General features: G+C 73.0%; 53 protein-coding genes (2 of these 53 running past the window's edge). 34 read left to right on the forward strand and 19 right to left on the reverse strand.

Translation table 11 applies throughout. The annotated features are described in order from the left end of the window. The 3 genes from ACTFAP_RS24360 to ACTFAP_RS24370 form a co-directional block, all read left to right on the forward strand. A protein-coding gene (locus ACTFAP_RS24360; protein WP_500467390.1) for a Sco1979 family transcriptional regulator crosses the window boundary here: on the forward strand, positions 1-773 show its 3' portion. It extends 127 nt beyond the left edge of the window; 773 of the gene's 900 nt are visible here — the last part of the coding sequence; its start codon lies off the left edge, out of view; its stop codon occupies positions 771-773. Between the two features lie 181 nt (positions 774-954). Then, complete coding sequence (gene lon / locus ACTFAP_RS24365; protein WP_500467391.1) at positions 955-3,357, forward strand: endopeptidase La; 2,403 nt, start codon at positions 955-957, stop codon at positions 3,355-3,357. A 61-nt stretch (positions 3,358-3,418) separates the two neighbouring features. Further along, the gene (locus ACTFAP_RS24370; RefSeq protein WP_495682329.1) at positions 3,419-3,880 is read left to right on the forward strand and encodes a TIGR03618 family F420-dependent PPOX class oxidoreductase; all 462 of its coding nucleotides are present in this window, start codon (positions 3,419-3,421) and stop codon (positions 3,878-3,880) included. An 82-nt stretch (positions 3,881-3,962) separates the two neighbouring features. Here the strand turns inward: ACTFAP_RS24370 and ACTFAP_RS24375 are convergent, their stop codons facing one another. Then, positions 3,963-5,048, reverse strand: a complete 1,086-nt coding sequence (locus ACTFAP_RS24375; RefSeq protein WP_495682330.1) for an alpha/beta fold hydrolase — start codon at positions 5,046-5,048, stop codon at positions 3,963-3,965. A gap of 91 nt (positions 5,049-5,139) precedes the next feature. Here ACTFAP_RS24375 and ACTFAP_RS24380 point away from each other — a divergent pair, with 91 nt between their 5' ends. Continuing rightward, positions 5,140-5,616 carry a MarR family winged helix-turn-helix transcriptional regulator gene (locus ACTFAP_RS24380; RefSeq protein ID WP_500467392.1) on the forward strand — a complete coding sequence of 159 codons (477 nt, stop codon included), beginning with the start codon at positions 5,140-5,142 and terminating at the stop codon, positions 5,614-5,616. A 121-nt stretch (positions 5,617-5,737) separates the two neighbouring features. Continuing rightward, positions 5,738-7,195 (forward strand): AlkA N-terminal domain-containing protein, encoded by a 1,458-nt coding sequence (locus tag ACTFAP_RS24385; protein WP_495685010.1) that lies wholly within the window; start codon positions 5,738-5,740, stop codon positions 7,193-7,195. 64 nt (positions 7,196-7,259) lie between these two features. Here ACTFAP_RS24385 and ACTFAP_RS24390 read toward each other — a convergent pair whose 3' ends face one another. From ACTFAP_RS24390 to ACTFAP_RS24405, 4 genes are all read right to left on the reverse strand, one after another. Next, on the reverse strand, positions 7,260-7,637 hold the full coding sequence (locus tag ACTFAP_RS24390; protein WP_390121753.1) for a PPOX class F420-dependent oxidoreductase: 378 nt from the start codon (positions 7,635-7,637) through the stop codon (positions 7,260-7,262). Between the two features lie 25 nt (positions 7,638-7,662). Beyond that, positions 7,663-8,145 (reverse strand): DUF456 family protein, encoded by a 483-nt coding sequence (locus ACTFAP_RS24395; RefSeq protein ID WP_495682332.1) that lies wholly within the window; start codon positions 8,143-8,145, stop codon positions 7,663-7,665. A gap of 51 nt (positions 8,146-8,196) precedes the next feature. Next, positions 8,197-9,204 (reverse strand): DUF2637 domain-containing protein, encoded by a 1,008-nt coding sequence (locus tag ACTFAP_RS24400; RefSeq protein ID WP_030730574.1) that lies wholly within the window; start codon positions 9,202-9,204, stop codon positions 8,197-8,199. 155 nt (positions 9,205-9,359) lie between these two features. After that, entirely contained in the window at positions 9,360-10,187 is an 828-nt protein-coding gene (locus ACTFAP_RS24405) for a (2Fe-2S)-binding protein (protein WP_495682333.1), read from the reverse strand. A 135-nt stretch (positions 10,188-10,322) separates the two neighbouring features. Between ACTFAP_RS24405 and ACTFAP_RS24410 the strand changes: the two genes are divergently transcribed. After that, a complete protein-coding gene (locus tag ACTFAP_RS24410) occupies positions 10,323-11,030 on the forward strand; it encodes a GntR family transcriptional regulator (protein ID WP_390121759.1) in 708 nt (235 codons plus the stop codon). 52 nt (positions 11,031-11,082) lie between these two features. On the opposite strand, the gene ACTFAP_RS24415 is transcribed toward ACTFAP_RS24410, so the two are convergent. Then, positions 11,083-11,868: a hypothetical protein gene (locus tag ACTFAP_RS24415; protein ID WP_390121760.1), complete on the reverse strand. Its 786-nt coding sequence runs from the start codon at positions 11,866-11,868 to the stop codon at positions 11,083-11,085. 182 nt (positions 11,869-12,050) lie between these two features. On the opposite strand from ACTFAP_RS24415, the gene ACTFAP_RS24420 reads away from it, so the two are divergent. Then, complete coding sequence (locus ACTFAP_RS24420; RefSeq protein WP_500467394.1) at positions 12,051-13,148, forward strand: DUF3533 domain-containing protein; 1,098 nt, start codon at positions 12,051-12,053, stop codon at positions 13,146-13,148. Between the two features lie 41 nt (positions 13,149-13,189). Here the strand turns inward: ACTFAP_RS24420 and ACTFAP_RS24425 are convergent, their stop codons facing one another. Beyond that, positions 13,190-14,845 (reverse strand): PucR family transcriptional regulator, encoded by a 1,656-nt coding sequence (locus tag ACTFAP_RS24425; protein ID WP_500467395.1) that lies wholly within the window; start codon positions 14,843-14,845, stop codon positions 13,190-13,192. A 183-nt stretch (positions 14,846-15,028) separates the two neighbouring features. Here ACTFAP_RS24425 and ACTFAP_RS24430 point away from each other — a divergent pair, with 183 nt between their 5' ends. From ACTFAP_RS24430 to ACTFAP_RS24445, 4 genes are read left to right on the forward strand one after another with little or no spacing between them, the layout of a single operon-like run. Continuing rightward, a complete protein-coding gene (locus tag ACTFAP_RS24430) occupies positions 15,029-15,910 on the forward strand; it encodes an FAD binding domain-containing protein (protein ID WP_390121764.1) in 882 nt (293 codons plus the stop codon). Further along, on the forward strand, positions 15,901-16,380 hold the full coding sequence (locus tag ACTFAP_RS24435) for a (2Fe-2S)-binding protein (protein ID WP_400008331.1): 480 nt from the start codon (positions 15,901-15,903) through the stop codon (positions 16,378-16,380). The genes ACTFAP_RS24430 and ACTFAP_RS24435 overlap by 10 nt, the downstream gene beginning before the upstream one ends. 5 nt (positions 16,381-16,385) lie before the next feature. Then, positions 16,386-18,746 carry a xanthine dehydrogenase subunit D gene (gene pucD / locus ACTFAP_RS24440; protein ID WP_500467396.1) on the forward strand — a complete coding sequence of 787 codons (2,361 nt, stop codon included), beginning with the start codon at positions 16,386-16,388 and terminating at the stop codon, positions 18,744-18,746. A gap of 4 nt (positions 18,747-18,750) precedes the next feature. Then, positions 18,751-19,842, forward strand: coding sequence for an XdhC family protein (locus ACTFAP_RS24445; RefSeq protein WP_495682338.1), 1,092 nt, complete (start codon positions 18,751-18,753; stop codon positions 19,840-19,842). Between the two features lie 126 nt (positions 19,843-19,968). Here ACTFAP_RS24445 and ACTFAP_RS24450 read toward each other — a convergent pair whose 3' ends face one another. Next, a complete protein-coding gene (locus ACTFAP_RS24450; RefSeq protein WP_495682339.1) occupies positions 19,969-20,652 on the reverse strand; it encodes a hypothetical protein in 684 nt (227 codons plus the stop codon). 273 nt (positions 20,653-20,925) lie between these two features. Here ACTFAP_RS24450 and ACTFAP_RS24455 point away from each other — a divergent pair, with 273 nt between their 5' ends. The 7 genes from ACTFAP_RS24455 (at position 20,926) to ACTFAP_RS24485 (ending at position 26,539) form a co-directional block, all read left to right on the forward strand. Beyond that, positions 20,926-21,285, forward strand: a complete 360-nt coding sequence (locus ACTFAP_RS24455; protein ID WP_390121769.1) for a DUF5955 family protein — start codon at positions 20,926-20,928, stop codon at positions 21,283-21,285. A 39-nt stretch (positions 21,286-21,324) separates the two neighbouring features. After that, positions 21,325-21,600, forward strand: a complete 276-nt coding sequence (locus ACTFAP_RS24460) for a hypothetical protein (RefSeq protein WP_390121770.1) — start codon at positions 21,325-21,327, stop codon at positions 21,598-21,600. Beyond that, positions 21,597-21,992: a helix-turn-helix domain-containing protein gene (locus ACTFAP_RS24465; protein WP_495682341.1), complete on the forward strand. Its 396-nt coding sequence runs from the start codon at positions 21,597-21,599 to the stop codon at positions 21,990-21,992. Before ACTFAP_RS24460 ends, ACTFAP_RS24465 begins: the two co-directional genes overlap by 4 nt. A 77-nt stretch (positions 21,993-22,069) precedes the next feature. Then, entirely contained in the window at positions 22,070-22,933 is an 864-nt protein-coding gene (gene uraD, locus ACTFAP_RS24470) for a 2-oxo-4-hydroxy-4-carboxy-5-ureidoimidazoline decarboxylase (RefSeq protein WP_500467397.1), read from the forward strand. A gap of 6 nt (positions 22,934-22,939) precedes the next feature. Then, positions 22,940-23,845, forward strand: a complete 906-nt coding sequence (gene pucL / locus ACTFAP_RS24475; protein ID WP_390121773.1) for a factor-independent urate hydroxylase — start codon at positions 22,940-22,942, stop codon at positions 23,843-23,845. Positions 23,846-23,858: 13 nt separating this feature from the next. Next, positions 23,859-25,226: an 8-oxoguanine deaminase gene (locus ACTFAP_RS24480; protein WP_400008344.1), complete on the forward strand. Its 1,368-nt coding sequence runs from the start codon at positions 23,859-23,861 to the stop codon at positions 25,224-25,226. Between the two features lie 44 nt (positions 25,227-25,270). After that, positions 25,271-26,539, forward strand: a complete 1,269-nt coding sequence (locus ACTFAP_RS24485; protein ID WP_500467398.1) for a sulfite oxidase — start codon at positions 25,271-25,273, stop codon at positions 26,537-26,539. A gap of 24 nt (positions 26,540-26,563) precedes the next feature. On the opposite strand, the gene ACTFAP_RS24490 is transcribed toward ACTFAP_RS24485, so the two are convergent. The 5 genes from ACTFAP_RS24490 to ACTFAP_RS24510 all read right to left on the reverse strand — a co-directional run bounded on the left by ACTFAP_RS24490 (position 26,564) and on the right by ACTFAP_RS24510 (position 31,584). Beyond that, positions 26,564-27,730, reverse strand: a complete 1,167-nt coding sequence (locus tag ACTFAP_RS24490) for a phospholipase D-like domain-containing protein (protein WP_495682345.1) — start codon at positions 27,728-27,730, stop codon at positions 26,564-26,566. A gap of 43 nt (positions 27,731-27,773) precedes the next feature. Next, positions 27,774-29,354 carry a malate synthase A gene (gene aceB, locus ACTFAP_RS24495; RefSeq protein WP_500467400.1) on the reverse strand — a complete coding sequence of 527 codons (1,581 nt, stop codon included), beginning with the start codon at positions 29,352-29,354 and terminating at the stop codon, positions 27,774-27,776. A 65-nt stretch (positions 29,355-29,419) separates the two neighbouring features. Further along, complete coding sequence (locus ACTFAP_RS24500) at positions 29,420-30,037, reverse strand: nucleotidyltransferase family protein (protein ID WP_500469555.1); 618 nt, start codon at positions 30,035-30,037, stop codon at positions 29,420-29,422. Continuing rightward, on the reverse strand, positions 30,034-30,672 hold the full coding sequence (locus ACTFAP_RS24505) for a Uma2 family endonuclease (protein ID WP_234389635.1): 639 nt from the start codon (positions 30,670-30,672) through the stop codon (positions 30,034-30,036). The genes ACTFAP_RS24500 and ACTFAP_RS24505 overlap by 4 nt, the downstream gene beginning before the upstream one ends. Positions 30,673-30,807: 135 nt before the next feature. Beyond that, positions 30,808-31,584, reverse strand: coding sequence for an IclR family transcriptional regulator (locus tag ACTFAP_RS24510; RefSeq protein ID WP_030730633.1), 777 nt, complete (start codon positions 31,582-31,584; stop codon positions 30,808-30,810). A 134-nt stretch (positions 31,585-31,718) separates the two neighbouring features. Here ACTFAP_RS24510 and allB point away from each other — a divergent pair, with 134 nt between their 5' ends. The 4 genes from allB to ACTFAP_RS24530 all read left to right on the forward strand — a co-directional run bounded on the left by allB (position 31,719) and on the right by ACTFAP_RS24530 (position 36,104). Continuing rightward, on the forward strand, positions 31,719-33,122 hold the full coding sequence (gene allB / locus ACTFAP_RS24515; RefSeq protein ID WP_500469557.1) for an allantoinase AllB: 1,404 nt from the start codon (positions 31,719-31,721) through the stop codon (positions 33,120-33,122). Continuing rightward, complete coding sequence (alc, locus tag ACTFAP_RS24520) at positions 33,119-34,180, forward strand: allantoicase (protein WP_495682348.1); 1,062 nt, start codon at positions 33,119-33,121, stop codon at positions 34,178-34,180. Before allB ends, alc begins: the two co-directional genes overlap by 4 nt. Positions 34,181-34,288: 108 nt before the next feature. Continuing rightward, positions 34,289-34,723, forward strand: a complete 435-nt coding sequence (locus tag ACTFAP_RS24525) for a ribonuclease domain-containing protein (RefSeq protein ID WP_390121871.1) — start codon at positions 34,289-34,291, stop codon at positions 34,721-34,723. Positions 34,724-34,862: 139 nt separating this feature from the next. Beyond that, positions 34,863-36,104: a cytochrome P450 gene (locus ACTFAP_RS24530; RefSeq protein WP_495682349.1), complete on the forward strand. Its 1,242-nt coding sequence runs from the start codon at positions 34,863-34,865 to the stop codon at positions 36,102-36,104. Positions 36,105-36,123: 19 nt separating this feature from the next. On the opposite strand, the gene ACTFAP_RS24535 is transcribed toward ACTFAP_RS24530, so the two are convergent. Next, positions 36,124-36,714, reverse strand: coding sequence for a dihydrofolate reductase family protein (locus tag ACTFAP_RS24535; RefSeq protein WP_495682350.1), 591 nt, complete (start codon positions 36,712-36,714; stop codon positions 36,124-36,126). Positions 36,715-36,791: 77 nt separating this feature from the next. Here ACTFAP_RS24535 and ACTFAP_RS24540 point away from each other — a divergent pair, with 77 nt between their 5' ends. From ACTFAP_RS24540 to ACTFAP_RS24565, 6 genes are all read left to right on the forward strand, one after another. Next, positions 36,792-37,379, forward strand: coding sequence for a TetR family transcriptional regulator (locus tag ACTFAP_RS24540; RefSeq protein ID WP_495682351.1), 588 nt, complete (start codon positions 36,792-36,794; stop codon positions 37,377-37,379). 148 nt (positions 37,380-37,527) lie between these two features. After that, on the forward strand, positions 37,528-38,589 hold the full coding sequence (locus ACTFAP_RS24545; protein WP_451747395.1) for a sugar ABC transporter substrate-binding protein: 1,062 nt from the start codon (positions 37,528-37,530) through the stop codon (positions 38,587-38,589). Further along, the gene (locus ACTFAP_RS24550) at positions 38,586-39,656 is read left to right on the forward strand and encodes an ABC transporter permease (protein WP_500467402.1); all 1,071 of its coding nucleotides are present in this window, start codon (positions 38,586-38,588) and stop codon (positions 39,654-39,656) included. Before ACTFAP_RS24545 ends, ACTFAP_RS24550 begins: the two co-directional genes overlap by 4 nt. Beyond that, positions 39,653-40,453, forward strand: a complete 801-nt coding sequence (locus tag ACTFAP_RS24555) for an ATP-binding cassette domain-containing protein (protein WP_200363415.1) — start codon at positions 39,653-39,655, stop codon at positions 40,451-40,453. The genes ACTFAP_RS24550 and ACTFAP_RS24555 overlap by 4 nt, the downstream gene beginning before the upstream one ends. A gap of 25 nt (positions 40,454-40,478) precedes the next feature. Further along, positions 40,479-41,627, forward strand: a complete 1,149-nt coding sequence (locus ACTFAP_RS24560; RefSeq protein ID WP_030730656.1) for an ROK family glucokinase — start codon at positions 40,479-40,481, stop codon at positions 41,625-41,627. Beyond that, a complete protein-coding gene (locus tag ACTFAP_RS24565) occupies positions 41,624-42,172 on the forward strand; it encodes a hypothetical protein (RefSeq protein ID WP_495682354.1) in 549 nt (182 codons plus the stop codon). Before ACTFAP_RS24560 ends, ACTFAP_RS24565 begins: the two co-directional genes overlap by 4 nt. A 34-nt stretch (positions 42,173-42,206) precedes the next feature. On the opposite strand, the gene ACTFAP_RS24570 is transcribed toward ACTFAP_RS24565, so the two are convergent. Continuing rightward, positions 42,207-44,855 (reverse strand): serine/threonine-protein kinase, encoded by a 2,649-nt coding sequence (locus tag ACTFAP_RS24570; RefSeq protein WP_500467403.1) that lies wholly within the window; start codon positions 44,853-44,855, stop codon positions 42,207-42,209. A 292-nt stretch (positions 44,856-45,147) separates the two neighbouring features. On the opposite strand from ACTFAP_RS24570, the gene ACTFAP_RS24575 reads away from it, so the two are divergent. From ACTFAP_RS24575 to ACTFAP_RS24585, 3 genes are read left to right on the forward strand one after another with little or no spacing between them, the layout of a single operon-like run. After that, positions 45,148-45,903, forward strand: coding sequence for an ABC transporter ATP-binding protein (locus ACTFAP_RS24575; protein WP_500467405.1), 756 nt, complete (start codon positions 45,148-45,150; stop codon positions 45,901-45,903). After that, positions 45,891-47,129 carry a DUF7224 domain-containing protein gene (locus ACTFAP_RS24580; protein WP_500467406.1) on the forward strand — a complete coding sequence of 413 codons (1,239 nt, stop codon included), beginning with the start codon at positions 45,891-45,893 and terminating at the stop codon, positions 47,127-47,129. Before ACTFAP_RS24575 ends, ACTFAP_RS24580 begins: the two co-directional genes overlap by 13 nt. After that, positions 47,126-47,698 carry a hypothetical protein gene (locus tag ACTFAP_RS24585; protein ID WP_500467407.1) on the forward strand — a complete coding sequence of 191 codons (573 nt, stop codon included), beginning with the start codon at positions 47,126-47,128 and terminating at the stop codon, positions 47,696-47,698. Before ACTFAP_RS24580 ends, ACTFAP_RS24585 begins: the two co-directional genes overlap by 4 nt. A 22-nt stretch (positions 47,699-47,720) precedes the next feature. Here ACTFAP_RS24585 and ACTFAP_RS24590 read toward each other — a convergent pair whose 3' ends face one another. Next, on the reverse strand, positions 47,721-48,839 hold the full coding sequence (locus tag ACTFAP_RS24590) for a glycerate kinase (RefSeq protein ID WP_500467408.1): 1,119 nt from the start codon (positions 48,837-48,839) through the stop codon (positions 47,721-47,723). Between the two features lie 167 nt (positions 48,840-49,006). Between ACTFAP_RS24590 and ACTFAP_RS24595 the strand changes: the two genes are divergently transcribed. Further along, a complete protein-coding gene (locus ACTFAP_RS24595; protein ID WP_500467409.1) occupies positions 49,007-50,749 on the forward strand; it encodes a BCCT family transporter in 1,743 nt (580 codons plus the stop codon). Positions 50,750-50,786: 37 nt separating this feature from the next. Here ACTFAP_RS24595 and ACTFAP_RS24600 read toward each other — a convergent pair whose 3' ends face one another. Together ACTFAP_RS24600 and ACTFAP_RS24605 are read right to left on the reverse strand one after the other, a co-directional pair. Further along, on the reverse strand, positions 50,787-52,211 hold the full coding sequence (locus tag ACTFAP_RS24600) for an FAD-dependent oxidoreductase (RefSeq protein ID WP_495682361.1): 1,425 nt from the start codon (positions 52,209-52,211) through the stop codon (positions 50,787-50,789). 25 nt (positions 52,212-52,236) lie between these two features. Then, positions 52,237-53,052, reverse strand: a complete 816-nt coding sequence (locus tag ACTFAP_RS24605) for an inositol monophosphatase family protein (RefSeq protein WP_495682362.1) — start codon at positions 53,050-53,052, stop codon at positions 52,237-52,239. Positions 53,053-53,163: 111 nt separating this feature from the next. Here ACTFAP_RS24605 and ACTFAP_RS24610 point away from each other — a divergent pair, with 111 nt between their 5' ends. Further along, on the forward strand, positions 53,164-54,261 hold the full coding sequence (locus ACTFAP_RS24610) for a hypothetical protein (protein WP_500467410.1): 1,098 nt from the start codon (positions 53,164-53,166) through the stop codon (positions 54,259-54,261). Here the strand turns inward: ACTFAP_RS24610 and ACTFAP_RS24615 are convergent. Next, the gene (locus tag ACTFAP_RS24615; protein ID WP_500467411.1) at positions 54,252-55,469 is read right to left on the reverse strand and encodes a hypothetical protein; all 1,218 of its coding nucleotides are present in this window, start codon (positions 55,467-55,469) and stop codon (positions 54,252-54,254) included. The genes ACTFAP_RS24610 and ACTFAP_RS24615 overlap by 10 nt on opposite strands. Positions 55,470-55,546: 77 nt before the next feature. Between ACTFAP_RS24615 and ACTFAP_RS24620 the strand changes: the two genes are divergently transcribed. Then, positions 55,547-55,918: the start of a hypothetical protein gene (locus ACTFAP_RS24620; RefSeq protein WP_500467412.1), read on the forward strand. The gene runs 795 nt beyond the window's last position; 372 of the gene's 1,167 nt are visible here — the first part of the coding sequence; it begins with the start codon at positions 55,547-55,549; the stop codon falls past the right edge of the window.

A 55,918-nucleotide genomic window follows, 5' to 3' on the forward strand; every position in this document is an offset into this window, starting at 1 on the left:
CCGGCGCGGAGGCGGGCGAGGTGATCCGTGCCTCGCACTCCAAGATCAGCCGGCTGGAGATGGGCCGCACCGGGTTCAAGCTGCGCGACGTGGATGATCTGCTGACGCTGTACGGGGTGACCGACTCCGCCGAGCGCGCCACCCTGCTGGCTCTGGCCCGGCAGTCCAACACCCCCGGCTGGTGGCACGCGTACCACGATGTGGTGCCCAATTGGCTGAACGTCTTCCTCGGCCTGGAGCAGGCGGCCGTGGTCATCCGTACGTATGAGCAGCAGTTCATTCCGGGGCTGCTCCAGACCGAGGGGTACAGCCGCGCCGTGCACCGGCTCACCCCCGAGCCGCAGGACGGGCTGCTGGAACGCCGGGTCGAGCTGCGGATGGCCAGGCAGCGCATTCTGCACCGGCCGGGCCCGCCCCATCTGTGGGCGGTGATCGACGAGGCGGCGCTGCGCCGCTCCATGGGCAGCGCGGCGATGATGCGCGAGCAGCTGGGGCATCTGCTGGAGATCTCCCGGCTGGCGCACGTCAGCATCCAGGTGCTGCCGTTCTCGGCCGGCGGGCACGCGGCGGTGGGCGGCCCGGTGACGGTGCTGCGCCCGCCGGGCGCCGAGCTGCCCGACGTGGTGTACCTGGAGCAGCTGACCGGCGGCGTCTACCCGGACAAGCCCGCCGAGATAGAGCTGTACCGGCACGTGATGAACCAGGTCGTGCTCCGGGCCGAGCCGCCGACCGCCACCGCCGCCTTCCTGCAGCGGCTGCTGCGGGAGGGCTGACCGGCCCGCCCGTCCGGGCACGGCCACCCGCGCGGTGGCCGAAGCACGCCCGCGCGCCCGCACGGGGACGCACAGGGTCCCGCTCTGATCGCTCACAGCGAACGCCCGCCCTCCGGGGAACATCCCGCCGCCCTCCGGCATTGAGTGCAGTGAACTCAACTTGTCTGCTGAGGGAGAGGTCATGGCACCGACATCGTCATCCGACACACTCACCCTGCCCGTGCTGCCCCTGGACGACGAGGTCGTGCTGCCCGGCATGGTCGTCCCGCTGGAACTGTCCGACCCCGAGGTCCGCGCCGCGGTCGAGGCCGCCCAGGCGGCGGCCCCCGCCGGTGAGAAGCCCCGCGTCCTGCTGGTGCCGCGGATCGAGGGCTCCTACGCCGCGACCGGCGTCGCCGGCCGCGTCGAACAGGTCGGACGGCTCTCCGAGGGCGGCCCCGGCGCCCTGATCCGCGGCCTGCGCCGGGTGCGGATCGGCTCCGGCACCACCGGACCCGGCGCCGCGCTGTGGGTCGAGGGCACCCCCGTCGCCGAGGAGCAGCCGACCCCGCTGCCCGGCGCCGTCACCGAGCTGATGAAGGAGTACAAGGCCCTGGCCACCGCCTGGCTGCGCCAGCGCGGCGCCTGGGAGGTCGTCGACCGGCTCCAGCAGATCGAGGACCCCGGAGCCCTGGCCGACAACGCCGGCTACTCCCCGTTCCTCACCACCGAGCAGCGCCTCACACTGCTGGAGACCACCGAGCCGGTCGAACGGCTCCGGCTGGCCCTGCGCCTGCTCAGCGATCACCTGGCCGAACAGGATGTCGCCGAGTCCATCGCCAAGGACGTCCAGGAGGGCGTCGACAAGCAGCAGCGGGAATTCCTGCTGCGCCGCCAGCTGGAGGCCGTCCGCAAGGAACTGGCCGAGCTGAACGGCGACGCCGCCGACGAGGGCGAGGACTACCGCGCCCGCGTGGAGTCCGCCGACCTCCCCGAGAAGGTCCGCGAGGCGGCCCTGAAGGAGGTCGACAAGCTGGAGCGCTCCTCCGACGCCTCCCCCGAGGGCAGCTGGATCCGCACCTGGCTGGACACCGTCCTCGAACTGCCCTGGAACCACCGCACCGAGGACGCCTACGACATCACCGGCGCCAAGGCCGTCCTGGACGCCGACCACGCCGGGCTCACCGACGTCAAGGAACGCATCACCGAGTACCTGGCCGTGCGCAAGCGCCGCTCCGACAAGGGCCTGGGCGTCATCGGCGGCCGGCGCGGCGGCGCCGTCCTCGCCCTGGTCGGCCCGCCCGGCGTCGGCAAGACCTCGCTGGGCGAGTCCGTGGCCCGCGCCATGGGCCGCAGCTTCGTCCGGGTCGCGCTGGGCGGCGTCCGCGACGAGGCCGAGATCCGCGGCCACCGCCGTACGTACGTGGGTGCCATGCCCGGACGCGTCGTGCGCGCCATCAAGGAGGCCGGGTCGATGAACCCCGTCATCCTGCTGGACGAGATCGACAAGGTCGGCAGCGACTACCGGGGCGACCCCTCCGCCGCGCTGCTCGAAGTCCTGGACCCGGCCCAGAACCACACCTTCCGCGACCACTACCTGGAGGTCGAACTCGACCTCAGCGACGTGGTCTTCCTGGCCACCGCCAACATGCTGGAGGGCATCCCGCAGCCGCTGCTCGACCGGATGGAACTGGTGCAGCTCGACGGCTACACCGAGGACGAGAAGGTCACCATCGCCCGGGAGCACCTGCTGCGCCGCCAGCTGGAGCGGGCGGGCCTGGACCCCGCCGAGGTGGGGGTGACCGACGGCGTGCTGCGCAAGCTGGCCGGCGAGTACACCCGCGAGGCGGGCGTGCGTTCCCTGGAACGCTCCCTTGCCCGGCTGCTGCGCAAGGTCGCCGCCCGCAACGAGCTGGGCGAACTGACCCTGCCGTACACCGTCACCGAGGATGATCTGCGCGGCCTCATCGGCCGTCCGCACCACACGCCCGAGGCGGCCCAGTCGCCCGAGCAGCGGCGTACGGCGGTCCCCGGCGTGGCCACCGGGCTCGCGGTCACCGGCGCCGGCGGCGACGTGCTGTACATCGAGGCGTCGCTGGCGGACGCGGAGACCGGCGGCGCCGGGCTGAGCCTCACGGGCCAGCTGGGCGACGTCATGAAGGAGTCCGGCCAGATCGCCCTGTCCTACCTGCGCTCGCGCGGCGCCGAACTGGAACTGCCGGTCGGTGACCTCAAGGAACGCGGCGTCCATCTGCACATTCCCGCCGGGGCGGTGCCCAAGGACGGCCCCAGCGCCGGCATCACCATGACCACCGCGCTGGCCTCGCTGCTGTCCGGGCGCCAGGTGCGGCCGGACGTGGCGATGACCGGTGAGGTCTCGCTGACCGGCCGGGTGCTGCCGATCGGCGGCGTCAAGCAGAAGCTGCTCGCCGCGCACCGGGCCGGTATCACCACGGTGATCATCCCGCAGCGCAACGAGCCCGATCTGGACGACGTGCCCCGCGAGGTGCTGGCGGACCTGGAGGTGCACCCGGTCACCGATGTCCGCCAGGTGCTGGAGCTGGCGCTGACCCCGGCCGGCGCCGAGGTGGCGATGGCCGCCTGATGCCACGCCCTCCCCCGGCATCCGCCGGGGGAGGGGCCGCGGTCGGCTAGGGTCGGGCGCCATGAGTCCCTCCATCGCCACCAACACCCGTGTCGAACTGCCCGGACTGCTGGAGTTCGTCCGCCCCAGGCACCGCGCCATCCTGCTCACCCGGCGCGCGGACGGCACCCCGCAGGGCTCCCCGCTAACCTGCGGGGTGGACGACGACGGCCGGATCGTGGTCTCCACGTACCCCGAGCGCGCCAAGACGAGGAACGCCCGCCGTGACGAGCGGGTCTCCCTGATCGTCCTGTCGGACGACTGGAACGGCCCCTGGGTCCAGGTCGACGGCACCGCCGAGGTGCTCGACCTGCCCGAGGCACTGGAGCCGCTCGTCACCTACTACCGCAACATCGCCGGCGAGCACCCGGACTGGGACGAGTACCGCGCGGCGATGACCCGGCAGGGCAAGTCCCTGATCCGGATCACCCCCACCCACTGGGGCCCGATCGCCACCGGCGGCTTCCCGGCCCGGCTGGCCTGACGACCGGTGCCGCTCCGGCCGGTACCGGCGGCCGGATCGGCCCCGGGGCCGGCCGTGTCGTTCGGTCCGTGGATGTGCCCGGTCAGGGCGCGAGGCGGGTGAGGAAGAAGTCCCGGACGTCCCGGGCGAACAGCTCGGGCACCTCCATCGCCGCGAAGTGGCCGCCGCGCTCGAACTCCGACCAGTGCCTGATGTCGTACAGCCGCTCGGCCAGCGGTCGCACCGACTGCGTGATGTCGTGGGCGAATACCGCGACGCCGAGCGGTACCGGACACGACGGGATCCGCCGCGGCGCCTCGCGGTGCAACCGCGCCGAGGAGGCCGCGGTCGCGGTCAGCCAGTACAGGGAGATGTCGGTGAGCATCCGCTCGTCGCCGACCGGCGTGCGCGGGTCGCACCACTGGGCGAAGCGCTCCGCGATCCAGGCGAGCTGACCGACCGGGGAGTCGGTCAGGGCGTAGCCGAGGGTCTGCGGGGTGGTGGCCTGCAGGGCCTGGTACGGGGGACGGGCGGCCATCAGCTGCCGCACCCGGTCGAGCCGGGCTTCCTCCTCTTCCGTCAACGCGATTCCGGCATCTGGGTCCGGCGCGGTCGGCAGGTAGTTGACGTGGACGCCGACGACTTGCTCGGGTGCGACCGCGCCGAGGGTGAGCGAGATGGCCGAGCCGAAGTCGCCGCCCTGCGCACCGTAGCGCCGGTGGCCGAGACGGCGCATCAGCTCGGCCCAGGCCCGGGCGACGCGCAGGATGTCCCAGCCCCGTTCGTGGGTCGGCCCCGAGAAGCCGTAGCCGGGGAGGGACGGGATCACCAGGTGGAAGTCGCGCGAGAGCGGCTCGATCACATCGAGGAATTCCAGGAACGATCCGGGCCAGCCATGGGTGAGAATCAGCGCGAGCGCGTCCGGCTTCGTGGACCGGACGTGGACGAAGTGAATGTTCTGGCCGTCGATCTCGGTGGTGAAGTGCGGAAGTTCGTTGAGAGTGGCCTCCTGCGCGCGCCAGTCGTAGCCGGTGCGCCAGTACTCGGCGAGCTCCCTCAGCCGTGCCAGCGGAAAGCCGTAGTCCGTCCCGGCATCGGCGACCTCGTTGGGCCAGCGGGTGCGGGAGAGACGGTCCATCAGATCGTCGAGGTCGCTCTGGGGTATGTCGATGCGGAACGGCTGGATCATGATCTTCACTCCATGAGGAATCATGTGCGACATGAACGTTAGTGCCACTAACGAAATTAAACCGTTAGTGGCACTAACGCAAGGAGGATGGATGAGCCCGACCCCAGAACCCACGCCGGCCCGCCTGAGCGCGATCCCCAGCCGCCTGCTCGCCGGGATCACGATCGTCGCCGACCGGCTCGTCGGCGAGCGCCTGGCGGCCGAAGGCGCTCACAAGTGGCACTTCGCCGTGCTCGCCGCACTCTCCGAGACCGGCGCCGCCAGCCAGGCCGGACTCAGCCGCCGCACCGGCATCTACCGCAGCGACATGGTCGCCGTCCTCAACGACCTCGCCGGCGCCTCGTACATCCACCGCGCCCCCGATCCCGCCGACCGCCGCCGCAATGTCATCACCCTCACGCCGGCCGGCAGCCGCCGGCTGGAGCGCCTCGAACGGCTCATCGCCGACGCCCAGCAGGAACTCCTCGCTCCCCTCACCCCCGGACAGCGGGACGAATTCACGCACCTGCTCACCGTCCTGCACGAGCACCACCGCCCCCCGCACCCCGGTGCGCCCGCCGGGCCATAGCCCGTACACGCCGTCCCGGGGCGGGCCCCGCCCGCCGCGACCCATAGCGTTTCCGGCCCCGACGGCCGTGTCCGTTTTCCGCCAGTGGACGGACCGCGCCGGGCGCACACTGGGCAGTGTGATGGACGACGACAGCAGGTACGAAGCGGTCCGCAGCCGCGACGAGCGGTTCGACGGGGTCTTCTACACGGCCGTGCGCACCACCGGCATCTACTGCCGGCCCAGCTGCCCGGCCGTCACCCCCAAGCGGGCCCACGTCACCTTCCACCCCTCGGCCGCCGCCGCCCAGGCCGCCGGCTACCGGGCCTGTCGGCGCTGCCGCCCCGACGCCGTCCCCGGATCGGCGGAGTGGAACGTCCGCGCCGACGCGGTCGGGCGTGCCATGCGCATGATCGCCGACGGTGTCGTGGACCGCGACGGCGTCACCGGGCTCGCCACCCGGCTCGGCTACAGCCCCCGCCAGGTGCAGCGCCAGCTCACCACCGAACTCGGCGCGGGCCCCGTCGCGCTGGCCCGCGCCCAGCGCGCGCACAGCGCCCGCATCCTGCTCCAGAGCACCGCGCTGCCGATCACCGAGATCGCCTTCGCGGCCGGGTTCTCCAGCGTCCGGCAGTTCAACGACACGATCCGGCAGGTCTACGCCCGCACCCCCACCGAGGTGCGCGGAGGCCGTACCGCCCCGCCCCAGGACCGGGCCGGCGTCCCGCTGCGGCTGGCCCACCGGGGCCCGTACGCCGCCCGGGAGATCTTCGACTTCCTGGGCCGCCGTGCCATCACGGGCATCGAGGAGATGACGGGGGAGCCGGGCGACCGTCTCTACCGTCGTTCCCTCGACCTGCCGCACGGCAGCGGCATCGCCGAGGTGGGCGAGCATGACGGGAAGGGCTGGCTGCCCGCCCGGCTGCTGCTGACGGATCTGCGGGATCTCACCACGGCCGTGCAGCGGCTGCGCCGGCTGTTCGACCTGGACGCCGATCCGTACGCGGTCGCCGAGCGGTTCGCCGCCGATCCGCATCTGGGGCCGCTCGCCGCCGCCCGCCCCGGGCTGCGGTCCCCCGGCGCCGCCCAGCCGCACGAACTGGCGGTGCGCGCCGTCCTCGGCCAGCAGATCACGGTGTCCGGCGCCCGGACCCTGGGCGGCACCCTGGTCGCCGCGTACGGCAAGCCCCTGCCGGCCCCCGACGGCGCGCTCACCCATGTTTTCCCCACCGCCGACGCCCTCGCCGACGCCCCGCTCGGCGAGCTGGGCATGCCCGGGGCCAGGCGCCGCACGCTGCGCACGCTGTGCGCCGCGCTCGCCGACGGCACCGTGACCCTCGACCCCGGCGCCGACCGTGACGCGACGGAGGCCGCGCTGCTCGCGCTGCCCGGGATCGGGCCGTGGACCGCCGGCTATCTGCGGATGCGGGCGCTGGGCGACCCGGATGTCTTCCTGCCGGGGGACGCCGGGGTGCGGCACGGTCTGGCGGGTATCGGCGCCACCGCGGCCGACGCCGAGGGCTGGCGGCCGTGGCGTTCGTACGCGGTCCACCATCTGTGGCAGGTCACCCCGGCGGCGCGGACCGGCGATCGCGACTGACGCCCGCCCCGGCCCGGGGCGGCGGGCGCACGGATCGGGCGGGCCGGTGTCAGCCGGGTTGGACTCAGTCGGGCAGTCCCCAGCTGAGGATGCGGCGCGGATGCACCCGGATGACTTCCGGGCTGAAACCGGGGCCCAGATCCACCTCGCCCACCAGCAGCTGGGCCACCCCGCGGATCTCCACCCCGCGCACCCGCCAGGGGGTGACGCTCGCCAGGTCGTCCACGACCAGCGACAGATGGGGATTGACCGTCAGGTTGCGCCACTTGACCGAGGCGCCCATCGCCTGGCCGCCGATCAGCAGCGTGCCGTCGTCCTGTGCGAAGAAGCCCACCGGCTTGGCCTGCGGGCGTCCGGCGGGATCCACCGTGGCCAGCCGGGCCAGCCGCTGGGTGGCCAGGTAGGCGCGCTCGGCGGGGCTGAACTCAACCTGCTCCGTCATGGCCGCAGCCTGCCACGGCCCGGCCTCAGCCCCACCGCAGCACGCCGAGCCACAACCCCGTCACCAGCAGACATGCCGCCAGTTCGACCAGCATGCGGCGCCCGACCGAGCGCATGATGACGCGGGTGGAGGCCACCGCCGCGCCGTGGTCACCGAGCCGGACCCGCTCCCACCCGTACAGGGCCCCGATGAATCCCGGCACCACCCCGACCACCGGCAGGACGAAGAAACCGACGATCCCCGTCCCCCCGGCGAACAGCAGCTGACGCTTCCGTACCCCGGCCTCCCGCCGGCCGGCGGCCGGAAGCAGCCACTGCACCACCTGATGAACCAGTAATAACGCGGTGGCGGCGACCAGCACCCACCACGCCTGCGAGGTGCCCTCGGCGGAACTCCACCAGAACACCGCCGCCCACACCGCCAGTGATCCCGGCACCCCGGGCACCATGATGCCCAGCAGACCCAACAGCATCACCAGGCCCACCAGCAACAGCTGCCATATCCCCATGGGCCTTAGGCTGCCGCATATCGATCAGCGGCGCCGCATCCGGGTCCGGGTTCAGCCGAACTGACGCTCGATCTGGGCCAGTTTCTCCTCAAGAGAGTTGAGCCGGCCGTCCGCGCCGGACAGGTCGGTACGGGAGGACGCGGCCGTCGCGGTGGCGGTGCCGCCGCTGCCCGGGGCGTCCAGCGCCCGCCGTCCGCCGGGAGCCTGACCCGACTCCAGCGCCGCCGGCTCCGTACGGTCCCCGCCGGCCTGCTCCACCGCGACCTCGACCCGCTGCTGCCGGCCCAGCGCCTTGATCCGCGCCTTCTCCAGCTTGCGCTGCTCCTTGCGGCGGGCCTTCTCCAGCTCCTTGGTACGGCGCTCCTCGCGGACCTCCTCGACGGCCTCGTCCAGGGTGCGGACGTTCTCCAGCAGCATCAGCGACCAGGCGCCGTAGGTCTCGCGCGGCGCCCGCATCCACCGGACGAACCGGATCTGCGGCAGCGGACGCGGCACCAGGCCCTGCTCGCGCAGCGCCGCCTTGCGGGTCTGCTTGAGCGCGCGGTCGAAGAGGATGGCCGCGGAGAGCGACATCCCGGCGAAGAACTGCGGGGCACCGGCGTGCATCTCACCGCGCGGCGCGTGCACCCAGTTGAACCAGGCGGCGGCACCGGCGAACAGCCACACCAGCATCCGCGAGCCCAGCGACGCGTCGCCCTGGCTCGCCTCGCGCACCGCGATCACCGCACAGAACATGGCCGCGCCGTCCAGGCCGAACGGGACCAGGTACTCCCAGCCGCCCGAGAGGTTCAGGTTCTCCCGGCCGAAGCCGACCAGCCCCTGGAAGGACAGCGCCGCCGCCACTCCGGCGCAGCAGAAGAGCAGAAGGTAGGAGGCGGTCGCGTACGCGCGCTCCTTGCGCCGGCGGCGCTCCTCCATCACTTCCCACGAGTCGCTCTGCACCCCGTCGGCAGCCGCTGCCGCAGGTTTGCGTCCCTTGCTCATCAGGGTCACCGCGACAAGGGCACCCGCCAGGAGCACGGCTCCTGCGATCACCCAGCTGAACTCTATGTCGGTCATAGCGGAGCACCTTACCCGGCTCGGGAGGCCGTCTTTCGCGGCTGTGTTTCCGCCAGCATCCTGCGTCAACGGGGGGGTGTGCTGGTGGGGTTGACAACCCGGCCCCACCAATGGGTGAGGCGCGGAAAGGGGTTGTGCTATTTGTTGCGAAACCTTTAGCGAACGGCTGTCAACCGTTCGATCCGCTCGCTGTCACACATGCGCGGGCACGTCACACACGTGGACTCGGGACGCAGTGTGTAGAAGAGACAGCAGCTCACCCGGTCGCGGGTGCGCAGCACCGCGCCATCCGGACCGGTGAGGTCCCGGAACGCGGCACCACCCGGATAGGGGGTGGTGCCACCGGGCAGCAGCAACCGCGCCTCGGCGAGCGCGCGCTCCTCCTCGCCGAGCAGCGAACCCAGGTACCACAGGCTCTCGGTGAGTTCATCGGTCGCCATGCCCCACAGCGCCCGGCTGCCCCGGCGCATCCGCGGCCGGAACCCCTCCAGTACCGGCCCCAGATGGGCGGCCGCCGCCTCGCGCACCGCCGCCCGCAGCGCCTCCTCGTCCGCGACCACCCGGGCGTCCGGATGACCGGCCAGCGGATCGTCGGGCAGACAGCTGAAGGTGCCGGCGGCTGCCGTGATCAGGCCATCGGCGCGATGGAATGCGACATCCTCCGGCGCCAGCCACGGCACCCGGCGCAGCAGGAAGTAGGGGAGCGTGAACAGGACGGCGGCGGGCCACGCGTACCGGTGCAGTGCGAAACTGGCCACGACCTGTGGCCGGCCCCGCTGTCCGTAGTCGGCGAGAATGCGTTCGTCGTCCCAGGTCAGGAAGTCCTCCAGCACCGGCCCCGCCTCGGCGAGATCGCTGCCGCGCACCCAGCCAGGGCCGCCGCGCGGCTCCTCCTGGGTGAACCGGAGGGTGCTCAGGACATCATTCGCACGATCGAGTGCGGGTGCCAGCGGAAGGGCCGGGGCGAGAGCGGAGACGTGCATGGTGCCACCGAATCAAGTGCAAGGGCGAAACGGAGAGGTAAGGCTTACCTTACCCGATCAAGGAGGGGGTTTGATCTCGGCCCATATCGGCCTAGGGTGCTCGGCATCACTTTTTCCGGTGGAGGGGGCGCCCGCGTGGATGCGTACATAGCGACGGCCCCTGCCGCGCCGGTGGTGCGCCCCGACCGGCCGCCCCTTCCCGTACGGCCCCGGTCGCTGCCCGAACGCCACTCCGTACGCGCCCAGGTGCTCGCCGCGCTGCGCGACGCGCTGGCCAGCGGCCAACTGGCGCCGGGCGAGGTGTACTCGGCGCCGGTGCTCGCCGAGCGGTACGGCGTCTCCGCGACCCCGGTGCGTGAGGCGATGCAGCAACTCGCCAGCGAGGGCGCCGTGGAGACGGTCCCCAACCGGGGCTTCCGGATCGCGGGCCACACCCCGCGCGACGCCGCCGAACTCGCCGAGGTGCGCGCCGCCCTCGAAGTGCCCGCCATCATGCGGCTGGCCCACACCCTGCCCCCCGAACGCTGGGACGAGCTGCGCCCGCTGGCCGAGGCGACCGTCACCGCCGCCACGCGCGGGGACCGCGCCGCCTACGCGGAGGCCGACCGCTGCTTCCACCGCGCCCTGCTGCATCTGACCGGCAACCGTCAACTGGTGCTGATAGCCGAGGATCTGCACCGGCGCTCCCAGAGCCCCGCCTCGCAGGGCCCGCTGCCGGGCACCGCCGAACTCCTGGCCGACGCCCTGGAACACGCCGCCCTGCTGGACGCGCTGCGCCGCCACGACGTGCCGGCGGCGGAGCAGTTGGCGACCGAGCACTTCACCGGCGTCCAGGACCGGTGACGGAGCCGGGGCGACCGGGGCGCGGAGCCCCGGGTCACGCGGGCGCGGCGGCTCAGTCCGCCGCCGCACGGGGCGCGAAGTGGGGAGCCAGCCAGCGGGGCACCCGGTCCAGCAGGTGGAACAGGCGGCTCGCCTCGGTACGCAGCCGGGCCGCCTCCGGCTCCGGCTGAACCTCCGCCAGCGCCACCAGGGCCGGGGCGATCCCCACCAGGAACCCGGTCTCCTCGCGCAGCCGCAGACTGTGGGTGAAACCCTCCCTGGCCCGGTCGAGATCGCCCTTCTCCTGCGCCAGCGCCGCCAGATGCCGCCAGGTGTACGAGCTGAGCAGCGCGTCCCCGCGCCCCACCGCCTCGACGTGCGCCCGCCGGAAACCGGCCTCCGCCGCCTCCGCGTTGCCGCTCACATGCTGGGCCATCAGCCCGCGCCGGAAGTCCAACAGGGCCCGCCCCGGCGAGTCGGGGGCCAGCAGCGCGGCGGCGCGGCCCAGCGCGGCCCGCGCCTCGTCCGTACGATCGCGCACCCGCAATAACGTCGAGGCGTACGCCAGGTACCCGCGCTCGCCCGCCGCCGCGCCCCGCTCCTCGTCCGTCAGCGGCATCGACTCGACCGCGCGCAGCGCGTCCTCCGCCCGCTCCCACCCCTCGCCGGTGAACATGCAGCACTCCACCAGCAGCGCGGTGCGGTGCAACGCCGCCGCGGGTGAGGCGGCCGCGGTCGTCTCCAGCAGCGCCGCCGCGTCCTGCCAGCAGCCACGCGACCGAAGCCGCCATACCGCGCTGTCCAGGGGAACGGTCGGTGGTATGGCGGTGTCCGCCACATTGCCCTCCAGGCGCGTCATTGAGCCGATGGTGCACTCGTGCATGTGCGTACGTGACTGTGGAGGAATCTCAGCACGGGCCACCGGGCCCGGCCAAGAGGCGTGCGTGAATCAGTTCACAAATCCGGGCCGGGCCCCCGGCGGCCACCCAATGGCCCATCCCCGCTGGGCGTCCGCCCCGCCCCGCCCGCACGATGCGAGGTATGGAGCCGATATCCGGATACGCGCGCGGCGGCTTGTGGACCTCGCTGCGCGGCGCCGTGACACCGCGCGCCGCGCTGCTGGTGCTGGGCGCCCTGCTCTTGCAGTGGGCGTTCATCGCCTCGTACGTGGGGGCGCTGCACCGCCCCGAGCCGCACCGCGTCCCGATCGCGCTGGTGGCTCCGCAGGAGATGGCCGGTCAGCTGGTCTCCCAGCTGGACGGGCTGCCGGGCGACCCGCTCCACGTCAAGCACACCTCGACCGAGGAGGCGGACGGGCTGCGCATGGTGCGGCACCGGGACGTGGACGGCGCGCTGATCGTGGACGGCTCCGGCACCCAGGACACCCTGCTGGTGGCGACCGGCGGCGGCACCTCGACCGCCGAGGCGCTGGCGCAGCTGATGCTGTCCGTGGAGGCCGCGCAGAACCGCACGCTGGATGTGCGGGACGTCGCCCCCACGGCGGCCGGTGACGCGCGCGGCCTGACCTCCTTCTTCCTGGTCATCGGCTGGGTGGTGGGCGGCTATCTGTGCGCGGCCGTGCTCGCCATCAGTGCCGGGAGCCGGGCCTCCACCGTGTCGCGCGCGCTGTTCCGGCTGGGCGCGCTGCTGATCTTCTCGCTGCTGTCCGGGCTCGGCGGCGCGGTGATCGTGGGCCCGGTCCTGGACGCGCTGCCCGGGCGGCTGGTGGCGCTGGCGCTGGTGGGCGCGCTGGTGGTGTTCGCGACCGGGGCGCTGACCCTGGCGCTGCAGGCGCTGTTGGGGGCCGCCGGCATCGGGCTGACGCTGCTGATCGTGGTGATCCTCGGCAATCCGAGCGCGGGCGGCGCGATCGGCACCTCCCTGCTGCCCACCTTCTGGCGCGGCATCGGCTCGGCGATGATCCCGGGCGCCGGAACGTGGGCGACCCGGTCCATCGCGTACTTCCAGGGCCACGCCCTCACCAACCCGCTGGTGGTGCTGGGCATCTGGGCACTCGCCGGGGTGGTGGTGACGCTTCTGGCCTCGCTGCTGGGCGGGCGCCGCAGATGGAACGAGGAGATGCCCTACCGCACCGTCTCGGACGGCGGTTTCCTCGGCATCAGACCCTGGACCCGCTGACCGAGCGCGGAGGCCGGCCACCACGGCGCGCGGCCCGTCCCTCACCGGCTCAGCCGCAGCGCGAGGAGGAAGTCCAGCTTGTCCTCCAGCCGGTTCAGGTCCCGGCCGGTGAGCGCCTCGATCCGGCCGATCCGGTAGCGCAGCGTGTTGACGTGGAGGTGCAGGTGGGCCGCGCACCGCGTCCAGGAGCCGTCGGACGCCAAGAACGCCTCCAGGGTGGGGATCAGCCGCGCACGGTGCCGCCGGTCGTAGGCGCGCAGCGGATCCAGCAGCCGCGCGGTGAAGGCGAGCCGTACCTCCTCCGGGACGAACGGCAGCAGCAGGACGTGCGAGGCCAGTTCGTCGTGACCGGCCCCGCGCACCGCCCCGTTCCCGGCGGCGGCCACCCGCTGCGCGTGCCGCGCCTCCTCCAGCGCGCCGCGCAGCCCGCCGGCCGTCCCGACCGGGGCGCTCACCCCCAGCGTCAGCCGGCCGCCGTCGCCGAGCCCCGCGGACAGGACCCCACGCACCGGTGCCAGGACGCTCTCGGCCCGCAGCGCGGCGCCCTCGCCGGGCAGCGCGGGCAGCGGGACGAGGGCCACCGCCCCGCCGTCCGGCGGCACGCCCGCCACCAGGGCCGGCTCGGTGCCGCCGGGATCGGTCAGGAGTTCCTCCAGCAGCGCCGCCGCCACCCCGCCGCCCGCGTCTCCCTCCCCGTCCCCGGCTCCGCCCCCGCCGGCGCCCTCCACCCGGGCCACCACCACCTGCCAGCGCGGGTCGGCGAGCGCGTGACCCAGGACCGGCCCGGCCACCCGCAGCCGCGCCGCCACCTCGGCGGGCGCCGCCCCGTCCCGCAGCAGCCGTACGATCTCCCGGGCCAGGCGGCGCCGCACCGTACGGGACGCCTCGTGCCGGTCGTGCTCCGCGGCGATCAGCTCCGCCACGCCCGCCAGCAGATCGTGGCGTTCGTCCGGCCACTCGCCCCCATCGGCGCGTACCACCAGCTGCCGGCCGGTGAGCGCGGCGGCCCGCCCCCGGGCGTCGCCCGGCACCGGGAAGAGCGCGTACCCGCTTCCGTCACCGGCGCCGGACGGCACCCGGTACGGTCCCGGACGGCCGGCGAGCGCCGCCGTCATCCGGTGGGTGGCCAACTCCGCCGCCACCGCCGCGGGCAGCGGTGCCCGCCCCGAACCGGCGATCACCCGGCCGGTGGCCGACAGCAGCCAGGCCGGCAGATCCAGTTCGGCGCGCAGCAGATCGAGCACGCCCTGCGGCCCGTCCCCGCCGGGCCCCGCGGCCATCAGCCGCCGGTGCCGGTCCACGACCGCCGCCAGATCCCCGGCCCGGTGCCCGGAGATCCGCCGCACCACCCGCTCGGTGATCTCGGCGAACGCGACCTCCTGCGCCACCGCGAACAGCGGCAGCCCGTGCCGGGCGCACGCGGCGGCCAGATCGTCGGGGACCGAGCCCAGTTCGGCCTCGCCCGCCGCCAGCGCGGTCACGCCCGCCCGGGACAGGATCCGTACGAAGGGCTCGGAGTCCTGGGGGCCGCGCCACCAGGCGAGCCCGGTCAGCACCAGTTCGCCGCCGTGCAGATAGCGGCTGGGATCGCGCAGATCGGTCGTCATCACCCCGCGCACCCGGGTCTCCAGGCGGCCCGCGCCGTGCAGCAGCCGCAACCCCAGTGCGTCGTCCGCCAGCAGTGTGCGCAGTCGCATGTCCGTCCGCCGATGTCGTCCGTGTTGCCCGGGGGCTGCCGCCCCATTGCCCGCGCCGCTTCCTCGTACGAACCTACAAGATGTGGGGGGTCCGGCGAATGGGTGCTTCGGCCCTTCCGTGACTGCCCCCGGCGCGCAACGACCGTTGTACTGGCTGCACCACCAGACAGGGAGAACCGCCGCATGGACTTCCTCCGCCCGGCCGGCTGGGCCGAGGCGCTGGCCGCCAAGGCCGCCCACCCCGACGCCGTGCCCCTCACCGGCGGCACCGACGTGATGGTCGAGCTGACCTTCGACCGGCGCCGCCCCGAACGGCTCCTCGACCTGTCCCGCATCCCCGAACTGCGCACCTGGGAGACCGGCGAGCGCACCGTACGGCTCGGCGCCGCCGTCCCGTACGCCGCCGTCATCGAGCATCTGGCCACCGAACTGCCCGCGCTCGCGCTCGCCGCCCGCACCGTCGGCTCCCCGCAGATCCGCAACCGCGGCAGCGTCGGCGGCAACCTCGGGGCCGCCTCCCCGGCCGGCGACAGCCACCCCGCGCTGCTGGCCGCCGGCGCCGAGGTGGAGGCCGCCTCCGTGCGCGGCACCCGCCGCATCCCCATCGACGCCTTCTACACCGGCGTCAAACGCAACGCCCTCGCCCCCGACGAACTCATCCGCGCCATCCACATCGAACGGGCCACCGGACCACAGCAGTTCGCCAAGGTCGGCACCCGCAACGCCATGGTCATCGCCGTGTGCGCCTTCGCCCTCGCACTGCACCCCGGCGCCGGCACCGTCCGCACCGGCATCGGCTCCGCCGCCCCCACCCCCGTCCGCGCCCACGACGCGGAGGACTTCCTCACCGGCGCGCTGGCCGGCGCCGGGGCGTGGGAGCGCCCCGGGCCGCTGGCGCCCGAGGTGGTGCGCCGCTTCGCCGAACTGGCCGGCGCCGCCTGCCGCCCCATCGACGACGTACGCGGCACCGCCCGCTACCGGGTGCACGCCATCGGCGTACTCGCCCGCCGCACCCTGGACTGGACCTGGGACGCCTACCGGAAGGGGCTGACACCGTGCGCGTGACCTGCACCGTCAACGGCCGGCCGTGCGTGGCCGACAACGTCTGGGAGGGCGAGAGCCTGCTGTACGTGCTGCGCGAGCGGTTCGGCCTGCCCGGCTCCAAGAACGCCTGCGAACAGGGCGAATGCGGATCCTGCACCATCCGGATGGACGGCGACCTGGTCTGTGCCTGCCTGGTCGCCGCCGGCCAGGCCGAGGGCGCCGACCTGCGGACCGTCGAGGGACTGGCCGGCGAGGACGGCGCGCTCGCCCCCGTCCAGCGCGCCTTCCTGGACGCGGGCGCCGTGCAGTGCGGCTTCTGCACCCCCGGCCTGCTGATGGCCACCGAGGAACTCCTCGAACGGGTCCCCGAACCCTCCGACGCCGACATCCGCGAGGCGCTCTCCGGCAATCTGTGCCGCTGCACCGGCTACGAGCACATCATGGACGCGGTCCGGCTGGCCGCCGCCCGCCGCACCGGCGTGGAGGGCTGACCGGCATGACGATCCGTCCCGGAACCCTCAGCCAGCGCAGCGCCCACGGCACCACCGGCGGCATCGGCGAATCCACCGGCCGCCCGGACGGCACCCTCAAGGTCACCGGCGAGTTCGCCTACTCCTCCGACCTGTGGCACGAGGACATGCTGTGGGGCCACACCCTGCGCAGCCCGCACCCGCACGCCGAGATCCTCGGCATCGACGTCGCCGCCGCCCTCGCGCTCCCCGGCGTGCACGCCGTCCTCACCCACCACGACCTGCCCGCCGCCACCCACTACGGCCTGGAGTTCTCCGACCAGCCCGTCCTCGCCCGGGACGTCGTGCGTTACCAGGGCGAGGCCGTGGCCGTCGTCGCCGCCGACCACCCCGAGACCGCCCGCCGCGCCGCCGCCGCCATCGCCGTCGCGTACCGCGAACTGCCCGTCGTCCACGACGAGACCTCCGCCATCGCCCCCGGCGCCCCGCTGCTCCACCCGGACCGCACCGACCACCACGCCGCCGACACCCCGCACCCCAACATCGTGCACCGCCAGCCGATCCGGCACGGCGACGTGGCCGCCGCCCGCGCCCGCGCCGAGGTCGTGGTGCGCGGTGACTACCAGGTCGGCATGCAGGACCAGGCGTTCCTGGGCCCCGAGTCCGGGCTCGCCGTCCCCGCCGAGGACGGCGGCATCGACCTCTACGTCGCCACCCAGTGGCTGCACGTGGACCAGAAGCAGATCGCCCCCGTACTGGGCCTGCCGGCCGAGAAGGTACGGCTGACCCTCTCCGGCGTCGGCGGCGCCTTCGGTGCCCGCGAGGACCTGTCCATGCAGGCCCACGCCTGCCTGCTGGCCCTGCGCACCGGGCGCCCCGTCAAAATGGTCTACAACCGGGAGGAATCCTTTTTCGGGCATGTCCACCGCCACCCGGCGCGGCTCAGCTACGAGCACGGCGCGCTGCGCGACGGCACCCTGCTGTACGTCACCTGCCGCATCGTGCTGGACGGCGGCGCCTACGCCTCCTCCTCACCGGCCGTCGTCGGCAACGCCGCCTCACTGGGCCTGGGCCCCTACGAGATCCCGAACGCCGACATCGAGGCCCTGGCGCTCTACACCAACAACCCGCCCTGCGGCGCCATGCGCGGCTTCGGCGCGGTGCAGGCGTGCTTCGCGTACGAGGCCCAGATGGACAAGCTCGCCGCCGCACTGGGCATGGACCCGGTGACGCTGCGGCAGCGCAACGCCATGCGGCAGGGCACCGTGATGCCCACCGGACAGCCGGTGGACTCCCCGGCCCCGGTCGCCGCACTGCTCGCCTCGGTCGCCGCCCGGCCGCTCCCGCCGCCCCGCCGGTGGGAGACCGCGACCGGCACCGCCGACGTACGGGAACTGCCCGGCGGACTGTCCAACACCACCCACGGGGAGGGCGTCGTGCGGGGCGTCGGCTACGCCGTCGGCATCAAGAACGTCGGCTTCTCCGAGGGCTTCGACGACTACTCCACCGCCCGGGTCCGCCTGGAGGTGGTGGCCGGCGAACCGGTGGCCGTGGTGCACACGGCGGCGGCCGAGGTCGGCCAGGGCGGCGTCACCGTCCAGGCCCAGATCGCCCGCACCGAACTCGGCGTCACCCGCGTCACCCTGCTGCCCGCCGACACCACGGTCGGCTCGGCCGGCTCCACCTCCGCCTCCCGCCAGACGTACATGACCGGCGGCGCGGTGAAACACACCTGCGAGGCGGTACGGGAGCAGGTCCTTCACCGGGCGCGGGAACGCTTCGGCGCGGCGGCGGTCCGTCTGGAGGCGGGCAAGGTGGTGGCGGCCGACGGCGCGGTGATCGCCAGCCTGGCCGACGTGCTGGGCGACGGGGCGATCGAGCTGGAACGGGAGTTCCGGCACCGGCCCACCCGGCCCTTCCACCCGCGCACCGGGCAGGGCCACGGCCATGTGCAGTACTCCTTCTGCGCGCACCGCGCCGTGGTGGAGGTGGACACCGAGCTCGGCCTGGTGAAGGTCATCGAACTGGCCGCCGCCCAGGACGTCGGCAAGGCGCTCAACCCCCTGTCGGTCGCCGGGCAGATCCACGGCGGCAGCGCCCAGGGGCTCGGCCTCGCCGTCCTGGAGGAGATCGTGGTCGGCCCGGACGGCCGGGTCCGCAACCCGTCCTTCACCGACTATCTGATCCCCACCATCCTGGACGTGCCCAGCATGCCGCTGGACATCCTCGAACTGGCCGACGCGCACGCCCCGTACGGCCTGCGCGGCGTAGGCGAGGCACCCACCCTCTCCGCCACCCCGGCGATCGTGGCCGCCGTCCGGCAGGCCACCGGGCTCGAACTGGCCCGGGTGCCGGTGCGCCCGGAACACCTCACCGGTACGGCGTAGCGGCATGCTGGAGATCGCCCCGGAACTGGGGGAGTGGCTGGCGGACGGGCGGGCGTTCGCGGTGGCCACGGTGAGCGCGGTGCACGGCAGCGCTCCGCGCCCGCCCGGCGCGGCGCTGGCCGTGGACGGCGCGGGCACCGTGATCGGCAGCGTCTCCGGAGGCTGCGTGGAGGGCGCGGTGTACGAGCTGTGCCGCGCCGCCCTGGCGGACGGCGCGGTGCGGGTGGAGCGCTTCGGCTACAGCGACGCGCAGGGCTTCGCGGCCGGACTCACCTGCGGCGGCAGCATCGAGGTGCTGATCACACCGGTCCCGGAGCGCTCCGCGCTGCGCACGCCGCTGACGCGGGCGGTGACGACGGAGCACGGCGCGCTGGTCCGGCCGCTGACGGGCAGTGGCGCGCTGTACGTACCGGCCCGCGGCGAGGCGTGCGGGTCGCTGGGGCACGGCGCGCAGGCCGACCGTACGGCGGCGGCCCGCGCCGGTGCGATGCTGCGGGCCGGGCGCACCGGGGTGCTGCGGCTGGGGGCTCAGCTGGATCTGCTGGTGGAGAGCAGGGTGCCGCCGCCACGGCTGCTGGTGTTCGGCGCGGTGGACTTCGCGGCGGCGCTGGCCACCGCCGGATCCTTCCTCGGCCACCGGGTGACCGTGTGCGACGCCCGCCCGGTCTTCGCCACACCGGCCCGGTTCCCCGGCGCGGACGAGGTGGTGGTCCGCTGGCCGCACACCTATCTGGCCGCGGAGGCGGACGCCGGGCGGCTCGATGAGCGGACGGCGGTGTGCGTGCTGACGCATGACGCCAAGTTCGACGTACCGCTGCTGGAGATCGCGCTGCGGCTGCCCGTCGCGTACATCGGGGCGATGGGGTCCCGGCGTACCCACGCCGACCGGATGAACCGGCTGCGGGAGGCCGGGCTCACCGAGCGCGAACTCGACCGGCTGCGCTCCCCGATCGGCCTGGACATCGGGGCCCGAACCCCGCAGGAGACGGCTCTGTCCATCACGGCCGAGATCGTGGCCACCCGTGAACGTGCCTCGGGTCATCCGCTGACCGGTGGTCATGCGCCCCGCATCCACCGGCCGCTGCGCACGGGCTGACGGCCGCGCGGCGCCGGCTCGGGGGGTGCGCACGGGGACGCGACGTACCGGTGGATCGTCCGGTTCCGGCCATTCTCATCGACGGTTCCCGGTGCGGTGCGGAGGTCCCGTCGGCGGGCCGGCCGGTCAGCCGGCCCCCGCGCCGTCCCGCAGCAGCCCGGCCGCCGGATCGTTCACCGGCTGCGGCGTACCCGTCAGATCCAGGACGAACAGCGGCAGTCGCAGCTCATCGGCGCGGGCCCGGGCCCGCCGGTCGTACCCGGCCAGCGAGAACGCCACCGCGCGGGCCGGTTCCAGCAGACCGTGCATCCACAGCGTCTCGATCTCCCGGGGCCCGGTCGGCTCGGTGGTGGTGTCCACCAGGCCCACCACACCGGCGCCGTGCAGATCCACCCCCGACTCCGGGCGCGGCATGGCGGTGCGCACGTCCCGGAACCCCAGCCAGCGCAGGAACTGTGCCGCGCAGGCCACGGCGTCGTACCCGGTCCTGATGGTCAGCGGCTGGAACGGCCGCCGTTCGCCGGGCTCCTCGCGCCCGGCGCCCGGCTCCGGGTGGTCGGCGGACAGCCGCACCGTGACCCCGCACGGGCAGTCGAACTCCGGCTGCGGCCATTGCCCCGACCGGCCGCAGGCGGGGCAGTCCAGCTGGGCCCAGGACGCCGCCCACGACCGGTGGTGTATCTGGGCGGGGGCACCGTCCCACCGGACCGGCACGGACACGGGTGCCCCGCAGGAGCATGGGTACTCCGGGGGCACATAGACGTGTTCACGGCGACACGCCGGGCACCGTACGGGCCTGCTGTTCGTCATGGATCGCTCCCGGGCCGGCACTGGGCCATCTCAGTGTTCCTTATGGCCCCTTGATCACGCAGGAGTATGCTCACCGTTGGTGGCTGTACGTCATCCGGGTGCGCCGAAGGTGTCGCGAGCGTTCATGTGAATGTGACCGGGACTTTCGCCCTCCGTATGGCGCAATGTGCGGACAGTGATATTTACTGTCGTCGTTCGTTGCGGTCGGGCGCCAAGCATGCGCCCCGGCGGGCGCGGGCGCATTGGGTGGTGTGGACGGCAGGGGAGGGCCGAGTGGCGACAGGCGAAGCTGAGGTCGCGCGGGTCACCGCGGGCGCGGTGGCCGATGGGGAAGATCCCCGCCTCATGTCCCTGCGTGCCGCCGTGGAGCGGCTGTGGGTGGATCTGAGCGGTTATCAGGCCCCGCTGGCGGACCGGGAGGTGGCCGAGCGTGAGCTGACGGGCCTGCTCGGACTGCTGGACGCGGGGGTTCCCGAGGGCGCCCCGCTGAGCACCGCGCTGCTGCGGATCGCGGCGGCCGTGGGATCGGTCAGCGCGCTGGCGCCGGCCGTGAGCCAGCTGCGGGAGGCGGTCGAGCTGTTCGGCGTGCCGCGGCACCGGGTGCTGCCGCACGTGCGGCACGGCGCCCCCTGACCCACGGTCGGGAGGGCTCGGCCGGGTTAGGTTGGCGGGGTGCGACTGAAACTTGAGTTCACCACCGAGCCCTTCGATCTGGACGAGCCCCCGGCGCACGCCGTGATGGCGCGCGAGGTGGCCCTGGGCGCCGCGCTGGACACCGTGGACGTCGGCCCGTTCGGCAACACGGTCGAGGGCACCGCCGACGAGGTGCTCACCCTGGTCAGCGAGCTGCTCAGCAAGTCCCTGGCCGTCGGCGCCACCCGGATCTCGCTCCAGCTGAACGTGGTCGAGGGCAGTGGCGCCCGCGCCCCGGAGGACACCGCCTCATGAGTGACCGCGGTGCCACGGGTGCCGGCACCGGCACCGACGCCGAAGCCTTCATAGCCGGGGTCGCGCCGCTGGTGGACGCCATCGGAGGGGAGCTGATCGCCCCCGCCGCGGCGGGACCCGAGGACGTCGTGCTGTCCTGGGCGGGGCGGGAGGCGGTGGCCGTACGGCTGCCCGATCTGTCCGGCTCCCTGGACCACCTGCTGTCCGAGCTGCGCCGTCGGCACGGCATGCCACTGGCGGACCTGGACCGTACGGCCAAGCAGCAGGTGGTGCGGACCCTGGAAGCACGGGGCGCGTTCGCGATGCGGCACGGGGTGGAGACGGTGGCGGGCGCCCTCGGCGTGAGCCGCTTCACCGTATACAACTACCTCAACCGCGAGCAGGGCGGCTGACGTCGGCAGACGTCCCCCACAAGGGGGAAGCTCAACAAACTGTTGACGTCACTCGGAGTGGCCGGTTAGCTGGGGCCATGCCCCTCCCCTCGCCGTCCGCGCCCCCCACGCGCCTCGACTGGTTCAACAACGCGCCGGAGCGCACCGCGCTCGACGCGCTGCACGACATCTGTGCCGCGCCGTCGTGGGCCGGGGCACTGGTGTCGGGGCGCCCGTACCCCGGAGTGGACCGGCTGCTGGCTGCCTCCGACGCCGCCACCGCCGAGCTGGACGCCACCGGCATCGGCCAGGCGCTCGCCGCACACCCCCCGATCGGCGCACCCGCCCCGGGCGATCCCACCTCGGCGCGCGAACAGCGCGGCATGGCCGGTGCCACGCCCGAACTCGCCGCCGAGATGCACGAGCTGAACCTCGCCTACCAGGACCGGTTCGGCCAGGTCTTCCTCATCTGTGCCACCGGACTGAGCGGTGAACAGCTGCGGGACGCGCTCCGCGCCCGGCTCGACAACACCTCCGGCGAGGAGGGCGAGACGGTACGGACCGAGCTGGCGAAAATCAACCGGCTCCGGCTCACCCGGCTGCTGGCCACTCCGGCCCCCGCCGCCACCACCGTCTCCACCCACATCCTCGACACCGCCGCCGGCCGCCCGGCCGCCGGCGTCACGGTGGAACTGTCGGTACCGGACGACGACGGGGAGCCCTCGGCCACCGGCACCGGCACCGGCTGGACGGTGCACGCCACGGCCGTCACCGACCCGGACGGCCGCTGCGGGGAACTCGCCCCGCTGCCCGGGAGCGTCACCGCCGCCCGGCTGCGCTTCGCAGTGAGCGGCCCGTTCTTCCCCGAGGTCACCACCACGTTCACGGTGCGCCCCGGCGAGCACCACCACGTACCCCTGCTGCTGAGCCCGTACGGCTACTCCGTCTACCGAGGGAGCTGACCCGCCATGCCCACACTCGGCCAGAACCAGTACGGCAAGGCGGAGACCCGGATCGTCAAGGTGACCCGGGAGGGCGCCACCCACCACCTGGAGGACCTCAAGGTCTCCGTGGCCCTGTCGGGCGACATGGACGAGGTGCACTACTCGGGCTCCAACGCCACCGTGCTGACGACCGACGCCACCAAGAACACGGTGTTCGCCTTCGCCAAGGAGTACGGCATCGGTTCGCCGGAACGTTTCGGCACTCTGCTCGCCCGGCACTTCACCGAGTCCCAGCCCACCCTCACCCGGGCCCGGATCCGGATGGAGTGCTACGCCTGGGAACGGATCGCCACCCCGGGCGAGGGCGAACACTCCTTCCTGCGCGACGGACGCGGGGTGCGCACCGCGCAGATCACCCACGACCGGGAAGCGGGCTGGGAGGCCCTGTCGGGACTGACCGCGCTCACCGTGCTGAACTCCACCGACTCCGAGTTCCACGGCTTCCTCAAGGACCGCTACACCACACTCCCCGAAACCCGGGACCGCGTCCTGGCCACCGACGTCACCGCGCTGTGGCGGCACCGCTGGAGCGGCCCGCAGGACGCCACCCCCGACTGGGACGCCAGCCACGCCGCCGCCCGCGGCCATCTGCTGGACGCCTTCGCCCGCACGTACTCCTACTCGCTCCAGCAGACGCTGTTCGCGATGGGCTCCCGGGTGATAGACCACCGTCCCGAGATCGACGAGATCCGCCTCTCCCTGCCCAACAAGCATCACTTCCTCGCGGACCTCACCCCCTTCGGGATGGAGAACGAGACCGCGGACGGAGCCGTCTACTTCGCCACCGACCGGCCCTACGGCCTGATCGAGGCGACCGTGCTGCGCGAGGGCGCCACCGCCCGCATCCCCGTCGACGCCACCAACCTCTGAGGACGCCACCGCCATGACGACGGTCATCGAGCACTGCGCCATCGCCACCGTGGACGCGGCCGGCACCGAGTACGCCGACGGTCACCTGGTGATCGCCGGCGACCGGATCAAGGCGGTCGGCCCGGGCCCCGCGCCCCGCGAACTCCCCGACGACGGGAGCCCGCTGCGCCGCGTCGACGCCTCCGGGGCCCTCGCCACGCCCGGACTCATCAACACTCATCACCACTTCTACCAGTGGCTGACCCGCGGCCTGGCCCAGGACGCCCACCTCTTCGACTGGCTGGTCGCCCTCTACCCCCGGTGGTCCCGCATCGACGAGCAGATGGTGCACACCGCCGCCCGCGCCTCCCTCGCCATGATGGTCAGGGGCGGGGTCACCAGCGCCGTGGACCACCACTACATCTTCCCGCGCGGCACCGGTGACCTGCTCGGCGCCGAGATCGCCGCCGCCCGCGAGATCGGCGTCCGCTTCACCGCCGCCCGCGGCTCGATGGACCTGGGCGCCTCGGACGGCGGACTGCCCCCGGACTTCGCCGTGGAGAGCACGGACGACGCCCTCGCCGCGACCGAGGCGGCGATCGACGCCCACCACGACCCGGGCTTCTCGGCCATGCTGCGGATCGCGGTCGCCCCGTGCTCACCGTTCTCCGTGTCCACGAAGCTCCTGCGCGAGGCCGCCGAACTCGCCCGCCGCAAGGGGGTGCGGCTGCACACCCACGGCTCGGAGACCGTGGAGGAGGAGGCGTTCTGCCACGAACGGTTCGGCATGGGCCCCACCGACTACTTCGAGTCCACCGGCTGGCTCGGCGAGGACGTGTGGATGGCCCACTGCGTCCACATGACCGACGCCGACGTGGCGGCCTTCGCCCGCACCGGCACCGGCGTGGCCCACTGCCCCTCCTCCAACGCCCGGCTCGCCGCCGGCATCGCCCGCGTGCCCGATCTGCTGGCGGCCGGCGTCCCGGTCGGCCTCGGCGTGGACGGCACCGCCTCCAACGAATCCGGCGAACTCCACACCGAACTGCGCAACGCCCTGCTGATCAACCGCCTCGGACCGCACCGCGAGGCCGCCCTGAGCGCCCGCCAGGCACTGCGGCTGGCCACGTACGGCGGCGCGCAGGTGCTCGGCCGCACCGACGGGACCGGCTCGCTGGAGCCCGGCAAGCTCGCCGACGTGGTGCTGTGGCAACTGGACGGGCTCGGTCACTCCACCATCGCCGACCCGGTCGCCGCCCTGGTGCTCGGCCCGCCCGCCCCCGTCACCCTCTCCCTCATCGGCGGCCGGCCGGTCGTCGAGCACGGGCGGCTGCTGACCGCCGACGAGCACGAGATCGCCCGCGCCGCGCGCACCGCATCCCGGCGGCTGGCGGATTGTTCATAGTGCGTCAATGGTGAGTGGGGCCGATCACCACCAGGATCGGTCCCATGACGAACGACGAGCGGGCGTACGACCGCGGGCGGCTCGGCCAGTGGCTGGCCGGTACGGCGCGGGCCGAGGGCATCGAACGACGCGATCTGCTGCGGCTGCTGGCGGCGGCCGGGGTGGGGGCGGCGACGGCGGCCACGGTCGGCGCGGCGGCGCGACCGGCCGCGGCGGCGACCGGCGCGACGGCGGCGGGCATCGTCAAGCCCCTGCCCGCGGACCGGTTCGTCATCCACGGCACCAACGCCGAGACCCGCTGGTCCGCGCTGCGCGGCACCGGCTACCACACCCCCAACGACCTCTTCTTCGTCCGCAACCACACCGTCACCCCCGCCCTCGACGCCGCCACCTGGCGGCTGCGGATCTGGGGCGACGGGCTGCGCGGCGCCCGGCCCGCCGCGTTCTCCCTGGACGACCTGCGCGCCCTGCCCGCCGTCGAGCGCTCCGTCTTCGTCGAGTGCGCGGGCAACGGCCGCAGCTTCTTCGACCGGCAGCAGGGCGAGCCGGTCTCCGGCACCGCCTGGTCGCTGGGCGCCATCGGCATGGCCCGCTGGCGCGGCGTCCGGCTGGCGGAGGTGCTGCGCCGGGCCGGCCTGTCCCCGCACGCGGTGGACATCCAGCCGCGCGGCCTGGACGACGCGTTCTTCTCCGGCGGCGTGAACCTGGGCCGGGTACGCCGCCCGCTGCCCGTCGCGAAGGCACTGGACGACGTCCTGCTGGCGTACGAGATGAACGGCGCGCCGCTGCCGCCCGACCACGGCCACCCCGTACGGCTGCTGGTGCCGTCCTGGATCGGCATCTCCTCGATCAAATGGCTGGGTGACATCGAGGTGTCGGCCACCCCGCTCTACTCGCCCTGGAACACCGACCTCTACCGCCTCTTCGGCCCCGGACACCCCGAGGAGGGCAGCGCGCCGCTGAGCCGGCAGACCCTCAAGAGCGCCTTCGAACTCCCGTGGGAGGCACCGCTGAGCGCCGGCCGCGCCCAACTGCTCACCGGCCGCTCGTGGTCGGGCGGGCGCGGGGTGCGCTCCGTGGAGATCAGCGTCGACGGCGGCACCGCGTGGCGCCCCGCCACCCTCCACGACGCGCCACGCCCCGGCGGCTGGGTGCGCTGGTCCCTGCGCTGGACCCCGCGCACCCCGGGCCGCACCGAACTGCTGGCCAGGGCCACCGACGTGGACGGCACCACCCAGCCGGAGCGCACCGCGCACAACACCCAGGGCTATCTCTTCGACGCGGTGGTGCGCCATCCCGTGACGGTCGCCTGACCCGCCACGGGGCGAGGTGAGCGGTCAGCCGGCCCGGGACCACAGCTGGGTGAAGTTGGCCCGGTAGCTGTCGGCGATGCCCGGCAGCTCCACCCGGATCATCGTCTCGTCGTGCGCGCGCAGCGACGGTCCTGTGAGGTTGTGCGAGCCGGTGAAGACCAGGGAGCGGCCGGCCGATCCGTTGTAGTTACCGGTGTAGACGATGTACTTCGAGTGCAGGCTGTCCAATCCGCGCACCGTGATGTTGGCGTGGCCGGCCAGCCGGTTCCGGATGTAGTCGGTCATGTTGTCGCCGCCGACCACGCGCACCCGGCAGCCGAGGTTCGCGATCCGGATCAGCTCGTCCGCCACCGGTGCGCGCGGCCCGGTGAACTGGGCGTGCGCCACATCCAGGGAACAGCCGGACTGGTAGCGGGTGATGTAGCGCAGCCGCCCGACGACCAGGTCGGTGGACGCCTCGGCCCCGGTGCCGCCCGAGGAGTCGGCGCGCGGCGGGAAGAAGACCCGGATGTCGCTCACCGGTGAGGCGAAGTACCCGTCGGCGGACGTGTAGTAGTTGTTGTCGCGGCGCTGGGCGAGCAGATTGTCCATGTGCCGCAGGAACGCGCCGCGCAGTTCCGCGTCCCCGTGGATCACCACCGCGTTGTTGAACAGCCGCAGTTGCGGGTTGGTGATGTTGGCCGAGCTGACGAACACCACCTGCGACAGGTCGCCGGTCGCGGAGAAGGTGAAGAACTTGTTGTGGTTGAGGGAGTTGGAGCGGTTGGCGATGCAGGAGGAGTTGCCGACGGCGCTGTTGCCGCACAGCACGAGACGGGTCAGCCCGGCGTTCTTCAGGACGCCGATGGCGGCGTTGTCGGGGGCGGAGTTGCTGCCGCCCTCGCCCTCCTTGTCCACGGCGAGCCGCACGGCGACGCCGCGCGCCTGGGCGCGGGCCAGCGCCTCGGCCACCGGGGTGCGGGTCCAGGTGTACATCGCGCCGTGGATCGAGGACCCGGCGGGAGCGCCGTCGATCAGGTCCACAAGATGGTTCTCGATGGTGTGGTCGGGCTGACCGTCGGCCGGCATGTTGAAGACGGTGTACGAGCCGACCGCCGCTGCCGCCCCGGCCGCCGGAGGAGCGGCCGTGACGGTCAGCAGCGCGGTCATCGCGAGCGCCAGGAGTGCGGCGAGGGGAACGGTGAGACGCATGGCGTGATGTGTACCCGCCAATCGTCCCCCGCAACAGTGGCTGTCAGTCGAGCAGTTCGTAGGCGGGCAGCGTCAGGAAGTCGACATACGTCTCGTCCAGGGCGATGCGCAGCAGCAGATCGAAGGCCCGCTGCCAGCCGCCCGAGGCGAAGCCCTCCTCGCCCACCTCCTCACGGATGGCGGCCAGTTCCTCACCGGCGACCGTCCGCACGTAGTCGCGGGTGACCCGCTGTCCGTCCGCCAGCTCCACGCCCGCGTCGATCCACTGCCACAACTGCGAGCGGGAGATCTCGGCGGTGGCGACGTCCTCCATGAGGTGGAAGACGGCGACCGCGCCCCGGCCCGCCAACCAGGCTTGCAGGTAACGGGTGCCCACCTGCACGGCGTTGCGCACCCCGGCCTCGGTGGGGCGGGCGTCGAGCGAGCCGATGTCCAGCAGATCGGCCGCGCTCACCTTCACGTCCTCGCGCAGCCGGTCCTTCTGGTGCGGACGGTCCCCGAGCACGGCGTCGAAGGACGCCCGGGCCACCGGCACCAGGCCCGGGTGCGCCACCCAGGAGCCGTCGAACCCGTCGGCGGCCTCGCGGTCCTTGTCGCCCTTGACCTTGTCGAAGGCGATGGCGTTCGCCTCGGCGTCCTTGGCCGGGATGAACGCGGCCATGCCGCCGATCGCGTGGGCGCCGCGCTTGTGGCAGGTGCGCACCAGCAGTTCGGTGTAGGCGCGCATGAAGGGGGCCGTCATCGTCACGGCGTTGCGGTCGGGCAGCACGAACGCGGGGCCGGCGTCCCGGAAGTTCTTGATGAGGGAGAAGAGGTAGTCCCAGCGTCCGGCGTTCAGGCCCGAGGCGTGCGCGCGCAGTTCGTGGAGGATCTCCTCCATCTCGAACGCGGCGGTGATCGTCTCGATGAGCACGGTGGCCCGGATCGAGCCGTGGTCGATGCCGATGTACTCCTCGGCGAAGGTGAACACGTCGTCCCACAGCCGTGCCTCGCGGTGCGACTCCAGCTTGGCGATGTAGAAGTACGGGCCCTTGCCGAGTTCGAGCAGCAGTTCCGCGTTGTGGAAGAAATACAGGCCGAAGTCGACCAGCGCACCGGGCACGGGGCGGTCGTCCAGGACGAGATGCCGCTCGTCCAGGTGCCAGCCGCGCGGGCGCGCCACGACCGTGGCCAGCTCGGCGTCCGGCTTGAGCGCGTAGTGCTTGCCGCGCTCGTCGGTGAAGTCGATGCGGCGGCGGTAGGCGTCGGCGAGGCTGAGCTGACCGCCGATCACATTCGCCCAGGTGGGGGAGGATGCGTCCTCGAAGTCGGCGAGCCAGATCCGGGCCCCGGAGTTGAGGGCGTTGACGGTCATCTTGCGGTCGGTGGGGCCGGTGATCTCCACCCGCCGGTCCCGCAGCGCCTCGGGGGCGGGTGCGACCTGCCACTCGCCCTGCCGGATGTGGGCGGTGTCGGGCAGGAAGTCGAGCGTGCCGGTACGGGCGATCTCGGCCCGCCGTTCGGCCCGCGCGGCGAGCAGTTCGTCCCGCCGGGGGGTGAACCTGCGGTGCAGCTCGGTGAGGAAGGCCAGGGCTTCACCGGTCAGCACCTCCTCCTGCCGGTCGACAACAGCCGTGACGGCCATGGCACTCACTCCTTCGACGAGCTACCAGCATGGAAAACGGATACTAGTTTCCTCATCGCGGAACCTCAATGACGTCTTTCGAACGCCGCAAGGTCCCCGGGGGTGTCGATGTCGGCGGGGTCGGCGACGTCGCCGCACTCGACGAGCGTGAGTGTGGCCGCGTGGGCCCGCAGATGGTCCCGGGCCCCCCGGTCGCCCACCGCGGCGGCCCGCACCCCGGCGAAGTGATCGGCGCCGATGAGCACCGGATGCCCGCGCCGCCCCCCGTACGCGGCGGAGGCCAGCGTGGCGGCCGACCGGTGGGCGGCGCGCACCCGTGCCACGGCCACGGCCCCGATCCCGGGCTGATCCACGAGCGTGACGAGGGCGGCCGAACCGCCGGCCGCCGTGACGGCGTCGAGCCCGGCGCGCAGGGAGGAACCCATCCCCGTCTCCCAGTCGGGATTGTCGACCAGCACGGCGTCGCGCAGCGCCGGAAGCCGCCGCACCTCATCTCCGCGCGCCCCCAGAACGACCACCACCCGCCGGCATCCCCCGCCCCGCAGCGCCCGCACCCCCCGTTCCACCAGCGGCAGCCCCCCGACGCGCAGCAGCGCCTTCCCACCCCCGCCCAGCCGCCGGCCGCCGCCCGCGGCGAGCAGGACACCGACGGTACTCAGGACACGCGCCCCTGTCCCCGTCAGTCCCGGGCCGGCCCGGTGATGGCCTCGGTGATGACGAAGCCCTTCGCGGCTCCCTCGGGGATCGCCGCCTCCTTGCCATAGGGAACGCGGGTCGACGCCTGATACACGGCCTCGGTGGGCGAGGGTGAGGTCAGGATCGAGACGGTGCCGTGGATGTCATGGTCATCGATGAGGACGTAGACCGGAATCCCAGCGCGGGCGTAGGCGGCCCGCTTGCGTTCCCGGTCGCGCACGGTGCTCGCCCGCCCGGGCGACACGACCTCCACTACGAGCTCCACGCAGGACACATCGAGTCCGAGTCCATCGGCGGTGAGCTCCGCCTTGTCGTCCTCGGGAGCGATGAGCAGGTCCGGGATGAAGACCTGCAGGTCGTGGATGACATTGACATCGGTGTACACGACATGGGGGGTGGGGAGGTAGTCCTCCAGGGCCCGCCGCAGGCGGTTGCTGACCGCGGCGTGGCGGAAACGGCCGGTGGGGGACACCTCGATGGACTCCTCGATGATCTCGGCGCGGTAGCCCTCGGGGAGTTCCAGGGAGATCCACGCCTGCCACAGCGCTTCGGCAAGGCTCGCTTCCGGGGGTTCCGTTGTCGGAACGTTCACCGGGGCCTCCAAAGTGAGTGCGGTCGTCACGGGACACCTCCTCCGTAGTCTGGGCGGTCGGTCGGTCGCGGGCAAGCGACCCATCCGAACGCTACGGACCGGGTGCGAAGGCGAATCGATACTGCGTGGTTTTGTCAGCCGATCGGGTCATCCCGATCTACCGGTTTACGGACCGGCCAGCGCCGACGACAGCTCGGCGGCCACCGTTCTCAGGATCGGGGCGAAGCGCTCCGTCGAGTGCTCCGTCACCCGCCCCGCCGGGCCCGAGATGGAGATGGCGGTCGCGGTCGGGGAGTCCGGGACCCGCACCGCGATGCACCGCACCCCTATCTCCTGCTCGTTGTCGTCGACCGCGTAGCCCCGCTCCCGCACCGTGCGCAGCGCCGCCACGAACGCCTCCGGCGTGGTGATCGTCCGCTCCGTCGAGGCCGGCATCCCGGTGCGCGCCAGCAGGGCCCGCACCTGATCCTCCGGCAGATCCGCCAGCAGTGCCTTGCCCACCCCGGTGGTGTGCGGCAGCACCCGGCGGCCCACCTCCGTGAACATCCGCATCGAGTGCCGCGAGGGCACCTGCGCCACGTACACCACCTCGTCGCCGTCCAGCAGCGCCATGTTCGCGGTCTCGCCGGTCTCCTCGACCAGCCGTGCCAGCTGCGGGCGCGCCCAGGTGGCCAGCGGGCGCGCGGCGCTCTCGCCCAGCCGGATCAGCCGCGGCCCCAGCGCGTACCGGCGGTTGGCCTGCTGCCGTACGTATCCGCAGCTCACCAGCGTCCGCATGAGCCGGTGGATGGTGGGCAGCGGCAGCCCGCTGGTGGTGGCCAGCTCGCTCAGTCCGATCTCTCCGCCCGCGTCGGCCATGTGCTCAAGGAGGCCGAAAGCCCGTTCGAGGGATTGGACCCCGCCACTGTTGGCGGAGGGCTTGCGCACGTCGGACGGCGGCACGTCGCGTTCCTTTCCCAGCCGATGACCGCAGCCTACCCGTCCTTGACGCGCTGCCCGGGCCCGCCGAAGATCTCTTCAACAAAGCGTTGAAGCAGGCCACGGCGAAGGGATGCCCCTTGTCCGCTGTCCCCCGGATGCCCGGCGTCACCGGTGTGCGCACCGGTCCCGATGTCGTGCTGCGCTCCACCCGCGTCGTCCTGCCCGACGGGGTACGGCCCGCCGCCGTCGAGGTGGCCGGCGGGCGGATCCGTGCCGTACGCGACCACGCCGCCGCTCTCGCCTCCGGCGCCGTGCTGCGGGACTACGGCGACGCCGCCCTGCTGCCGGGGCTCGTGGACACCCACGTCCATGTCAACGACCCCGGCCGCACCGCCTGGGAGGGCTTCACCACCGCCACCTCGGCGGCGGCCGCCGGCGGCATCACCACGCTCGTGGACATGCCGCTCAACAGCCTGCCACCCACCACCGATCCGGCCGCCCTCGCGGTCAAACGCGCCACCGCGCGCGAACAGGCCCACGTCGACATCGGCTTCTGGGGCGGGGCGGTGCCCGGCAACCTCGGCGCCCTGGCACCGCTGCACGCCGCAGGGGTGTTCGGGTTCAAGTGCTTCCTGTCGCCGTCCGGCGTCGAGGAGTTCCCGCACCTGGACCCGGTGGCGCTGGAGGCCGCCGTACGCGAGACCGCCGCCCTCGGCGCGCTGCTCATCGTGCACGCCGAGGACCCGCACCACCTCGCCGCCGCGCCCGCGCCGGACGGCAGCCGCCGGTACGCCGACTTCCTGGCCTCCCGCCCGCCCGCCGCCGAACACGCCGCCGTCGAGCTGCTGCTGACCCTCGCCCGCCGGTACGACGCCCGGGTCCACATCCTCCATCTGTCCGCCGCGACCGCCCTGCCCGCCATCGCCGCCGCCCGTGCCGGGGGAGCGCGGGTCACCGTCGAGACCTGTCCGCACTTCCTCACCCTCAGCGCGGAGGAGATCCCCGACGGAGCCACCGAGTTCAAGTGCTGCCCGCCCATCAGGGACACCGCCAACCAGAACACGCTGTGGGCCGCGCTCGCCGCCGGCACCATCGACGCCGTCGTCTCCGACCACTCACCGTCCACCGCCGACCTCAAGGTGCCCGACTTCGGCGCCGCCTGGGGCGGGATCTCCTCGCTCCAGCTCACCCTCCCCGCCGTGTGGACGGCCGCCAGGACCCGCGGGTTCGGCCTGGCCGACGTCGCCCGCTGGATGGCGGCGGGGCCGGCCGCCCTCGCCGGCCTGAGCAGCCGCAAGGGCGCGCTCGCCGCCGGCATGGACGCCGACCTCACCGTGCTCGACCCCGAGGCCGCCTTCACCGTCGACCCCACCGCCCTGCACCACCGCAACCCCGTCACCGCCTACGCCGGCCGCACCCTGCACGGGGTGGTACGGGAGACCTGGCTGCGCGGCGAACTCATCGCCGTGCGCGGCCGCGTCCTGGCCAGAACCGGACAGCTCATCGAACGCCCCCGGGAACCGGCCGACATCCCCGTGAGGAGCACCGTCACCCCATGAACCCCGTCCACTTCACCGGCCCCGCCGCCCCGTACGCCGGCGGCGACCCGTACGCCGACTACCGCACCCCCGACCCCACCACGCTGCCGTTCACCGAGCTCGCCGATCTCGCCGACCGGCGGATCGGTGGCACCGTCCTGGCGGCCTCCGACGAGTTCTTCGCCGAACGCGACCATCTGCTCGCCCCCGAGCCGGCCCACTTCGACCCGGCGGCCTTCGGCGTCCGCGGCAAGATCATGGACGGCTGGGAGTCCCGGCGCCGCCGCAGCGCCGTCCCCGGCGAGCACGACTGGGCGCTGATCCGGCTCGGCGCGCCCGGTGTGGTGCACGGAGTGCTGGTGGACACCGCCCACTTCCGGGGCAACCATCCGCAGGCCGTCCGGGTGGAGGCGGCCGAGGTCGACGGGCACCCGGACGCGGCGACGCTGCTCGCCGGCTCCACCCGGTGGACCGATCTGGTGCCGCGCACCGAGGTGGGCGGGCACGCCGCCAACGTCTTCGCGGTCGACGCCGCCGCCCGGGGGAAGCGGTTCACGCATCTGCGGCTGCGGCAGTACCCCGACGGCGGCATCGCGCGGCTGCGGGTGTTCGGGGAGGTCCGGCCCGATCCGGCGTGGCTGGCCGCCCTCGGTACCTTCGACCTGGTGGCGCTGGAGAACGGCGGGTTCGCCGAGGACGCCTCCGACCGTTTCTACTCCTCGCCGCTGAACACCATCACCCCCGGCCGCTCACGCACCATGGCCGAGGGCTGGGAGACCAGACGGCGCCGCGACGACGGGCACGACTGGGTGCGCTACCGGCTCGCCGGCCGGTCCGTGGTGCGCGCCGTGGAGATCGACACCGGCTGCTACAAGGGCAACGCGCCCGGCCACGCGGCGCTTTCGGTCCGGGAGGGGGAGACGGGGGAGTGGCGTGAGGCGCTGCCGCGTACGGCGCTGCTGCCGGACTCCGTGCACCGGTTCGTCCTGCCCGGCGCGCCGGCGGCCACCCACGCCCGGCTCGATGTCTTCCCGGACGGCGGGGTCGCCAGGCTGCGTCTGTACGGTTCGCTCACCTGACCGGGAGATGCTGTGGAGTTGCTCGGCGCGCTTGTGAACTCCTGGGAAAATTACGGCAGGCGCGGTTGACGGCCGTCACGCTACGCGCGTCACACTATTGGCATGGGCATGAACCTCATCTCCAGGATCGTCCGGACCGGCGCCATGGGCGCCCTCGCCACCGGGCTGCTCATCGGCGGCGGCGCGGCCACGGCAGGCGCCACCGCTTCCCCCACACCCCCCACCACCCCCACCGCTTCGGACATCGCCCCCACCGCCGTGGGCAATGTCTGCTACAGCGCGCTGCCCTCCCAGGCGTACGACACCCTCAACCTCATCGCCCGCGGCGGCCCGTACCCCTTCCCGCAGGACGGCACGACCTTCTACAACCGTGAAGGACTGCTGCCGCCCCAGTCGAGTGGGTATTACAAGGAGTACACGGTCATCACGCCCGGCAGCAGCACCCGCGGTGCCCGGCGCATCGTCACCGGGAACTCCTCGCGCGAGGACTACTACACCGCCGACCACTACGCCTCCTTCCGCCTGATCAACTACGGCTGCTGAACCGGGCCGAACCCCCCAGACCGCCGTCCCCCCACAGACGGCGCCGGGGCCCGCGTACCCCACATCTGCGCGGCGCCCCGGCGCTGTCACCCGGCCGGAAAGCACGTTTACGGCTGTGTGCGACAGTGAAGTCTCAGGCATGACCCCAGACGATGACGTCATCGATCTCGTCGATCAGCAGGCCGTGGGCGCCGACTTCACCCGCGATCCGTACGCCGTCTTCGCCGCGTTGCGCGAACGCGGCCCCGTCCACCACGTGCGCTTTCCCGAGGGCACGGACGGCTGGCTGGTCGTCGGCCACCGGCACGCCCGCGCCGTGCTGTCCGACAGCCGGCTCACCAAGCAGTGGCAGTACGCCCACCCGCGGCTGCGCAGCGCCCGGGTCTCCCCGGCCACCCACATGCTCGGCGCCGACCCGCCGGACCACACCCGGATGCGCGCCCTGGTGGCGCGGGAGTTCACCCCGCGCCGGGTGGCGGCCCTGGCGCCGCGCGTCCAGGCCATCACCGACGAACTCCTCGACACGATGCTGGCCGCTCCGGACGGCGCCACGGATCTGGTGGACGCGTTCTGCTTCCCGCTGCCCATCACCGTGATCTGCGAACTGCTGGGCGTGCCCTCGCTGGACCGCGAGCGGTTCCGCGGCTGGTCGAACCAGTTGCTCGGCGCCACGCTCGACCGGGAGGCCAAGCAGGAGACCGTGTCGCTGATGAGCCGCTATCTCCAGGGGCTCATCGACGCCAAACGCGAGGATCCCGGCGACGATCTGATGAGCGGGCTGATCCACACCGCCGACGAGGACGGCGACCGGCTCGCCCACGCCGAACTCATCGGCATGGCCTGGCTGCTGCTGATCGCCGGGCACGAGACCACCGTCAATCTGATCGGCAACGGCGTGCTGACACTGCTCCAGCACCCCGATCAACTGGCCCTGCTGCGCGAGGATCCCACCCTGCTGGACGGTGCGGTGGAGGAGATCCTGCGGTACGAGGGCCCGATCAGCACCCCCACCTACCGCTTCACCCGCGAGCCGTACGAGATCGCGGGAACCGTCATTCCGGGCGGCGGTGAAGTGGTGCTGCCGGCCATCGCCGACGCGGGGCGGGACCCCGAACGCTTCGCCGACCCGGACCGGTTCGACATCAGGCGGCGCGACAGCGGGGGCCACCTCGCCTTCGGGCACGGCATCCACCACTGCCTGGGCGCCCCGCTGGCCCGCATGGAGGGCCGGATCGCGCTGCGCGCCCTGCTGCTCGACCGCGCCCCCGACCTCACCCTGGACATCCACCCGGCCGCGATCGCCTGGCGGGACGGGTCCCTGGTCCGCGGCCCGGTACGGCTCCCGGTCCGCTGGAAGCCGCCGGTGCGCCGAGCAGGGTGACCGCCGGCCCCGCGGCCCCTCAGCGGGCCGCGGCGGCGCGCAGGTATCGCGTCACGCTGACACCGGAGTCGAAGGCGCGGGTGGCGACCGGGGTGAAGGGGGACGGGGCGAAGGGGCCGTCGAACAGCGGGATGCCGGAGCCCAGCACGATCGGGTTGCGCTTGATGACCATCTCGTCGATCTCCTCACGCAGCGCGGCGGCCAGCTTGCCCCCGCCGCACAGCCAGATCCCCAGGTCGCTCTCGCGCCGCTTCAGCTCCCGCACCACGCTCACCGGGTCCTCGGCGGTGACCCGCACCGAGGGGTCGGTGCCGGTCAGGGTGCGGGAGAAGACGTACTGCTCCAGGTGTGGGTAGGGGCTGGTGACGCCCCCGTCGAGGGCGAGGGCGTAGGTGCCCCGGCCCATCAGCACGGTGTCGAAGTGGCGGTGCGGTGCGTCCTCCAGGTCCAGCAGGGTGCGGAGCTGCCCGGGGAGGGTCTCCGGGTATTCGGGGGTCATCGCCTCCGAGACGTCCGCCTCGATGGGGAAGAAGTCGAACGTTCCGCCGGGGCCGGCGATGTAGCCGTCCAGGGTGGCGGCGATGTAGTAGGTGAGACGGCGCACCGGCATTCCTGTCCGTTGATGTACTCTGCTTGAAGTGGTGTGAACGTAGTACTGCACTTGTAGTGGTGTCAAGGGAGATCCATATGCGCCAGAACCCCGCACGCCGCACCGCGCTCCTGGACGCCGCCATCGAGGTGCTCGCCGGCGAGGGCTCCCGCGGCCTGACCCTGCGCGCCGTCGACAAGGCGGCCGGCGTCCCCACCGGTACCGCGTCCAACTACTTCAGCAACCGCTCCCAGCTCCTCGGCCAGCTCATGGCCCGGGTCCAGGAACGGCTCACCCCCGACCCCGCGCAGCTCGCCCACACCCTGGAGGCAGGACCCTCCCGGGAGGCGGTCGCCGTCCTCATGCGCCGGCTCATGGAACTGCTGCGCACCGACCGCTCCGCCCATCTCGCCATGCTGGAACTGCGCCTGGAAGCCACCCGCCGCCCGGAGCTCGCCGCCGAACTGAGCAGCTTCCTCGGCGCCGAGGTGACCGCGATCACCGGCTTCTACGCCGACCACCGGCTGCCCGGCGGGCGCGGCGGGGCGTTCCTGCTGTACCTGGCCATGCTCGGGCTCATGGTCAACGAACTGACCGTCCCCGAACTGCTCGCCGGCCACCGCGAGCAGGAGCTGATCGAGGCCCTGGTGAACCGCCTGCTCCCGGCGGACTCCCCGTCCGCGTGAGAGCGGGTACGGGGGGCGGCATGCGCATGGCGGGATCCCGCCGGTACCGTTCCGGACGGCGTGGCGGATACTTGGCCGGGACCCTCAGCCGGATACATGCCGGATGAAACAGACGATGAAGGAGACGGGGCCGCGTGGTGAGGTGCGGATGAGCCGACGACGAGGCAGGCACACGGGCCGGGCCGCCACCGCCGTGCTGCTGCTCACCTCGATTCTGCTGGCGACGGCCGGATGCAGCTCCACGGGCGGCCGGCGGGCGGAGAACGCCGATCCCACCGCGGACGCCGGCACCGCTTCCGGCGGGGGCGGCGGCGGTGGTGGCGGCGGGAGCGCCGCCGGTACCGGCGCGGGCGGCTACACCCTGGCCATGGTCACCCACTCCGGCGACGGCGACACCTACTGGGACATCGTGCGCAGCGGGGCCGAGGTGGCGGCAGAGAAGGACAACGTCAACTTCCTCTACTCCCACGACAGCGACGCCGGGCAGCAGGCCCAGCTGGTGCAGACCGCCATCGACCAGGGCGTCGACGGGCTGATCGTCACCCTCGCCAAGCCGGAGGCCATGGAGGACGTCGTACGGCGTGCCGTCGCCGCCGGCATCCCGGTGATCACCGTCAACTCCGGCCAGGAGGTCTCGGCCGGCTACGGGGCGCTGGCCCACATCGGCCAGGACGAGGTGCTGGCCGGCGAGGCGGTCGGCGAGCAGCTGAACGAACGCGGCGCCGCCAAGGCCGTCTGCCTCTTCCACGAACAGGGCAATGTCGGCCACGAACAGCGCTGCGACGGTGTCCGGAACACGTTCGAGGGGAGCGTGGAGAACCTCTACGCGGACGGCACCAACATGCCCGCGGTGGAGTCCACCCTGGAGGCCCAGCTGATCACCGACCCGTCGCTCGACACCGTCATCACCCTCGGTGCCCCGTTCGCGCCGGTGGCCGCCAAGGCCGCCCAGCAGGCGGGCAGCGACGCCGAGATCGTCACCTTCGACCTGAACGCCCAGGTCGCGGTCGGCCTCCAGGACGGTTCCATCGCCTTCGCCGTGGACCAGCAGCCCTACCTCCAGGGGTACGAGTCGGTCGACCTGCTGTGGCTGCACCTGACGAACGGCAACATGTTGGGCGGCGGCGAGCCGGTGCTCACCGGACCGCAGATCGTCACCCAGGACGAGGCCGAGGCCCTGATCGAGTACGCCCAGCGAGGCACCCGGTGACCGAGACCACGACCGCCGCCACCCCGCCGCCCGCCGCAGGGCGCCCGGACGGGGACGACCGCCTCATACGCCGCTCGCTGCCGCGCCGGCTGCTGGGCCGCCCCGAACTGGGCGCGGTGATCGGCGCCGCCGCCCTGTTCGTCTTCTTCGCGATCGTCGCCGACAGCTTCCTGAAGCTCGGCTCGCTGTCCACGATCGTCTACGCGTCCTCCACCATCGGCATCATGGCCGTCCCGGTGGCGCTGCTGATGATCGGCGGCGAGTTCGACCTGTCCACCGGGGTGCTGGTCACCTCCTCGGCGCTGGTCTCCTCGATGGTCAGCTACCAGTTCACCGCGAACGTGTGGGTCGGCGTGGGCGTCTCGCTCCTGGTCACCCTGGCGGTGGGCCTGTTCAACGGCTTCATGCTGGTGCGCACCAAGCTGCCCTCGTTCATCATCACGCTGGGCACCTTCCTGATGCTCACCGGCATCAACCTGGGCCTGACCAAGGTCATCAGCGGCACCGTCACCACCCGCAGCATCGGCGACATGGACGGCTTCGACTCCGCCCGCTCCGTCTTCGCCGCCCGCTACGAGGTGGGCGGCGCCAGCATCAACGTCACCGTCCTGTGGTGGCTGGGCCTGATCGCCCTCGCCACCTGGATCCTGCTGCGCACCCGCGCCGGCAACTGGATCTTCGCGGTCGGCGGGGCACCCGAGGCGGCCCGCGCGGTCGGCGTCCCGGTGACCCGTACCAAGATCGGCCTCTACCTGGGCGTGGCGTTCGCCGCCTGGATCTCCGGGCAGCACCTGCTCTTCAGCTACGACGTCATCCAGTCCAGCGAGGGCATCGGCAACGAGCTGATCTACATCGCGGCGGCCGTCATCGGCGGCTGTCTGCTCACCGGCGGCTACGGCTCGGCGATCGGCGCCGCGGTGGGCGCGTTCATCTTCGGGATGACCAACAAGGGCATCGTCTTCGCCCAGTGGGACCCCAACTGGTTCAAGTTCTTCCTGGGCGCGATGCTGCTGCTGGCCACGCTGCTGAACGCCTGGATCCGCAAGCGGGCGGAGGCCACCCCATGACGGACCACGCACCTCTGCTGGAGCTGGAGCGGGTCAGCAAGCTGTACGGCAACATCCGGGCGCTCACCGATGTCTCGCTGACCGTCGAGGCGGGGCGGGTGAGCTGTGTCCTGGGGGACAACGGTGCCGGCAAGTCCACCCTCATCAAGATCATCTCCGGGCTGCACCGGCACGACTCCGGCGCGTACCGCCTGGAGGGCACCGAGCTGCACCTGGGCTCCCCGCGCGACGCCCTGGACCGCGGTATCGCCACCGTCTACCAGGACCTCGCCGTCGTCCCGCTGATGCCCATCTGGCGCAACTTCTTCCTCGGCTCGGAGCCGGTGAAGGGCCGCGGCCCGCTGCGCCGCCTGGACGTGGCGACCATGCGCGCCACCACCCGTACGGCCCTGGCGCGGATGGGCATCGACCTGCGGGACGTGGACCAGCCGATCGGGACCCTGTCCGGCGGTGAACGGCAGTGCGTGGCCATCGCCCGCGCCGTGCACTTCGGCGCCCGCGTGCTGGTGCTGGACGAGCCGACCGCCGCCCTCGGTGTCAAGCAGGCCGGGGTCGTCCTGCGGTACGTGGCCGCCGCCCGCGACGCGGGGCTGGGCGTCGTCCTGATCACCCACAACCCGCACCACGCCCATCTGGTGGCGGACCGGTTCGTGCTGCTCAAGCGCGGCACGATGGCCGGCAGCCACCGGGCCGACGAGATCACCCTCGACGAGCTGACCCGGCAGATGGCGGGCGGCGCCGAGCTGGCGGAGCTGGGGCACGAACTGCGGCGGGGAGATCCCACGGACGCCGCCTAGGGCGCGGTAAGGCAGAATCAAGCCGATGAGTACCTACCGTGAGCGAGTGCACCGGTCATCGGCGAGGGCGACGGTGCTGCGCACCATCGCCACCCGTGAGCGCCGCTCGCATCTGTCGGCGCCCAGGGTGCCCACCGTCGGTATCGACATCGGCGGCACGAAGGTGATGGCCGGGGTCGTGGACGCGGACGGCACCGTGCTGGAGCGGGTGCGCACCGAGACCCCGGACAAGTCCAAGAGCCCCAAGGTCGTCGAGGACACCATCGCCGAGCTGGTGCTGGACCTGTCCGACCGGCACGATGTGCACGCGGTGGGCATCGGCGCGGCCGGATGGGTGGACGCGGACCGCTCCAAGGTGCTGTTCGCCCCGCACCTGGCGTGGCGCAACGAGCCGCTGCGCGACGCGCTGACCGCGCGCCTGGCGGTCCCGGTCATGGTGGACAACGACGCCAACACCGCCGCCTGGGCGGAGTGGCGCTTCGGCGCCGGGCGCGGCCAGGACCAGCTGGTGATGATCACGCTGGGTACCGGTATCGGCGGCGCCATACTGGAGGGCGGCCGGGTCAAGCGGGGCCAGTACGGGGTGGCGGGGGAGTTCGGCCACATGCAGGTGGTGCCGGGCGGGCACCGCTGCCCGTGCGGCAACCGGGGCTGCTGGGAGCAGTACAGCTCGGGCAACGCGCTGGTGCGCGAGGCCCGCGAGCTGGCCGCCGCCGACTCCCCGGTGGCGCATCACACGCTGGAGCGGGTCAGCGGCCAGATCAGCGAGATCACCGGGCCGATGATCACCGAGCTGGCCCGGGACGGCGACGCGATGTGCGTGGAGCTGCTCCAGGACATCGGGCACTGGCTCGGGGTGGGCATCGCCAACCTCGCCGCCGCCCTCGACCCCTCCTGCTTCGTCATCGGGGGAGGCGTGAGCGAGGCGGACGATCTGCTGATCGGACCGGCGCGGGACGCGTTCCGCCGCCAGCTCACCGGGCGCGGCTACCGCCCGGAGGCCCGGATCGTCCGGGCCCAGCTGGGCACCGACGCCGGCATGGTCGGCGCCGCCGACCTGGCCCGTCTGGTGGCCCGCCGCTTCCGCCGCGCCAACCGCCGCCGGGCGGAGCGCATCCACCGGGGCGGCGGCTTCGACCTGAGCCTGCCACGATCGTGGTCGATCAGCTCATGAGCACGGCGACCGACACCGAGCGCCCGCCGCACCGCCCCCGGCACCGCTGGCTCGCGGCGATCGTGGTGGTGCTGCTGATCGCGATCCCGGCCGGCTATCTCGCGATGTCGGCGTGGCAGAGCCGGGAGAGCGGCGAGGACAAGGCCAGATCGGCGTCCGCGCGGGCGCTGATCTACGAGTGGCCGAGCAAGGTGCAGCGCCGGATCTACGACGTCCCGATCCCGGACGGTTCCACCTATGTCGGCTACTACGAGACCAACGCCTGGCAGCGCAGCACGATGTACGTGCAGTTCCGCACCACGCCCGGCCAGCTGGCGGTCTTCCTGGAGGAGGCCGGCACCGAGCGGGCGGCGCTGCGGGAGGGCACCATCGCCATCGCCCCCAGCCAGGCGGACGTGATCGGCTGGTCCTTCGACGACCCGGGCCGTACCTTCGCGAGCACGGTGATCCCGGGCTCCGCCTCCGAGCCCGAGGTGACGATCACGGTGGACATCACCAAGGACGAGAACCCCCGCGTCTACGTGGTCTCCACGACGGAACCCTGACCGGGCCCCCGGCCGGCGCGCCCGTACGCGGGCATCACCTCACGTCGGAGGCGGCGTGGGGGGTTCCCTCGGCCCGCAGCCGAGCGGCCCGCTCGTGCAGCTCGTAAAGCTTGTCGAACGCGGGGTGCCGGTGCGTGCCCGGGTCCTCGGCGTGTTCGCGCAGCCCCTGGAGATAGTCACGGACGGCGAGGACGAGGGGGTTGTCCGCGTCGACGAGTCGCAGGCAGTCGGTGAGCAGCTCCTCGAACACCGCGGCGGTCACGGTGACGTCCTCGCCCGCACGTCCCCGTGCGTCGGCCAGGCCGGCGCGGCTGATGAGCGTGAGGAGATGCTCGCCCTCCCACATCCGGCGGGCAAAGGCGAGCGTGTCCTCGTACACGGTGGCCGCTTCGCCGAACTCTCCCGCTTCCAGGAGCAGGTCGGCGAAGTCGGAGCGGGCCTTGACGGTGGCGAAGTGGTCCTCGCCCGCCACCTGTGCGAGCTTGTCGAGGAAGTCGCGGTAGGCGAGGACCGCTCCGACGGGGTCGCCCGCCTCGCTCCGCAGCGAGATGAGCGTTCCCCACAGGTCGAGGCTGTCGAGGTTGTCGCGGCCCAGCACGCGCTGGTGGTCGGAGAGCTGGCGGGCGTACTCCCGCAACATCCGGCGGGGGGCGTCCTCCTCGTCCCGAACCCAGGCCAGCTCCCTTCTGAGGTCGAGAAGGCGGCGGCGTGCCCGGAGCGTGTCCGGATGGTCGGGCCCTCCCTTCCGCAGGTGGGTCGCGACGATGTCTTCGTAATCCGCCCGGGCGCCCGCGTGATCCCCCGCCAGCGCCCTCATCGAACCGAGCCGCTCGCGCAGTTCGAGGGTGCGGGGGTCGTCGGGGCCCAGGACCCGCAGGTGATCGCGGAGGAGGGCGGCGAGTTCGGCGACCGCTCCGGCGGCGTCGCCCGTCTCCCCCCGCAGGCGTGCGAGCTCGCCACGCACCTTCAGTGTCTGACGATGGTCCGGCCCCAGCGCGCGTTCACAGTCCGTGAGCAGATCTGTGAACGCGGCGAGCCCCATCGCCGGGCCATTGAACCCGCTCGTGAACTCAGCCATCAGGATGCGGAGTTCGAGGGTGTCGGGGTGGTCCGGGCCCAGGACCCGTTCCTCGTCCGTGACGACCTCGGACAGCAGACGCAGGCATCCCACCGCGTCTCCGGCCTTCCCCAGGTGAAGTGCGCCGGCTCTGCGGACCGTCAGGGTGTCGGGGTGGTCCGGGCCCAGGACGCGCACGTGATCCTCGGCCAACCGGGCGAAAATCGCGGCGATTTCGACGGCGTCTGTCGACAGGGCGCGGTAGTGGGCGTGGACGAGACGGTCCGCGAGTGTCTCGGGGTGGTCCGGCCCGAGGAGGCGTTCGCGGTCGGTGATGAGCTCAGCCAGCAGACGCGTGGCCTCGACGTCATCCCCCGCCATGGCCAGGTAGTAGGCGTGGGCGCTGCGGGCGATGAGAGGCCCGGGGTGCTCGGGGCCCAGGACACGTGTGTGGTCTTCGGCCAACTGGGCGAAGAACGCGGCGGCTTCGGCCGGCCTTCCCGTTTCACCCAGGTGAAAGGCGTGGTCGTACCGGGCGGTGAACGTCTGAGGGTGATCGGGTCCCAGGTCACGTTCCCGGTCGGCGATGAGCTGAGTCATCTGCCGTGTGGTGCCACCGGGGTCGCCGTCGCCCGGGGGAGTCGGGTGCGCCGCGCCGTCTGCCGGGTCGCCCGGGCGCGGGGCGGTGGCCGTCGGCGCGGCGTGGTCCGGGGTGGGGCCGGCCGGCTGGGTGTAGGCAGCGGTGGGAGACGCGGCACGGTGATGGATGAGGGTGGTGACGGCGTCGGGCCAGGGGGAGTCGGCGCGGACGTCCTCCGGTGGATCCCAGTGGGCGGGAATCCGGTCCAGCAACTCGCTGAGCGTGGGGCGGTCGTCCGGGTTCTTGGCCAGGCAGGCGGCGGTCAGCTTGTGGAGCGCCCCGTGCAGGCCGGCCAGTCCCGGCGGATTGTGGAGGACACGATGGAGAACGGCCAGCGGCATTCCCTGGCCGAACGGCTCGGAGCCGGTGGCGGCGAAGGCGATGACGGCTCCGAGCGCGAAGACGTCACTGGCCGGGCCCACCGGCCGGTCCTCGATCTGTTCGGGGGAGATGAAGCCGGCCGTGCCGATGATCTGACCGGCCCCGGTCAGCGCGGTGCTCTCCAGGGTCCGGGCGATCCCGAAGTCGATCACGCGGGGCCCGTCCGTGGCCAGCAGCACGTTCGAGGGCTTGAGATCCCGGTGGAGCAGGCCCGCGGCGTGGACGGTCTGCAACGCCTCGGCGAGCCCGGCCATCAGCGGCCACACCGCTTCTTCCGGCAGTCTCCCGGCGCTGGTCACGGCTGTGGCCAGATCCGGCCCGGGGATGTAGAGGGTGGCGAGCCACGGCGGATCGTCCGACGGTCCGGCGGCCACCACCGGCGCGGTGAACGCCCCGCTGACGGCCCGCGCCGCCTGTACCTCCCGGGCGAAGCGCCGCCGGAACTCCGGCTGTCGGGCCAGATGGGGGTGAACGACCTTCACCGCCACGGCCCGACCACCGGGGGACCGGCCCAGGAACACCTCGCCCATGCCCCCCGCGCCCAGCCGGCCCCGCAGCACGAACGCGCCGATCCGCCGTGGATCCCCCGCCGCCAGCGGCTCCATCGCGCCCCCTCCTCGTGCCCGACCCGCACGGGTCCACCCGCCGGGCCCCTACCCAACCACCGGGCGGCCACCCGGAAACCGTCCGAGGATGGTCTTGGGGAATGCCGCCGGTCACAGCCGGCTCTGCACCGGCGGGGGCACCCACCGGTGGATCGCTTTGGATCTCGCCCATGACGGGACTCCCCGCGACCCGTCGCTCCCACCGCATGTTCCCGAATCCGCCACACTGTCAACTCACCTATGTATAGCTCGTGTTGAAGCGTTGACGGGTTGATCATAAGGTCTGGTGATCATGCCGATCACCTTTCAGGACTGCGCCTTCGGCTACCGCCGGAACCGGCCCGTCCTCCATGACCTCACGCTCACCTTCCCCACCGGGCGCACCCTGTTCCTCGGTGTCAACGGCGCGGGCAAGAGCACCGTTCTCTCCCTCGCCGCCACCGTCCTGCGGCCCGCCGCCGGCCACGTCCGGCACGGCGCGCTGCGCACCGACCGCCGCGCCGATCTGCGCACGTACCGGCGCCGGGTCGCCTGGCTGCCGCAGCAGGTGGCCCCGGTGCCCGGACTGACCGTCAGCGAACAGGTCGCCTACGCCGGCTGGCTCAAGGGCATGCGCCAGGGCGATGCCCGGCAGCGGGCGCCGCAGGCGCTGGCCCAGGTCGAGATGGAGGAGTTCGCGGACCACCGGACCACCCAGCTGTCCGGCGGCCAGCTGCGCCGCGTCGCCATCGCCCAGGCCCTCGTCCACGACGCCGAGGTGCTGCTCCTGGACGAACCCACCGCCGGGCTGGACCTGCGCCAGCGCCGGGTCTTCCAGGACGTCCTGCACCAGCTGCCCCCGCACGTCCACGCCATCGTCTCCACCCACGACGTGGCCGATGTCGAGACCGACTTCGAGCAGGTCGTCGTACTCGACGCCGGTGAGATGCTGTTCACCGGACCCGTCGCCGACTTCCTCGACCACGCGCCGGCCGGCACCCCCGCCGCCCGCCGCGCGGAGGAAGCCTTCCACGCCCTCACCGCACCGGAGGCGGCATGCGCTTCCTGACCTCGCTGCGGATCTCCAGCGTCGCCTGGGCCCTGCTGCCGACCCTGCTCGTCTCCTGGATCATGACGGAGGACCGGAGCCGGTTCGCCACCGAGGGATACGGGGCCGCGGCGGCCACCTCCGCACTGGAGGCGATTTTCGTGCCCGCTGCGGCCTGCGCCGGCTGCGCGGCCTGGGAGGCGTGGCGGCTGCGGCGGGCCGGGATCTGGCGGCTGCCGCACGGGCGCGGTCGCTATCTGATCGCGGCCAACGCCCTCGCCCCGGTGGCGTTCCTGGGCGCCGCCGGTCTGCTCGTCTCGCTGGCCTGCGCCTGGGTGGAGGTGCGCGCGCTGCCCGACCTCGCCAGCGTGCCCATGCTGCTCACCGGCGTCCTCGTCCTCATCTCCCACAGCGCGATCGGGTTTCTGCTCGGCAGCCTGCTGCCCGGCCTCCTCGCCACCCCGCTGATGCTCCTGGCGAGCTATCTGTGGATGGGCCTCCCCGGCGCGATGGAGCCGCCGCTGCGCTATCTCAACGGCCTGCCGATCGGCTCGATCTGGGTGACGGAGACCTTCGCCGTGGGCAGCTGGGCCGCCCCCGGGCTGCTTGCTCTCGGCCTGATCGCCGGCACCATGGCGGCGGTCGCCCCGGTCCTGCGGGGCATGGCAATGCGCGCGCTGGCCGCGGCCGGCTGCGTCACCGCCGCCGCCCTGGGCGCGTACGCCATCGTGGCGGACTGGGAGTACAGCCCCCCGACGGTGCCGCGCGCCGTCACCCCCGTGTGCGCCGGAGAGGCGCCCGCCGTCTGTGTGCCGCCCGAGTTCCACGCGGCGCTGCCCGGCGCCCGGGAGGCCGCCGATGAGGTGGTGCCGTTGCTGGCCGCGGCCGGGTTCACCGTCCCGGAACGGATCGTGATGCAGTCCGACCGGGCGTCCCTGCCCGAGAACACCTGGCTCTTTCACTCCTACCCCCACCTGACCGACGAGGAGCACCGGACGTCGATCGCCTACAGCCCGCTGCCGCCGCGCCCCGGCTGCGCCTTCGACATGACCACCGACTGGGAGGCGGAGGAGCTGGCCCACGCCTGGCTGTGGCTCACCGCCGGCGCGCCGCGCAGCTATGACCGGTACGAGGACGAGACCCTCGCCGTGGCCGAGGAGATCCGGAAGCTGCCCGTCGCCGGGCAACAGGCATGGTTCCAGGGGCTCAAGGAGCCGCTGACCACCTGCGTGCCGGAGGTCCTGTGACGCTCTGGGCCCGGGCCCGGCAGCTGTGGCTGCTCGCCCTCGCACTCCCGCTGTACGCGCTCGTCCTCGTGCTCCTCGACGACCGCGGAGTGTTCTTGCCGGCGCTCTCCGGTTCGCCGCCCGCCACCGCTCTGGCACTGTTCGTACCGCTGCTGATCGTCCTCACGCTGCTGCACTGCCTCGGCCGGCGACTGCACGGCCAGGAAAGCACCGGCGTACGGCGCACGTGGCGGTACGACATGGCGCTGTGCGCCGCCGCCGTCGCACCGGCCGCGCCGCTGGGGTATCTCCTCGCCGAGTGGCTGGACTTCCCGCCCCTGGCGGCCACCGGCCGCACCCTGCTGATGCTGCTGGCCCGGGGCCTCGCCGACGACCGCGCGGCCGGCGCCGTACCCGTGCTGTGGCTCGTGCTGATCACCCTCTTCGGGTACAGCAGCCTCGGCCACCCCTACCTCTGGACGGTGCTCCTGATGCCGCCCGGGGACGAGGCCGCCTGGGCGGTGTCGGCCGCCGTGTTCGCGGCCGGTCTCGCCCTGCTGCCCCGGGCCGGGCGGGTACGGTCCGGCTGAATCCGGCGCTCGCGCGCGGCGGTTACAGGTGGTCCTGGGCCAGCTGTTCCGCCGCGCGCTCCAGCAGCGCCCCCGCGTTGCGCATCGAGGTGGCGGGATCGGGCTCCAGCGCGGAGAGCGGGTACGCCTGCGCGATGCCCGCCGCCCGCAGGCTCGCGGCGTCGATGGCCAGCCGGCCGCACACCGCGACCACCGGGCGGCCCGCCGCGCGCGAGGCCGCCGCCACGCCCGCCGGTGCCTTGCCGCGCAGGGTCTGCTCGTCCAGCGAACCCTCGCCCGTGATCACCAGCGTGGCCCGCTCCAGCGCCGGGCCGAAGCCCAGCACCTCCAGCAGCACCTCGATGCCGGGCCGGAAGACGGCGTTCAGTCCGAGCAGCGCGCCGTAGCCCACACCGCCCGCCGCGCCCGCGCCCGGCGCGCCGGCCAGATCGGTACGGCCCAGCACCTCGGCGAAGTGGCCCAGCGCCGCGTCCAGCGCCTCGACGGCCTCGGCGTCCGCGCCCTTCTGCGGCCCGTACACCGCCGCCGCGCCCTGCGGACCGGTCAGCGGATTGTCGACATCGCTGGCCAGAATGATGTCGGTGTCCTTCAACCGCGGGTCCAGCCCGGTCAGATCGGCGCTCACCAGCTCACGCAGCGGCCCGCCCCCGTACGCCAGCGGGTCGCCGTCCACGTCCAGCAGCTTCGCCCCCAGCGCCACCAGCATCCCGGCCCCGCCGTCCGTGGTGGCCGAACCGCCCACCCCCAGCACGATGGTGCGCGCGCCCGTGTCCAGCGCCGCGCTCAACAGCTCGCCGGTGCCGAACGTGGTGGCGATCAGCGGCGCGAAGACCCCGGGCGGCAGATGCCGCAGCCCCGACGCCTCGGCCATCTCCACGATCGCGGTCGTGCCGCCCACCGCGAACCCGGCCGTCACCGGGGTGCCCAGCGGGCCCGTCACCTCCACCTCGTGGAGCGTGAACCCGGCCTCCACGGCCGCCGCGACCGTACCGTCGCCCCCGTCGGCCACCGGCAGCGCCTCCACCGTCACGCCGGGCCTGGCCCGGCGCAGCCCTGCCGCCACATGGGCGGCGACCTCCGCCGCGGTGAGTGAGCCCTTGAACTTGTCCGCGGCGATGAGTACGCGCGCCGTCTGAGCCATGTTCTGCCCCTGTTGTGGTCGCTTCGTTGCATGTTGTCCGGGCGGTCATGCCCGGGCGACCCTACCCGCCGTGCGCCGCCGGGGACCATGCCTGTCCGCTGCCGGGACGGTCACATCGCGGCGTGCCGACCGGGTGAACGCGGTGATTCACCACATAGTGGTGCACTATGACCACGGATGCGCACTCCCCGCCCGAGCCCCCGGACACCGGGACCGGGGAGCGGAGACGGCCCGACCCGCCACCCGACGCCACGGTCATCGTCATCGGGATGGCCGCCGTGCTCGGGGTGGTGGCCTGGGCGGCGTTCGGCAAGGACAACTTCTCCTCCGTCACCGACCACTCCCTGAACTGGGTCCTCGGAAACTTCTCCTGGCTGTTCATCATCGCTGGCAACGTCTTCCTGGTGACCTGCTTCGTCATCGCCTTCAGCCGCTTCGGCCGGATCCGGCTCGGCCGCGACGACGACGAGCCGGAGTTCTCCTCCCTGTCCTGGATCGCCATGATGTTCGCCGCCGGCATGGGCATCGGCCTGATGTTCTTCGGCGTGGGCGAACCCCTGCTCCACTTCGCCGACCCGCCGCCCTTCGGCGACATCGAGCCCGGCAGTCCCGAGGCCGCCCGCGCGGCCCTCGAGTACTCCTTCTTCCACTGGACGCTGCACCCCTGGGCCATCTACGGCGTCGCCGGACTCGGCCTCGCGTACGCCACCTTCCGCAAGGGGCGCGGCAACCAGATCAGCGCCGTCTTCGTCCCGCTCATCGGCTCCCGGCTCAGCGCCGGCTGGCCCGGCCGGCTCATCGACCTGCTCGCCGTCTTCGCCACCGTCTTCGGCACCGCGACCAGTCTGGGGCTCGGCGCCCTCCAGGTCTCCAAGGGCCTCAACATCACCACCGACATCGACGACACCCTCACCCTGCGGATGATCATCATCGGCGCGCTCGGCGCCGCCTTCGTCATCTCCGCCTTCAGCGGGCTGCACAAGGGCGTCAAATGGCTCAGCAACATCAACATCGTGCTGGCCATCTCGCTCGCGCTGTTCATCTTCGTGGTCGGACCCACCGTGTACATCCTGGGCGTCGTCCCGGCCGGTGTCGGCGTCTACCTCGAAGAACTGCTGGTGCTCTCCTCACGCACCGGGGCGTTCGGCAGCGAGGACTGGCTGGGCACCTGGACCATCTTCTACTGGGCCTGGTGGATGTCCTGGGCGCCCTTCGTGGGCACCTTCATCGCCCGGATCTCCCGGGGCCGCACCATCCGCGAGTTCCTCATCGGGGTGCTGCTCATCCCCTCCGGCGCCTCCATCCTCTGGTTCTCGATCCTGGGCGGCAGCGCCCTGCGCATCGACTCCACCGGCGGCGCCGACCTGACGGGCGAGGTGAACAACGGCGGTGAGGAGGCCGCCCTGTTCGCGCTGCTGGACGCGCTGCCGCTGGGCACCCTCACCGCCTTCGTCGCGATGATCCTGGTGATGCTCTACTTCATCACCAGCGCCGACTCCGCCTCCCTGGTGATGGGTTCCCTCACCAGCAGGGGCGCCCTGCACCCGCGCAAATGGCTGGTCGTCGCCTGGGGCGTGCTGATGGGCGCGGTGGCCGCCGTCCTGCTGGTGGCCGGCGGCCTGGACTCGCTGCGCTCCGGCACCATCCTGGTGGCCCTGCCGTTCGTGGTGGTCATGCTCGCGATGTGCTGGGCGCTGGTGACCGAACTGCGCACCGACCCCGGCGCCGGAGCCCCCCGGCACATGCCGCTGCACGGGCTGCGCGAGGCCGTACGCACGATGGTCGGGGAGGCCGTCGAGGAACGCACCCGCGGTCCACGGCACTGGCGGCTGCGCCGGACCGCCGGCAATGTGCTCGACCGGCAGGACGGCACGGGCCGGCCTCCCGAGAACCCGCCGCAGGACCAGTGAGACAACGGGGCGGCCACCTGGCCGCCCCGTCCTCCCCTCAGCGCTGCCGCAGCCGCCGCCACACGGCCTTCGCCGCGTTGTGCCCCGACATCCCGTGCACCCCGGGCCCCGGCCACGCCGCCTGCGAGCACAGGAAGACCGCCGGATGCGCGGTGGTGTACGGGGACCACGCCGGGCGCGGCCGGAACATCGTCTGCAGACCGCTGAACGCCCCGCACGCGGTGTCCCCGCCCACGTAGTTGGCGTTGCGCCGCATCAGCTCGGCCGGGCCCGCCACCGCACGGGCCAACACCCGGTCCCGGAAGCCCGGCGCGAACCGCTCGATCTGCGCCTCCAGCGCCTCCGTCAGGTCCCCGTCCCAGCCGTTGGGCACATGGCCGTACGCCCAGAAGACGTGCTTGCCGGCCGGCGCCCGGGACGGGTCGAGGAGCGTCGGCTGCGAGGTGATCATGAACGGCACCTCGGGGGCCTCCCCCCGCACCGTGGCCGCCCGCAGCGCCGTCTCGATCTCCGCGCTGGTCGCCCCCAGATGCACCGTCCCCGCGCGGTGCGCCTCCGGCGCCGTCCACGGCACCGGACCGTCCATCGCGAAATCGATCTTGAACGAGGCCGCCCCGTAACGGAACCGCGGGTACGCCTGCCCAAGGCCCGCGATCCGCGCCATCGCCGTGGGGGAGGTGTCGAAGATGTACGCCCTGGCCGGCGGAAGCTCGTCCAGCCGCCGCACCTCGACGCCCGTGTGCACGGTGCCGCCCAGCGCCGCCAGATAACCCGCCAGCGCGTCCGCGATCGACTGCGAGCCGCCCCGGGCGATCGGCCAGCCGCCCTCGTGCGCCGCCAGCGCGAACACCATCGCGATCGCGGTGGTCGCCGGCGTCGTGGCGGCCGGCGAGATCACGTGCGCCGCCAGACCGTGGAACAGCGCCCGTGCCTTCTCGTCCCGGAACCGGGTGCGCGCCACCCACGCCGCCGGCTGAAGACCCGTCAGCCCGAAGCGGGCCAGCGTGAGCGGCCCCCGGGGCAGCCCGTCCCACGGCACCTTCAGGAAGTCCCCGGCCAGCGTGTCCCAGCGGCCCAGGTACGGGGCCATCAGCCGCCGGTACGCCTCCGCGTCGCGCGGCCCGAACGAAGCCGCCGTCACCCCCACCTCACGGGCGAGGACCGCCGCACTGCCGTCCGGGAACGGGTGCGCCAGCGCCAGCTCCGCGTGCAGCCACTCCAGGCCGTACCGCTCCAGTGGCATCGCCTTGAATGCCGGTGATCCCGCACCCATCGGATGCACCGCCGAGCAGGGGTCGTGCCGGAAGCCCGGCAGCGTCAGTTCCTCGGTGCGCGACCCGCCGCCCACCGTCTCCTTGGCCTCGAAGACCTCGACGGACATCCCCCGTCGGGCCAGTTCCACGGCGGCGGTCAGCCCGTTCGGGCCGGCCCCCACCACCACCGCGTCCCGCATGGTCGGCACGTTACGGCTCCCCTCGCCGGTGAGTTCACGCTCCGTTCAGCAAGGAGAGAATACGCCGTGCCGTCAGCTCGTCCCGCGCCGCGGTGAACGGCAGTGCGTTGCCGCCCGCGATCGCGAACGGAACCCCCGCCACCGTCTCGTGCGTCCCTCCGGCCTCCAGCACCATCAGCAGCCCCGCCGCGTGGTCCCAGGCCGACTCCCAGTTGAACGCCACCGCGTCCAGCTCGCCACGGGCGACACGCACGTACTCCAGGCCGGCCGACCCGCACTCGCGCGGCGCGACACCCGCCACCTCCAGCCGGGCCAGCACCCGCTTCTCCTCCTCCGACGTGTAGTTCGGATGCGCGTGCGCCACCGTCAGCGGCCTGCCCGGCTCAGGCGAACCGGCGAACACCCGCTCCCCGTCCACGAACGCCCCCACCCCGCGCCGGGCGTGCGCGGTGAGCGCGAGCGCCGGAGCGTGCGTCCACGACGCCTCCAGCACCCCCCGGTGGGCCAGCCCCACCAGCGTGCAGAAGCCCTCGTCCCCCTCCACGAACTGCCGCGTCCCGTCCACCGGATCCACGATCCACACCGGCGCGTCACCGGCCAGCGCCCCGTACACGGCCGGGTCGGCCGCCACCGCCTCCTCGCCCACCACCACGGACCCCGGCAGCAGCTCCGCCAGTATCTCCGTCAGCCGCTCCTCGGCCCGGCGGTCCGCGACGGTGACCAGATCGTGCGGCGCCGACTTCGTCTCCACCTCATCGGCGGCGAGCCGCCGCCAGCGCGGCATGATCTCCTCGGCGGCGACGGTGCGGACGGCCTCTTCCACCTTCTTGGCGAGCTGTTCATCGATCATGCCCCCATCGAAACACGCCACCCGCCACCCCGGAGCGTCAGCGTCCCGTGGCGGAGGGCACACTGAGGCAGGTCGGGGACGGGACACGAGGCCGCATCGGGGGCGGGGGCCATGGGACGCGCACGGGAACTGTGCCGCTGGGCACGGGAACGCTGGATCGCGATCGCCCTGGTGGTGATCCTGCTCGCCGGCCTGCAGACCGGCACCGGCGGACGGTTCACCGCCGCCGACGCCGTCCGTCTCCAGCCCTGCGCGGGGCTTCTGCCCCGCGCGGAGCTGAGCGCCATGTCCGGCTGGGACGAGGTCCGCTCCCAGCGCCTCGCCCACACCCCGCACCTGCACCGGCTCACCTGCACCCTGCTGCGCGAGAGCGCGGGCGGACAGGAGGAGTGGCTGAGTCTGTCGGTCAGCGGCCGGCCCGAGGATGTGGACGCCGGGCTGCTCAGGGCCGTCAGCTGGGATCCGTCCAGTCGCTGGGCGGCGCTGCCGCACGGCGTGCCGGGGATGCTCTTCGAGGAGAAACCGACGGCATTCCGGATCGTGCTCCTGCCGCCCTGCGCCGCGCCGGACCGCCGGATGCTGGTGACCCTGGAGACATCCCGGTCGCGGGGAGAGGATGACCAACTGCTGCGCGCCGCTGTGGCCGCGGCCAACTCAGCCTCCGTCATGACCGGCTGCGACGGGGCGCCCGTGCCGCTCCCGGAGCAGCCGATCCGCCGCCATCCCGAGGGGACCCCCGCGGCACTGCTGGCACCGCAGTCCGCCTGCGGGGCGATCATCCCGCACTTGCCGCAGGACGCTCCGGACGGCGGCTGGCGCATCCACGAGGCGGCCTCGGACACCGGCCCGTTCGGCGTCTGTGCCGCGCCCTTCGGCAGCGCCGGCGACGTGCTGGTGGTCAGCGCCTCCTACGGGTCGTGGGCCGAGACACGGAACGCGATCCGCCCTTGGATGGCAGCGCCGGACGGTGAGTCCCGGGGGCAGCCCGCGCCGCTCTCCGCGTACTGGCTGCCGAGTACGGAGCGCACGGTGGCGAGCGCGTTCACCTACTGTGACGGTGAGTTCGCGTACTTCGAGGCACGCGTCGCGCGGCTGGGTCCCGACGTGTTCACCCAGGAGGAGCTGAGGGCGATCGTGGTCGCTTTCGCCACGGACCAGGCGTCCCGGCGAGGATGCGAGCCGCCCGTGCTGCCTCCCGCTCAGGGGTAGAGGATCCGGTGCAGATACAGGGCGTCGGCATAGCTGTACGTCAGCAGGGCCCGCAGTGGCACCCACTCGCTCTCCGGAAGCTCGCGCAGTCCCGTCCAACGCACCAACACCGCCAAGAGATGCTCCCGCCCGTCCAGAATCGACACGGCGTCTGCATCCGTCACGGGGGCCGGTGAGCGGCGGGCCAGATCACCGGCGAGTACGGGCAGCGCGGGCGGATCGGCGACGGCCAGAAAGGTGCCCCGGCTGTGTTCCCGCACGGCGGTGTCGAAGGCGGCGGGATCCTCGACGGTGCCGTCCGCGAAGAACCGGCCGCGCAGGTGGTCCAGCTCCGCGAGACCGGCCGTCATCTCCTCGAACGGATCGAAGTTGACCGGGCCCGGCGCGTCACCGACCCCGGCGTTCAGTTCACCGTGCTCGCCGACCGTCAGTTGGTCCAGGTAGTGCGCGGCGTAGGCGCGGTAGGCGTCGTGCAGGATGGCGAAGGCCTGCGGATGGGAAGCGATCCGGGCCATGAGCGTGGGCAGCGGAGATGCCCAGGACTCGCCGGTCGCTCCGGTTGCCGCATCGGTCTCGACCACCCGCGCACCGGCGGACGCGAACAACGACCGGGCCTCTCCTGTGCCGTCGCTGCGGGGCATGGCCCGCAGGGGCAGGTCCGAGAACTGGGGATCGACCAGGTCCGGCACATAGGCGGCCAGCACCGTGGCCACATAGGGCTCCAGGCCCGCCGGAACGACGGGTTCGGGGTCGTCCCAGGGCCGCAGGCGCGGTGGTGGGACCGCGTCGTCCCCGGGCGCGCCGAGCACCTCCACGATGTCGTACAGCACGGACGCCATGGCCTCGGTGTGCACGACCGCCGGACCGTCCTGATCGTCCACGGTCTGGCCCGTGGTGGCGGCCACCAGGATGGAGCCGAGCAGCTCGGGGCCCGAGGGGCCCGCGCAGGTGACCCAGTGCCGCGGCGCCAGCAGGTCGGCCACCGCGCCGGTACCGTTGCCCGTGTCGGGGCCCGGGTCGAGATGGGCGGTGGCGGCCCGCGGGTCATGGGCGAGCGCGGCGATCTCCTCCGGAACGTCCCAGCAGGTACGCGTCGGCTCCGCCCGCCACAGTGCCACCCCCATCGGCACGAGCAACGCCAGCGACACCACAGGCCCGATCCCGCGCCCCACCCCGCGACGGAACCCCGCCACCCCCCAAGCAGCCATGCCGAGCAGCCTACTGGGGGTGCCGGGCGGTTCCAGCACCGCAGCACGCGCTCGCACCCGGCCGGGAGCAGACCTCCGTGACACGGCACACTGGGGCGAGGAAGATCGCGAACACGGAGATCGGGGGCATGCCGGTGCGGTCGCTGGGGCGGGAACTGCGGGGCTGGGCGCGGGAACGGTGGATATCGCTCGGAGTGCTGGTGATGCTGCTGGCGGCGCTGCAAAGCTCGGCGGCCGGAACAGCGGCACCCGGACATCTGGCCAGGCAACAGCCGTGCGCGGGAGTGCTCAACGGGGACGAGGTCGCGGCGTTGCCCGACGGGCCGCAGACGGTCGGCCAGCGGCTGTCCCACCATCCGGATCTGGGGCGGTACACCTGCACCCTGACGCGGGCGGCGGATTCGGGTGGTTCCGTCCCCTGGCTCACGGTCCAGGCAGTCGTCGAGCCG

It is taken from the genome of Streptomyces sp. PH9007, assembly GCF_059813725.1.

Bases quoted from the DNA above. Each gene is read 5' to 3' on its own strand.
- lon (WP_500467391.1), top strand. From the start codon at position 955: ATGGCACCGACATCGTCATCCGACACACTCACCCTGCCCGTGCTGCCC.
- ACTFAP_RS24370 (WP_495682329.1), top strand. From the start codon at position 3,419: ATGAGTCCCTCCATCGCCACCAACACCCGTGTCGAACTGCCCGGACTG.
- ACTFAP_RS24375 (WP_495682330.1), bottom strand. From the start codon at position 5,048: ATGATCCAGCCGTTCCGCATCGACATACCCCAGAGCGACCTCGACGAT.
- ACTFAP_RS24380 (WP_500467392.1), top strand. From the start codon at position 5,140: ATGAGCCCGACCCCAGAACCCACGCCGGCCCGCCTGAGCGCGATCCCC.
- ACTFAP_RS24385 (WP_495685010.1), top strand. From the start codon at position 5,738: ATGGACGACGACAGCAGGTACGAAGCGGTCCGCAGCCGCGACGAGCGG.
- ACTFAP_RS24390 (WP_390121753.1), bottom strand. From the start codon at position 7,637: ATGACGGAGCAGGTTGAGTTCAGCCCCGCCGAGCGCGCCTACCTGGCC.
- ACTFAP_RS24395 (WP_495682332.1), bottom strand. From the start codon at position 8,145: ATGGGGATATGGCAGCTGTTGCTGGTGGGCCTGGTGATGCTGTTGGGT.
- ACTFAP_RS24400 (WP_030730574.1), bottom strand. From the start codon at position 9,204: ATGACCGACATAGAGTTCAGCTGGGTGATCGCAGGAGCCGTGCTCCTG.
- ACTFAP_RS24405 (WP_495682333.1), bottom strand. From the start codon at position 10,187: ATGCACGTCTCCGCTCTCGCCCCGGCCCTTCCGCTGGCACCCGCACTC.
- ACTFAP_RS24415 (WP_390121760.1), bottom strand. From the start codon at position 11,868: ATGACGCGCCTGGAGGGCAATGTGGCGGACACCGCCATACCACCGACC.
- ACTFAP_RS24420 (WP_500467394.1), top strand. From the start codon at position 12,051: ATGGAGCCGATATCCGGATACGCGCGCGGCGGCTTGTGGACCTCGCTG.
- ACTFAP_RS24425 (WP_500467395.1), bottom strand. From the start codon at position 14,845: ATGCGACTGCGCACACTGCTGGCGGACGACGCACTGGGGTTGCGGCTG.
- ACTFAP_RS24430 (WP_390121764.1), top strand. From the start codon at position 15,029: ATGGACTTCCTCCGCCCGGCCGGCTGGGCCGAGGCGCTGGCCGCCAAG.
- pucD (WP_500467396.1), top strand. From the start codon at position 16,386: ATGACGATCCGTCCCGGAACCCTCAGCCAGCGCAGCGCCCACGGCACC.
- ACTFAP_RS24445 (WP_495682338.1), top strand. From the start codon at position 18,751: ATGCTGGAGATCGCCCCGGAACTGGGGGAGTGGCTGGCGGACGGGCGG.
- ACTFAP_RS24450 (WP_495682339.1), bottom strand. From the start codon at position 20,652: ATGACGAACAGCAGGCCCGTACGGTGCCCGGCGTGTCGCCGTGAACAC.
- ACTFAP_RS24465 (WP_495682341.1), top strand. From the start codon at position 21,597: ATGAGTGACCGCGGTGCCACGGGTGCCGGCACCGGCACCGACGCCGAA.
- uraD (WP_500467397.1), top strand. From the start codon at position 22,070: ATGCCCCTCCCCTCGCCGTCCGCGCCCCCCACGCGCCTCGACTGGTTC.
- pucL (WP_390121773.1), top strand. From the start codon at position 22,940: ATGCCCACACTCGGCCAGAACCAGTACGGCAAGGCGGAGACCCGGATC.
- ACTFAP_RS24480 (WP_400008344.1), top strand. From the start codon at position 23,859: ATGACGACGGTCATCGAGCACTGCGCCATCGCCACCGTGGACGCGGCC.
- ACTFAP_RS24485 (WP_500467398.1), top strand. From the start codon at position 25,271: ATGACGAACGACGAGCGGGCGTACGACCGCGGGCGGCTCGGCCAGTGG.
- ACTFAP_RS24490 (WP_495682345.1), bottom strand. From the start codon at position 27,730: ATGCGTCTCACCGTTCCCCTCGCCGCACTCCTGGCGCTCGCGATGACC.
- aceB (WP_500467400.1), bottom strand. From the start codon at position 29,354: ATGGCCGTCACGGCTGTTGTCGACCGGCAGGAGGAGGTGCTGACCGGT.
- allB (WP_500469557.1), top strand. From the start codon at position 31,719: ATGCCCGGCGTCACCGGTGTGCGCACCGGTCCCGATGTCGTGCTGCGC.
- alc (WP_495682348.1), top strand. From the start codon at position 33,119: ATGAACCCCGTCCACTTCACCGGCCCCGCCGCCCCGTACGCCGGCGGC.
- ACTFAP_RS24525 (WP_390121871.1), top strand. From the start codon at position 34,289: ATGAACCTCATCTCCAGGATCGTCCGGACCGGCGCCATGGGCGCCCTC.
- ACTFAP_RS24530 (WP_495682349.1), top strand. From the start codon at position 34,863: ATGACCCCAGACGATGACGTCATCGATCTCGTCGATCAGCAGGCCGTG.
- ACTFAP_RS24535 (WP_495682350.1), bottom strand. From the start codon at position 36,714: ATGCCGGTGCGCCGTCTCACCTACTACATCGCCGCCACCCTGGACGGC.
- ACTFAP_RS24540 (WP_495682351.1), top strand. From the start codon at position 36,792: ATGCGCCAGAACCCCGCACGCCGCACCGCGCTCCTGGACGCCGCCATC.
- ACTFAP_RS24545 (WP_451747395.1), top strand. From the start codon at position 37,528: ATGAGCCGACGACGAGGCAGGCACACGGGCCGGGCCGCCACCGCCGTG.
- ACTFAP_RS24555 (WP_200363415.1), top strand. From the start codon at position 39,653: ATGACGGACCACGCACCTCTGCTGGAGCTGGAGCGGGTCAGCAAGCTG.
- ACTFAP_RS24560 (WP_030730656.1), top strand. From the start codon at position 40,479: ATGAGTACCTACCGTGAGCGAGTGCACCGGTCATCGGCGAGGGCGACG.
- ACTFAP_RS24565 (WP_495682354.1), top strand. From the start codon at position 41,624: ATGAGCACGGCGACCGACACCGAGCGCCCGCCGCACCGCCCCCGGCAC.
- ACTFAP_RS24570 (WP_500467403.1), bottom strand. From the start codon at position 44,855: ATGGAGCCGCTGGCGGCGGGGGATCCACGGCGGATCGGCGCGTTCGTG.
- ACTFAP_RS24575 (WP_500467405.1), top strand. From the start codon at position 45,148: ATGCCGATCACCTTTCAGGACTGCGCCTTCGGCTACCGCCGGAACCGG.
- ACTFAP_RS24580 (WP_500467406.1), top strand. From the start codon at position 45,891: ATGCGCTTCCTGACCTCGCTGCGGATCTCCAGCGTCGCCTGGGCCCTG.
- ACTFAP_RS24590 (WP_500467408.1), bottom strand. From the start codon at position 48,839: ATGGCTCAGACGGCGCGCGTACTCATCGCCGCGGACAAGTTCAAGGGC.
- ACTFAP_RS24595 (WP_500467409.1), top strand. From the start codon at position 49,007: ATGACCACGGATGCGCACTCCCCGCCCGAGCCCCCGGACACCGGGACC.
- ACTFAP_RS24605 (WP_495682362.1), bottom strand. From the start codon at position 53,052: ATGATCGATGAACAGCTCGCCAAGAAGGTGGAAGAGGCCGTCCGCACC.
- ACTFAP_RS24610 (WP_500467410.1), top strand. From the start codon at position 53,164: ATGGGACGCGCACGGGAACTGTGCCGCTGGGCACGGGAACGCTGGATC.
- ACTFAP_RS24615 (WP_500467411.1), bottom strand. From the start codon at position 55,469: ATGGCTGCTTGGGGGGTGGCGGGGTTCCGTCGCGGGGTGGGGCGCGGG.